This is a genomic window from Natrinema ejinorense (assembly GCF_002494345.1).
In the GTDB taxonomy this organism is placed as follows: domain Archaea; phylum Halobacteriota; class Halobacteria; order Halobacteriales; family Natrialbaceae; genus Natrinema; species Natrinema longum.
The window spans coordinates 344,357-401,166 of record NZ_NXNI01000002.1 but is presented as its reverse complement, the minus strand read 5'-3'; the positions used below and the strand labels follow the sequence as shown (position 1 = coordinate 401,166).

Here is a 56,810-nt window from a genome sequence, read left to right as displayed (position 1 = left end):
TGCGTTCGGTGGAGGGTATTCGGCGTTCCGGACGGAATGGGTCGACTCGAGTTCCGACCCAGCGACGGCGTCGACGCGGGGCCGATTACTGGTCGGACTCGCGGAGCTGCCGTCGGAGGTGATCCGGGACGACCGGAATCCGACTCGCCGGTTCGTCGACCGAGAGCGGCTCGAGGGCCGCGTTGATCGACGTCGCAATGCTCGCGGGCGCGTCTATCATCCCGCCTTCGCCGACGCCTTTCGCGCCCGTCGCGGTGAACGGTGACGGTGTCTCGGTGTGTTCCATCTCGATCTCCGGAACGTTCTCGATCGACGGCAGCAAGTAGTCGAACAGCGTGATCGCCTGGGGCTGGCCGTCGTCCTCGTAGCCGAACTCCTCGAGCAGGGCGGCACCGATTCCCTGGGCGATCCCGCCGTGGGCCTGCCCCTCCACGATCATCGGATTGAGCATCGTTCCGCAGTCGCGGACGGTGTGGAATTTGAGGATATCAACCTGACCGGTATTGACGTCGACCTCGACGATGGGTGCGTTCGCACCGAACGCGGCCGTCGGATACACCGGGAGCTTCTGTGTCAGCGCCTCGTCGAACTCCTCGAGGTCCGTCGCGGGATGATCGTAATTGTAGCTCACGCGCGTCCGTCGCTCGCCGGCGGCGGTCGTCTCCGCGTCGAGTTCGGCGATTTCGGCCAACGAGAGCGAGTCGTCGTCGCCGAGCCGTTCGACGGTCCCGTCGTGGTAGGTGACGTCGTCGGTCGAGACGCCCCAGTGATCGGCCGCGAGGTCCTCGATGTTGGCGAGGAGCCGCTCGGCGACGCCGACCGTCGCGCCCGACAGCATGACCGCCATCCGGGACGCCGCGCTCCCGTACTCGGTCGGCGCGTCGACGCTGTCGAGGTAGCCGACATCGATGTCGCTTGGCAGGATCTCGAGTTCGTCCGCGAGCAGTTGGGAGACCAGCGTCTGGTGGCCCTGTCCGGAGGAGTCGGTCGCGAGGAACGCCTGGATGGATCCGTCCGCACGGATTTCCGCGCGGAGGTGTTCGGGTAACTCCTCGACCTCGTCGCGCGAGCGGTCCGCGAGGGTATCCGTATCGGTTCGCTGCCGGTCGGTCCAGTCGGAGCCGCTGGCGCCGGGTTCGATGATGACGCTCGGCTGGACGCCGCGGTACTTCCCCTCCTCGCGTTTTGCGGCGACGACATCGGGATCGAGCAGGCCGCCGTCGCGCTCGTCCTCGATGATTTCTTCGATCCGGTCGAGCGTCGCGGGATAGTCACCCGAATCGTAGAGGTTCTTCGAGGGAAGCGTGTACGGCATCTGCTCGGGCCGAATCAGGTTCCGGCGGCGGAACTCGGTCGGATCCATATCGAGCGTTCGTGCAGCCTCGTCGACGATCATCTCGAGAGCGTAGATGTGGGGGTCGACGCCGAACCCACGGTAGGCGGTCTGGGACGTCTTGTTGGTCAAGACGAGGTCGTACTCGTAGCTGACGTCGTCGATCTCGTAGGAGTTCGTCAACACTGACAACGGCTTGAGCACCTGATTGATCGGATAGCGCGGGTACGCGCCGAAGTCGTCGACGAACCAGATGTCGAGTCCCCGCATGGTTCCGTCGTCGTCGACGGCCATCCGCATCTGATACTCTCGGTCCGAGGAGTGCATGTCCCCGCCCTGCAGGTTCTCGACCCGGTCTTCCTCGAACTTCACCGGGCGCTCGAGTTGCTGGCTCGCCATCGACGTCAGACAGCAATAGCGGTGGATACCGATCTTCGTCCCGTAGCTGCCGCCGACGTCGGCGGGGACGTTCACCCGCACGTCGTCGGCCTCGTAGCCCAGCGTCTCGTAGATCATGTTGTCGACGAGGGTGTGCAACTGGATGTTACAGTCGATGTCGAAGGAGTCGGACTCCGCGTCGTAGGTGGCGACGGCGCCGGCCGTCTCGAGGGGCACGCCCGAGATACGTCCCCACGTGTACTCCCCTTCGACGACGTGATCGGCGTCCTCGAACGCCGCATCGGGATCGCCGAACTCGAGGTGTTCGTTGTCGACGACGTTCGTGCCGACCGATTCGTGGAGCACGACCTCGTCCTCGCGGGCGGCCATCCCGTCCGCCACCGTGTCCATCGGCTCGTAGGTAACGTCCACCAAGTCGGCGATGTCCTCCGCGGCATATCTGTCCGAGGCGACGACGGCGACGACCGGTTCTCCGACGAACCGGACCTTCTCGTCGGCCAGCGCCCACTCGGGGAGATCGGCCGGCTCGCCCGCCTCGTCCGTTGCGATGGAGCCGACGCCGGTCGGCATCGGATTGTACTCGGCTTTGACGTCCTCGGCGGTGAGGACGAGTTCACAGGCCGGGTGGTCCTCGGCCGCCGCGGTGTCGATGGACGTGATCTCGGCGTGGGCGTGCATGCTACGGACCAGCGCCATGTGTAGGCAGTTCTCGGGCGTGATGTCGTGAATGTACTCGGCTTTGCCCGTCAGAATGCGGTGGTCCTCGACCCGAGGGAGTCCCTGCCCCGTGAACGACTCGCCGTCCGATTCCGATTCGGTGTCGACCTCGGTTGGATGTGACGTAGACATACTCACTCCTCCATTGCGTCGGCGGCCCGTTCGACCGCCTCGTAGATGTTCTGGTACCCGGTACAGCGGCAGATGTTGTCCGCGAGTCCCTCCTCGATTTCCTCGCGTGTCGGATCGGGATTCTCCTCGAGGAGTTCCTTGGTCGCCATGACGAAGCCGCTGGTGCAAAAGCCACACTGGAGCGCGTGGGATTCGTGGAACGCTTCCTGAATGGGGTGTAGCGAGTCCGTCTCCTCCTCGGCGAGTCCCTCGACGGTCTCGATCTCGGCGCCGTCGGCCTGGACGGCGTAGGTGAGACAGCTCTTCGTGGTCCGACCGTCTTGCTGGACGGTACACGCACCACAGACGCCGTGTTCACACCCAACACGGACGCCGTGCAGGTCACATTCGTACCGGAGGAAGTCCGAGAGTTTGAGCCGCGGTTCGACTTCCGCAGTCACCGGTTCACCGTTGACGATCACGGTGATTTCTTCGGTCGGCCGCTCGGCAGCACCGTCTGTGCTATCTGTACTCATGAGATATGGTATCCATACAGTCGACGAAGCTATAAACGTTATGTTGTGTTGTGCTCCGGACACCCGCTTCGAACGGTTACACTCAAGTAGGGTGGGAAGAGTACACATTGTATGGTCGAATCGACCGTAGACCTTCGAGTGGTCAATGCGCGAGTGGTCACTCCTGACGGCACCATCAACGGCGGAGTCGCAGCGAACGACGGCGTCATCGTCGGCGTCGGCACCGAATCGAACCTCCCCGAGGCGAACCGAGAGATCGACGCCGAGGGCAACTACCTGATCCCAGGGTTCATCGACCCCCACGTTCACTGGGGGCTCTCCCGATACGAATACGAATACCACGAGGGGCTCGAGCACGACTTCGAGACCGAAACGCGTGGCGCGATCCACGGCGGCGTGACGACGGTCGTCAACTTCCTCCTGCAGAAGGAACCGTACCTCCCCGACATGGACTTCTTCAAGCGTGCGGGCGAGGAGAACTCCTACATCGACTTCGCCTACCACGCGATCGTCCACCAGGACCACCACGTCGAGGAAATCCCGAAACTCGCCGAGGAAGGTATCCGCTCGTACAAAGTCTTCTTCAACTGGTACAAAAACGCCTCCCCCGAACTCGGGATCGATCACTCCGACGCGGGCGGGGTTTACAAGGTGCTCGACACCGTCTCGGACATCCCCGGCGGCGTCGTCATGTTCCACGCCGAAAACGAGGACCTCGCGATCCAGCGCCGCAAGGAACTGCAGGCGGAGGGTCGCAACGACCTCGAGGCATGGTCCGAGTCGGCACCGAACATCTGCGAAGCGATGCAGATCGAGCAGATCGGCCGTCTTACCGAGTACACCGACTCCCGGGCGTACATCGTCCACATGAGCACGGCCGAAGGCGTCGACATCTGTAAGCGATACCAGGAACAGGGCGTCAATCTCCACGCGGAGACGCTGCCGGCATTTCTCTCCCACACCTACGAGCAGGACGACCTCGGCGTCTGGGGGAAGATCTCGCCGCCGCTTCGCGGCGAGGAGAGCAAAACGCGCCTCTGGGAAGGGATTCGAAACGGCGTCGTCGACTACGTCGGCACCGACCACTGTCCCCACAAACTCGAGTTCAAGGAGAAGGACACGGGGAAACACGGCGACATCTGGGACGCGATCCCCGGCGACAACAACGGTATCGAGTACTTCCTGCCCGTGATGATGAGCGAGGGCGTCAACAAAAACCGCATCAGCATGGAGCGCCTCGTCGACGTCTGCTCGACCAACAACGCCAAGCGCTGGGGCCTGTACCCGCGCAAGGGTGCGATCGCGGAAGGCTCCGACGCCGACATGGTCATCGTCGACCTCGAGAAGAGTACCGTCGTCGACGACGACTTCTACCACACGATGGAGCCGGGCTACTCCACGTTCCACGGGGACGAACTGACCGGCCTCCCGACGCACACGATCGTCGGCGGCGAAGTCGTCGTCGAGGACGGGGAACTGCTCACCGAACCCGGCGGCCGGAACTACCTGCCTCGCGGTCCCGAAGGCGTTTCACTCGAGTGAGCCGCGACTACCGTTGGGAGCGTGCTCCTGTCGCGTTCGAGGACGCCCGGTAGCGGTCACGCAGCTCGCACGCGTCCGTCACCGCTCGCGCGGACGATCGGTATCGTCGGCCACGATGCCGATCGCGTCCGCCCGTGAACGCGGAGTGCGTCGACGAACCGATCGGCAATGACGAGTGCCGATCGAACCGGTCGAGTGGCGGTCTCTCCACGGGTTCACGGTTCCTGTCGCATTCATACCCGACGACAGTGGCTCGAATAATACATGTGTTACCTACTACCACGTCCGTTTCACGATACAGGACGAAGGTGCGACCGAGGGAGTTCCGAGTTCAGTCCGTACGAGCCGATTGGTCGAGTGTGGTGACGGACCACACGGACCGGTGAGGCCGGAAACAAGACGGCGTAGCTGGGATATAGTAGCAACTGAGCGTCGTTGCACGCCTGATCGCACGACAGCGTTGCGGCCAGTGTGTCAATCGTTTCAGTTGCTCCTATAGCAGTCGGACCGCCGAGAAATCAAGCATCGTTCTACGATGCAGAACAACTATGTGGGTTGGTCACAAAGTCGACCCCATGGCAGAAGAAGGCACGACCGGCATACAAGCGATCGACCGGACGTTCGGAATCGTCGAAGCGATGATCGAACTCGAGGGAGCGGGCGTCACGGAACTGGCCAATCACGTCGAGCTTCCGAAAAGCACCGTTCACCACCACCTGTTGACGTTAGAACGCGCGGGGTACGTCGTCCGAGAGAACGGCGAGTACCGGACGGGGTTGAAATTTCTCAGGGCCGGAGAGCGGACGAGAGGACAGCACGCGCTGTACCAGGTCGCTCACCCCGAAGTCGAGAAACTCGCCGAAAAGACCGACGAAATTTCGGGGCTGATGGTCGAAGAACACGGAAGAGGCGTATTCATCTACCGGGACAGTGGGTCGGAAGCTGCCCATATCGATACCGGCATCGGCGACCGCGTCCCCCTCCACTGTACGGCACTTGGAAAAGTCATTCTGGCACATCTCCCCGACGATCGTCGCGACAGTATCATCGACAGACACGGCCTGGACGAGATCACCGAGAATACGATTACGGACGAGGATGAGCTCCGGGAGCAACTCGCGGAAATACGCGAACGGAAGATCGCATTCGACGACGAGGAGCGGTTGAACGGGCTCCGATGCGTCGCCGCGCCTATTTTCAATGCTACCGGACAGGTCATCGGATCGATCAGCGTTGCCGGACCCACGCATCGTATGCAGGGTGCGTATTTCTACGAGGAACTCCCCGAGACGGTTCTGGGCATTGCCAACGTGATAGAGCTCAACATTCAGCATCAGTAACAGGCGTTTCACGATATAGAACAGGAGCCTGCTGGCCGTTCGTTCGCGATCGTTTTCCTTCCGGTATTTTCGACTGTCTTTCTCCACAGTTCACAATATATATTGTATACTGTGGCTAGGGAACCAGCTGTTTACATAGGTATGGTCGTAAAAAGATGGCAGGGGCGAGCGGACAGCCGAGCACCCGAAGACGGACACAGCAGTTCAGGACCCTACTACGACTGATGAGTATACCGAGTGCGTTCCTCAGTGTGCGACGACAACAGCAATCGTCGTCGCCGACTGGAACGATCCGACGTCAAGACGGTGATCACCGACCTCGAGAGAAGTCGCTCCAGTTTCAGCGTGATCGATAGAGATGGGCAACCGCAAGACCACCATATGGGACGGCGATACGTCGCCACCTATCGGTTCCGTTCTCGTGGTTCGTGGATCGATTTCCGACACAGTGTGACTCGTTCGCAATCATTCTCGAGCGTGATGCAGACGGGACCGCTACGAAGCGAAAATGGTCTCCATCGCAGACATCTCTTTACACACGTACAATCGTAATTTTAGAAGGGAGAACGGCAGTCTCCCCGCAGCGACTGTAACCGGCAGCGAAAAGACGAACACAGAGCCAGTAACGGTTGGAGTAATGTATGAATAGTTCAAATCTCTCGCGGACGTTTGACCGACTGCTCACCCACGAGTTGTGGAAACGATCGGCTCGCATTGTGAAGGTACGATACCACTTTTCTAGCAGGTTCCGATCGGTATAGTTCGCCCGATCCTTCAGCCCTAATCGGGAGAGAGAAGACCGATAGCCGATTGATCGATGAGAAACTCAGCGTCCGAGAAATCGTGTTTCTCGTGGAGTTGATGCAGAAACGCGGCCACTGGATCAGTGCCATGCCGACCGAGCGATGCGACATCAAGAATCGACTTTGTCTCGACATCTATTGTAGTATATACCCAATACCACTCGCCGTTTATCTTGACAGCGGTCTCGTCAACGGCGACCCGCGACGACGACGCCGTCCTCAGAACGCTTCGCGTTCCGCTGTCGAGGCGAATCGAAGTTCGCCGACCATTGGAGCGCAAAGCGCTCCAGGAGACCACACGAGAGCGCTGCTCTCGTGGACGTCGGCGGGTCGCGTCCGCTTCAGCCAGCCGATGCACCCAGTACAGACCGCTCCGTGAGAGCGTTGAACACCTGATTCCGCTACGATCGTTGTTGTTCCCTGATCGAACAACCGGTCCGCTCGCTCCCCCACGATCCTTCTAAATCCGTGCCATAGCCCTCCCTGAGCAGGTCTGCGAGCATCTTTGGACGAGAAACTCAACGACCTGCTCACTTCTCACATCGACTCAACTAGACAGTGCCTGTTTGAATTCTCAGTGACGCTGATACAGCAACAGCAATTCTTGCCGACGATATTGGATTACAGGAGTACTGGTGTAATTCAATATTGACACACAGAGACATCCCCCTCGGGATCAGGTGCCGGGCGAGAACGGTCTGTAGGGATCAGACTCCGTCACCCTCGACTGGCACTTTGTTGTTGCCGAGTTCGTCTCTCCAAAAATTATTGGATGCTTTTCCAATCCAAATAATATAACACATATGATATTATCGCCCCCTAATAAAGTAAATTAATTTACATATGGAAAGCTAACTCGAGAAATTCCTATCACCTTCAAAAAGATCTGAGATGTTGATTAGGAGAGTCTGTGACTCACCAAGAATTACTCAAAAAATATTTTGTAGCGCTTTGCGGATGGGCTCTCGCGAAAAATGTGTGATATCCAGTATAAACAGTTGGATTATCAATCTATTTGCGTCTACCTCACAGTTGTGCTAATTGGAGGGAAAATGGCCTCTTCTGACGATTTCTCGTACCCACAAACACAGCGCAACCGGCGAATGATCTGTCGGACCGCTGTATTCCGCTCAGTGACTGTATCCCAATAACTAAGGCACCGAAAGTATTTTATTAATTGATGGTAACTATTGAAACGATGGGGTGTCGATGCCCATCTCGACAGACAAGGAGAAAATCATATGAACCAGCAACATGACGTAGCAGATCAACGAGAACAGTCGGACCAGTCAGGCTCGTCAAGACGCTCATTCCTTGGCTCGCTTGGAGGACTTACTGCTTCATCTGGTGTTGCGATTCAGTTCGGGACTGATATCAGCACAGCCGCTGAAGACGGAACCCACTCGTTCGTTGGCGGTGGTGAGAACAACGTTGCTAGTGGTGATTACTCGACCGTCGGCGGCGGAGAAAACAACGCCGCATCGGTCATACATTCTGTAATTGGCGGTGGGGTTTCGAATAGATCCGAAGGGAACAGAAGCGTCGTCTGCGGCGGCAACACGAACGAGGCCAGTGGGCAGGAGTCGTTTGTGGGAGGTGGTGAGAACAACACTGCAAACGCGAACGCATCGCTTGTTGTCGGTGGCTCAGACAACAAAGCCACTGCTCTTGATTCGACGATCGGCGGTGGGTACAACAATCATGCCACCGGATTCGAAGCAACGATCGTCGGCGGCTCGAGTAACACGGCAAGCGGAGAGCGCTCTTACATCGGCGGTGGAAACGGCAACGAGGCGAGTGCTCGGTATTCAACCACCAGTGGCGGGGATAACAACGTAGCTAGTGGATACGGGGCCATCGTTCCCGGCGGCGAAGGCAACAGTGCCGAGGGGAGTTACAGCTATGCCGCTGGACGTAACGCACAGGCCCGCAACACTGGTGCATTTGTCTGGGCGGATAATAGCGGAGGAAGTGTAGCTTCGACTGGACCAAATCAATTCATCGTTCGTGCTGCGGGCGGCGTTTACTTCGGCGATGAGAACGATCCATCACTGAAGAGCGGCCTTATCAATACATCTACCGGAGCGTGTTTATCGGAGAACGGTGAGTGGGAATACACTGCAACCGACGACTCGCGGACGGACATCGATCCGATCGACGCCGACGAGATTCTCGAGCAAGTTCGTGAGCTCACGATTCAAAGCTGGCGGTACGAAGATGGATCAGACGAGAACCATCACGTCGGGCCGACGGCCGGAGCGTTCCACGAGACGTTTGAACTCGGCCAGAACGGGGAGACGATTAGCAGTGCAGACGCTGACGGTGTCGCTCTTGCGGCCATTCAGGCGCTTGCGAACCGAAACAGACAACTCGAGTCCCGGTTAGAGGAACTCGAAGCGAAAGTCGAGGCTGAATAGCCACCAGTCCACTTTTGCTTTCCTCACTATGGTTGAAAATCCGATTGCGGTAGTCTCAATCGCGGTACCCACTCAGCTGGAGTCATTCCTGCTGATACGGTGCCTGTAAGTGAGATGCGCTTTTCGAAGAACCAATGACACGAACCAGTCGGAAATCGAGAATCGATCGAACAACGCCCGGGACCCGATTACAGTTCTTGCTACGAAATTCGTGGCCGAGATGTAGTTCGGTTCACTATCCGCGTATTGGAGAAGGGTCAAAATGATAGGGAGTTGCACCCTTCGGCAGTATCTTGACGATCGATGGACGCTCCTGCTCAGTGTCTGGTTGTTATCCGCAACGGTGAACGCCTTCATCATCGCACCGGCTAGCGTTTTTCCGGTGATAACAGCGCAACTCGAAATTACCTCGTCAGCTGCTAGTTGGCTCGTTAGTATCGTCTTTGGCGTTGCAGCAGTTGTAAGCATTCCCGTGGGGGTCTGGTTGGACCGAACGGATAATCGTACGGCGATGATGGTTGCAACGGGCGTCTTTATCGCGGGCTCAGTACTAAGCTGGCGAGCGGCGTTAGCTGGATCGTACTTGCTTTTACTCGGCGCGCGGGCAGTAGGTGGATTCGCGTTCCCGATCGTCTGGAACGCGGGCATAACCCTTATCGGATCGCGCTTCAACTCAGACAACGAAGCCACCGCGATCGGTATCTTCACCGCCAGTGCGCCATTGGGGTTTGCGTTCGCGCAGTTCTTTGGACCGTACCTCAGTACGAGCCTCGGATGGGCAACGCCGTTCGGTATCTTCGCTGTTCCGGCGGTGTTCGCCAGCCTCGTTTTCTGGTACAGTACCCACGATGTCGTGACGACGGCGGGCGAATCAGATGTGCCGAACGTAAATTCGATTGTACGCATATTGATCGACAGAAACGTTAGGTCCGTCGGACTGATGGGGTTTCTCGCGTACTCTATCTACGTATTTTTCAATACATGGATGCCGAATTATCTCGCCGAGGACGTCGGCTTATCACTGACGACGAGTGGCATGCTTTTTGCGGCGTACCCTGCCGTCGGTGTCATTTCGCGGATCGGCAGCGGAGTCGTCTCAGATCGGTTCCTCAACCGTCGACGAAAGCCGGTGATGTATCTCGCCTTTGCCACGACGCTCCCACTAACTGCATTGATTGCGATGACGGATATCCTGGCTGTACTGGTCCTCAGTCTCCTCTTCGCTGGATTGGCCCTTCAGTCCGGAATCGGAATCCTTCATCCGTATGTTCGGGAACTTGCCGATCCAGCGGTTGCTGCAACTGCGATTGCAGTACTGACGACGGCTAGTTTCATCGGTTCGGTAATCACGCCCGTCATCACCGGAGAACTGATCGAACAAACAACGTATACTCTTGCGTTCGGCTATGTCAGCGTTGCTGCGGTCGCCGGGATTCTACTGACGCGGACTACGCCTGAACCCAACGGGGCTTGATTCATACCCTGCTACCCCGCGGCCGACCATATATTTACTAGTAAGTATGTGATAATATAAAAGAATATTATTTACAGTAAACTTTATATATTCTAACATTAGATAGTAAATCGGAATGGAAGTAACTACTGCCATGAATGCAGTTGACGGTACAGGCATCGCTGCTCGGCCACACATCCATGCAGACCGACTACTTTCGGTACGTCCAATGAGGTGTGTGGAGTAATATGAGTTCACTCACGAACAAAACTGTCCTCGTCACTGGTGGTGGTGGATTCATCGGGAGTACACTCGTCGAGCAGATTATCGAGACGGACCCGACGATGGTTCGCGTGTTCGATCACGACCAGCAGCGAATGTTCCGCCTGCAAAACCAACTCGAGCAGTCTGAAACGAGCCTGCAGTATCTGTTAGGGGATCTTCGAGACAGGAGTCGGGTCTCGAGAGCGATGGAGGGGATCGACGTAGTATTCCACGTCGGAGCGATCAAGCACGTCGAAATGAGCGAGTATAATCCGACGGAGGCAGTCCAAACAAATATTCGGGGAACGCGTAACTTAATTCAGGCCGCTATCGAGAAAGGCGTTGACTCGTTTACCGCCGTCAGCACCGACAAGGCAGCGGATCCGAGTTCCGTTATGGGTGCAACGAAGCTCATTATGGAACGAGTCGTGACCGCTGCAGGTGCTGAGCACGATCGGAACACGAACTTCAACTGTGTTCGCTTCGGGAACGTACTCGGTTCTACTGGATCCGTGGTGCCGATCTTCTTCGACCAGATCAGCAACGGCGGTCCGATCACAGTCACGAATCCGGACATGACTCGATTCATCATGCCGGTCGAACGAGCGGTTGAACTCGTCCTCTCCGCTCACGAATACGGAGCCCAAGGACGGATATTCGTACTGAAAATGCCGGCGTTCCGGGTTGGCGATCTCGCAAAAGCACTCAAATCCACATACGCGCCTAAATACGGCTTTTCTCGAGATAATATCGAGATCGAATATATCGGTCGACGGCCCGGCGAGCGCACCCACGAGAAACTCCTCTCTCATGAAGAACTCGCCCGGGTCGAAGAGCGGAAAGAGATGTTCGTGATCCATCCGGATATCAACGTCGATGACGGACTATCGACCATCAGTAACTCGGTGGAAAGAGAGTACACGTCCGCCAACGCGACCCTACTGGAGCGCGACGAGATTATCTCACTGATCAACCGGACGAACGCGATCGAAGAAAAGGTGGAAGTCGAAGTATGACTGCTGATATCCCTCTGTTTCGAATTTCATGGGGCCGAGAAGAGATCACGAATGCCATCGACTCGATCACTCGTGGTAGCTTCTGGGCGAACGGACCGTACATTGACGAATTCGAGAAGCGAATTGAGGAGTTTGTCGGCGTGTCAAACGCGGTCGTGTTTAACTCCGGAACGACGGCGCTCGTATCTGCACTTCGCTCACACGGGATCGGGGATGGTGACGAAGTCATCGTCCCCTCGTTTACGTTCATCTCGACGGTCAATGCGGTCCGGATCGTCGGTGCCGAACCGGTATTTGCCGATATCGAGCGCGAGTGCTATGGGCTGGATCCGAACAGTGTCTCCGACTGTATAACCCCGGATACGGCCGCCATCGTTCCAGTCCACTACGCGGGACGGCCCTGCCGAATCCGGACACTGGTAGACATCGCGGAGACGCACGATCTCGTACTGATCGAGGACGCTGCGGAGTCGTTCGGTGCAACCGTGAATGGTGAGAAAGTCGGCAGCTTCGGCGATTCCGCGATGTTCAGTTTCTGCCAAAACAAGGTGGCAGCGACGGGTGAAGGAGGTGCCGTCGTCACCGATGACGACGACCTCGCGGCGGAGCTACGGCTCCTCCGGTCCCATGGCCGTGCCTCGAGCGATTACTTCGAATCCCAGAGCAGCGGCGAATACCGGACGCTCGGGAATAATTTCAGGCTGCCCGACGTGGTCGCCGCAATCGGAGTTGCACAACTTCAGCGCATCGACGAACTCATCCGAGGACGTCGTCGAGTTGCCCGCCGTTACCGGGAATCGCTCGCGACACTGGACGCCGTCGAGCCGATGGGAGAGCCGGCCGACGGCCGGCACGTTTACCAACTGTTCACTGTTACCCTCGAGCCGTCGGTCCAGCGAGACGCCCTTATGGGAGCACTCGATGAACAAGGCGTTTCCTCCAAAATCTACTTCCACCCAGTTCACCGGAGTGCGTACTACCGATCGACGCACGAGAAGCCGGTCGATCACCTGGACGTCACCGAAGAGATCGCCTCTCGAGTGGTCTCGCTCCCGATTCACCCGGAACTCACCGATGAGGAGATCGATCACGTCGTCTCGTCCATGGAAACTGCGCTTACAGCGTAACATATACTTATTATGTCATCAATCACTATCGATCGTCGCATCCGGCGTATCACTGGTTTGGGGTCGACGCTCAATCAGCACCGATTTACGGACCGAGAGTCCGAACGGAACGGCGCTGAGCTACGGCTGTCACGTCGCGGTCATCGATATCGGTCAGTCGTCCACGCATCGATCAGCCGTTGTCACCGACGGTTCCGTCGAGAAGCCAACCAACTGCAACTCGCCGATAGCGCGGGGGTGAATAACTGATGTGTGGGATCATCGGTTGCGCCCTCCAATCAGAGACCGCACAGGACATCCTCTTACAGGGACTGTCGAATTTAGAGTATCGAGGCTACGACTCTGCGGGAATTGCAACGCTAAGAGAGAGGCTCACCATCGAGAAGAGGGCCGGTGATTTGACCCACCTCACGTCGGCGCTCGCCGAGACGACGATGAACGGAACGATCGGAATCGGACACACCCGATGGAGTACGCATGGACCGCCAACGAAACAAAACGCTCATCCTCACACCGACTGTCACAAAAACGTGGCCGTCGTCCACAATGGCATCATCGATAATCATCGGGCACTCAAAGAGGAACTCACAGCTGCCGGCCACGAGTTCATGAGCGAAACCGACACCGAGGTTATCCCGCATCTCATCGAATCGGCGCGTGCCGATGGGGCTACCTGTGAAGAATCGATCCGAGAGGCCGTCAATCAGCTTGACGGAAGCTATGCCATCGTCGTACTCTTTGCAGAGACGAACGAGATCTACTGTGTCCGCAGTGACTCGCCACTCGTACTCGGGGTCGATGAAACCGCGACCTATCTAGCCAGCGACGTTCCCGCGTTCCTCGAGTTCACAAATCAGGTCGTCTATCTCGAGGACGGAGAAATGGCACGAATCACTGTGGACGACTGGCAGGTACTGTCCCCGTCGGGCGAGCGCATCGACCCGACAGTCGAGACCGTCGATTGGTCTCCCACGGAAATCCAAAAGGACGGGTACGATCACTTCATGCTCAAGGAGATTCACGAACAACCGCACGCTCTGAAACAATGTCTTCAGGGTCGACTCGATGACTTCGAAGACGGCAGTAGACAGGAGGAACTCACATGAACATCGAAATCACCGAGTTTGAGAACGTTCACTTCGTCGGCTGTGGAACGAGTTATCACGCTGCCCTGTACGGAGAACGACTCTTCAGGGAGACAGCTATTTCCACGCGAGCGTTTCTCGCGAGTGAGTACAATAACTCGCCGCCAGCGATTTCCAACACGCTCATCGTCGGAATTACGCAGAGCGGCGAGACCGCAGACACCCTAAACGCACTCCGCGTAGCGAGAGATCAAGGCGCCCAAACGCTTGCACTGACCAATGTCGTCGGATCCTCGGCTGCGCGAGAATGCGACCATGTCTTCTACATCAGAGCCGGTCCGGAGATCGGTGTTGCTGCTTCGAAAACGTTCGTGTCGCAGTTGGCATCACTTAATCTTCTCCACCAACAGACTGCCGCCGAGCCCGATCCCGAACTCAAGGCCGCACTCCAAAAGCTACCGGATCTCGTCGACGAGGCTCTCACGCGATCGAGTGCAGAACAGATAGCAGATCGCCTTGTCGACGCCGACGCGTATTTCTACATTGGGCGCGATCTGAACTATCCCATCGCGTTGGAGGGAGCGCTGAAGTGCAAGGAGATCACGTACAAGCACGCCGAGGGGTTCGCCGCAGGCGAACTCAAGCACGGTCCGCTCGCATTAGTAAACGACGAGACGCCTGTGATCGCTATCGTTATTGGCGATGACGAGGTAGCGCAGAAGACGATCGCCAATGTAAGGGAGACCACAGCGCGCGGTGCCCCCGTCGTCGCCGTCACCGATGGCCGATCGGATATCGCCGACTATGCTGATCACATACTCTCGATTCCGGAAACGAGGCCGCGAACCGCAGCAATTGTCGCGAACGTCCAGCTACAATTGTTCGCTTACTATACGGCTACAAATCTCGGACGAGACGTGGATAAACCCCGGAACCTCGCAAAGAGCGTGACCGTCGAATGACTGGACCGACGAAACGAACACCGGATAAAGCAATAATGAAATTATGACACTACAAGCAGGATTGATCGGAACAGGGAGAGTCGGGCAGAACCACGCTGAGGCGTACGACGCGACCGACGGCGTTGAACTCCAGGCGATTGCCGAAATCGATGCCGACCGCCGCGCCGAATCTGGCGACCGACACGGGATTCCAGAGCACCGACGGTACCGGGAGTACGAGGCGATGGTCGACGAGGAACAGCTAGATATCGTGTCCGTCGCCACTCCAGCAGGGGCCCACTACGATCACGTCTGTACTCTCGTCCGATCCCAACCCGACATCTCAGTTGTGTGGTGTGAGAAGCCGATCGCCACGAGCGTTCGCCGCGCTGAGACGATGGTCTCGATGTGCGATGACGCCGATATCGAACTCGTCGTCAATCATCTTCGACGGTTCTCATACGCCCACGAGGAGCTCCGAGAGTTGCTTTCCGAGGGGGTTTTGGGAACGGTGGAATCAGTTCGTGTGACGACCGATGGAGAGTTTCTCAATATCGGGACACACTATGTCGACCTGCTCTTGTATCTACTTGATGCGACGATCGCCGACGTTCGAGCCGGCCACATCGAGACGGTCCGGTCGTCAAACGAAGTCCGGTACGCCGGCGGAGGAACGTTCGCGCTGGATACCGGTACGGCCGTGTATATCGACCCCGTCGAAGCGGCGCCTCACCGGCTGTCGATCCACGGAACGCGGGCAACGGTTTCCGTGCCGTTGAATATCGCTCCAGACGCCGGCACGTCCTGGGACTACTGGCGAATCGAGGACGGGAGTAGGACGCGAACGGAGGTACCGAACTCCCTGCAAGAGCGCTGGGAAACGGATATTTCAGGAGTACCAAGCGGGTACGAACCAGGGGACGTTCCGGCCCAGTCGTTGTTCGAAAACGCTGCGGGGCATATCGTCGATCTCGCAGCCGGGAACCGCGACAATGCCGCTCCAGGGTCCAGAGCGGCACACGGTTTAGCTGGTCTCACCGGGCTCGTTGCGTCGGCCACGACCGGATCTCGCATCTCGCTACCGATAGCGGGCCCACTCCGGGGGATCTCACTGGCCCATGAGACCTAGCGATCGACGACAGGAACGGGTCGGAACCACGATCGGTCGGTAAACGATCAGACCAGTATCGATTCAGCATGACTCACGATGTACCTTCACGAAATCCAGTCGACCGAATCGTCGTCCTTCGAGGGAGCATTCACGGTGACTCGGCCACAGAGTATGCAAAAATACTACAGTCGCGGACCGACGACGTCTGCGTAGAATACGCGCACACGCCGAGGGAAGAGGAACGATTGCTGTCGGATGCATCCGTCGCAACCGGGACAACGATTACGGAGGCAACCCTCGAGCACGCGCATGATCTTCGGCTGTTCGCATGTGCGACCGCAGGGATCGACCATCTACCACTGACGGAGTTACGATCGCAGGGAGTCGCCGTGACGACGGGCTCCGGAATCCATCAACCAAACGTCGCCGAACACGTCCTAGACGTGCTCCTCACGCTTGTCCGTCGCACGACAACGGCCTGGCGACAGCAACAACAGCACCAGTGGCAAGCGTATCGGCCATGGGGAACGCTTGCGGGAAGCACGGCCACCATCGTCGGTCTCGGGCCGATCGGCAAGTCGATAGTCAAGCGACTTACCGCTCTCGACGTTAGGACTATCGGTGTCCGTTACTCTCCTGAGAAAGGCGGACCAGCGGACGACGTGATCGGCTTCGATGAGCCGGCGTTTCACGACGCTCTCTCTCGCTCTGACGCGGTAATACTCGCGTGTCCGCTGCGTGAGGAGACGGACGGACTTATCGGTCGAGCGGAGATCCGAACCCTTCCGTCGAGTGCCATCGTCGTCAACGTCGCTCGCGGTGAGATCCTTGAAACCGACGCGCTGACGGCTGCACTGCGACGCCGGGCGCTACGCGGGGCCGCACTCGATGTTACCGATCCAGAACCGCTCTCAGCGGATCACCCCCTGTGGGACTTCGAGAACGTCATTATCACACCGCATATCGCGGGATTTGATCCCGAATACTGGGATCAACGCGCAGAGATTCTACAGGAGAACATCAGGCGGATCCGGGAAACCGGACGGTATTCGGACCTCGAAAACAGCGCTCTCGGGGCCAGTCGGTGATACCGGTCGGTACGGTCCACGGGTCTCGGGACCGACTGGCGCCGGGAGGTCCGTCTTCAATCGGTATCCGAGGTCCGCTAGCTCATCACACTACGAGGAGAGATTCGCACGGTCGACGTTCGGTTTTCCGATTCGAAGGCGTGGGGGACGACCGAGTTGCGTCGTGCGACACTATCGAAGCCCGTAGTGAGTTGTGGCGGAGACACGACGGTTTCGAGAAAGAAACCGAAAGACATATCAGGGGTCGGTTTCGGGCGACGAGCCGTACTATGCCGTCGATCCGTCGCTCGAGTAGACGACGATCCGATCGTCAGCGGCCACAGCAACGTATTGCTCGCCGGTGGTGGAGTCATCCCAGACGACAGGGGCGGCAGTGATTCGACCACCTGCACGATCCCTCCAGAGTCGCTTCCCCGTTTCGGCGTTGAGTGCGATCAAGTGACCGCGTGGCGATCCGTGGAAAACGACATTCCCACCGGTCGCGGTTGAGCCGCCGGTGAATGCCCTCACGGACGACCAATCGGGATCGGTATCCTGGAGTTCATGTTCCCACGCGATCTCCCCGCGTCCCACATCCACGGCAACCACGCTTGAACCTTGGTCCTCGTCGTCGATCTGGGCCACCCCGCCACCACGAGCGAACCCCGAGTCGGGGTCATACGTCTCAGCTGTCCAATCGGGATCGGACCAGACCTTCTGTCCTGCCGAATTCGCGCCGACGTACGTGAGGTTCGTTTTCGGACTGTAAGCATCCAGCGGCCATTCGGTTGCGCCCTCGATGGCCGGATACATCGTTTCTGCGTTCTCCTCACCTGCCGGTGGTAAACTGAGGAACGCTGGTCCGCCCTGCTTTGCAAACGGGGGACTTCGTTCGAGTATCCGTCCCGTCTCGATATCGAGAAGGTAGAGCCATCCCGCCTTCCAGGTAATGAGAACGGCCCGGAGGGGCTCACAGTCGTCTCCGTCGGACGGATACACGTCGATTATCTGAGGTGTTGTGTGAACATCGTAATCCCACAGGTCGTGTGGCGAGATCTGTGTGCTCCACTTTACGTCGCCGCTTTTCGCATCCACTGCGATGACTGAGCACGACTCGCGGTTCGGTCCGGGCCGAACGAGGCCGTTGAACGCCGGATCCGGGTTTCCGGTCGAGAAGAGCACCGTATCGGTTTCAGGATCGATAGCGGGACTCATCCACGGAGACGCGCTCGCGTAGCGCCACGTCTCCGCAACCCACTCGTCTTTCGGCGCCGTCCGTCGTTGCCACAGGATCTCTCCGGTCTCCGCATCGAGCGCCGACATTGTGGTGAAGGTCGCGTAGTCGCTGGATTGACCGACGAATACCGTCTCATCGTAGGCCATTGGAGCCTGCGTGACGAACGCGCGATCTTCGATCTGCTCTTCGATTAACAGATCTTTCGTCCAGAGTTCCTCGCCGGTGTAACGGTCAAATGCGACGATAGACGGCACCGGCGTCGCTACGTAGACCGCGTCTCCCCACACCGCAACGCCGCGGTTGATCGCGTACAGCCGACTCTTCACGTCCTCCGGGAAGGAGATTTCCGACGACCAGAACTGCTCCCCAGTCCGCGCATTGACCGCTTCGACCTTCCAGACGTCCTGTACCGAATAATACATGACCGGCGGATCGCCGGGGACGACGAGGGGGTTGACCTCGAGACCACTGCTTTCGGTATCGAGGGTATACGTTTCCGCAAGCGTATGGACGTTAGTCGTGTCGATTCTGTCGGCAGGTGAGTAGCCCAACTGTTCGAGGCCCTTGTTATAGGTGAGCCACGAGTCGGCGTTCGTCGTATCGTCGCGGAGCATCTGATCGGAGATGTCTCGACGAGGAATCGACGCCTGTGTCGACGCCGCTTCGTCGGTGCCCTCCCTGGCTCCCTCGTGGAGTTCGTTCTGTCTCTCGTGCCTTCCGTTCCGCTCGGGGTCGGTGCTGCCGTGTCGTGGAGTCATTGTCCGGTTGATGGTGTTTCGGTTTCGCTCGACGTATCCGATGCGCCGTTCTGATTCGCCGGCTGGACGGGAGATTGTCGCGGGGCGCGCATCTCCTCGGTAATCCAGTAGACGTCGCGTGGGAGTAGCCCTTGAGCGATGGCCTGAATTGCAAAGCCGGTCGATAACAGTACGCCGATGTCCGCACTGCTTTGCCCGTTAGAACCGTCGGTTGCGTCCGTGGCGATGGCGGTTGCGGCCTCGGTCATAAGGTAGAAACCGGCGGCCATCGACCGGGCGTGCCAGACTGCATCGTCGAGAATTGCATCGGTAAGCAAGACCGAATGCTCCCAGAGGTGGCTGTCGAGGTCACCAAGCCAGAGCAACGCTCCGCCCGCGGCCGATTTCGTCATCGGTGGGATATATTCTCCGAACTCGATCCGTTGGCGGTCGATCCGATCGGTTGCGACCCAGTGATACTGGCTCAATTCTTCGGCGTTCGCGACGACGGTCGCGACGAGATCCGTACCTAATGCACCGGTCAACCCCAGCTCGGCGAGTGGCTCTGCGAGCGGTTCCGATGCGGTAAATGCTTCGACCGTCGAGGTGAGGAAAGACGGCGTAAACGATGGAAGGTGAGCGGTCGTACTTTCGAAAAAATCGGTTGCAACCAAATGATTATAGATGCGTTCACCTGCGGTCGCTACCTGCTGGAAGTCGTCTCGCGGGGACGCTACGTCGCCCGGGAGGCCCTGCTCGCTAGCCGCCGGGAGCGCGCTCGCAGCAGCAGCAAACGATGCTTGACCGTCCGCGAGCAGTTTCGGGTCGAGAGCACCGACTTCGGTCGCGACCGACTGTCCAATCGACGCAAAGTTCGTCTCGGAAGGGTGGGAAGTAGCGACGTGTTCTCTGACCTCGCTGAGAGTTACTCCACCGGAAGCGAGAGCCCCAGTAATGCCGAGGGCCTTTAGGAACTCCCGCCGATCGTTGTCACTAATCCGCCTGTTTTGTCTGCTATTTTTCATTCTTCCAAGTAGTTTTATCATACAATACATAATGAAGTTATCCATTACTCAAAGTAATATAGTCGGAAATCATACGATTCAACGCCACCGGAACTCAAGCGACCGCACACGGCCGTTCGCGTCTGCACGTTCTACGGACCCGTTCACAACGATTCGAGACGAAAGGAGGATAATAGCCGTAGAACGGACTTGGTCGGAGGTTTATAGTTTCGATCGAACGAAGTCACGATCGTAGGTCGTAACTTCGTACCGGTGCCCGTAGGGATCAGCGAAGTAAATAGAGGACGCTAATCCGTGATCGACGACATCGTCTCGGCCGACGGGTTGCCCTCGGCTATTGACCACGGACCGTTCTTCGAGTCGGTCGAGGAACGTCATGAATCCGTCTCCGTCTACGCCGAACGCGATAAGCGGTGGCCCGACTGTCGCGTCCGGTTCGGGCGGTCGACCCTTGAAGAGCGCCAACATCGTACTCTCATCGTCGCTTGCGACCATCAACGGTCCGCCGCGGTCGGCCCACATCTCGTACTCGTCACGGATCTCGAGGCCTAGAAGGTCCTCGTACCACGCTGCGGCTTCGTATCGATCGGGGACGCTCAATTCAACGTGATCGATCCCGGTAACGCCGAACTGGTCGCTGCTCATCGGCTACTGTCACCCGAATTGATCCATAATCCGTTCGGAAGCCGGGATCGGAACGGTGTAACGATGAGCTCGTACTGACGACCCATTGTAAGGTCACAGACCATGTGCAGCTACAAAAACGTTCACCATATGTCACTACGGGACGGAGTATCGGCGAGCATTCGAGATTACAACGCGCAGTCGGGGAAATCCTTCCCCTGTATAGGCGTAAGTTTTTGAAGGCAGTCGGAGGTGGTCGCCGGCTGGTGTCCGAGCGGCGTACCGCGCATAAATATTTCCCTCCCTAGTGGGAAAATTACATACAGTGAAACCACATATTAGGAGTGAAGATGGGCGAATACAGCAGCGAACGACCGCCGGAACCAACCGTCGATCAACGTAGCGACTGTCCGCTGATCCACGCATGACTGTCGAATTCGACCTCGACGGGCAGACTGCCGTCGTCACCGGTGGAGCCGGCCTTATTGGACGCGCACTCAGTCGTGGCCTGGCCGACTACGGCGCGAACGTGGTTGTCGCGGACGTAGAACGATCAACCGGTGGAGACCTTGCAAGAAGAATCGGCGACCACGCGACGTACATCCAGACCGACATTACGGACGGCGAGGCGGTCGAAAACCTCATCGAAACCGTCATCAACGAGTTTGGATCGATCGATATCCTCGTCAATGCGGCGTATCCGCGTAACGAAAACTACGGCCAACCCTACGAGGAGATCACCCTCGCCGACTGGCGTGAAAACGTCGACCTTCACCTCAATAGTTATTTCTACACTGCCTACTGCGCGTCACTGGCGATGAAAGATCAGGACTCCGGCGGGAGTATTATCAATGTAGGGTCGATCTACGGCGTTCAAGCACCCGACTTCAACGTCTACGACAACACCCCAATCACGAGTCCGGTCGAATATGCCGCTATCAAAGGCGGTATCCTCAATCTCACGCGGTACATGGCCTCGTACCTTGGCGAGCACAACATCCGCGTCAATGCCGTTAGCCCGGGTGGGATCCGTAACGAGCAGGAGTCGACGTTTATCGAGCAATACGAAGCACGAACACCCCTCGGCCGGCTCGGCGATCCGGCCGATCTCATCGGCGCCGTCGTATACCTCGCCTCCGACGCCGCCTCGTACGTGACCGGTCACAACCTCGTCGTCGACGGCGGGTGGACTGCCAAGTAACTCCACCGGTCACTCGAGGGGCGTTGCCGGCACGCCGACGACTGTTTCCTCGGATGAGACGTTCTCGGCGACGACGGCACCTGCGCCAACCGTGGCGTTCGCACCGACCGTAACGTGATCGCGGATCGTCGCTCCCGCACCGACGAATGCACCCTGTTGCACTCGGACGCCGCCAGCGAGCGTCGCGTCTGGAGCGATCGTCGCCCCCTCAGAGAGACGGCAATCGTGCGACACAGTGACGTTACTATCGACGAGGACGTGGTCGTCGACGGTCACGTTCGGGCCGACGTACGTGAGGGCATTGATAGTAACGCCGACACCGATCGTGGCGGTTGCCGAAACCGTCGCCTCGGGGTCAACAGCGTTGAAGAAATCGAACCCGTGCTCGGTGACGCGCCTCGCGAGCGCTACCCGAACACCCTGACGAGCCCCAAACGTGACGAGTACCGCAGTGTGTGACGGGTCGAGTTCGCCGAGCTTGTCGCCTCCGCCGACGATTTCGATGCCGTCGAGTGCCGTTCCGTGGCGATTCGCATCGTCATCCAACAGCACGATCTCATCGGAAGTCCCACACCGACGGAGAATGTCGAGCACGACGGCTGCCTGCTCACCCGCACAGTAGAGGACCTTCATGACAGCGTCGTTCTCTTCCGTTTGAGGTCGTCGTCGATCGTGATTGATTCGAGTCTATCGACGATCCGCGTCGCGGCGCCGCCTTTGTCGTACGGATTGACACAGTTTTCGGCCCGGCGACGCACAGCGGGGTCCTCGAGTGCCCCAGCTACTGCCTCACGGATGGCTTCAGTCTCGTGGGGAACGCTGCGGACGTTGTCAGCGCGCTCGCGGCCATCCTGTCGCGGGCCGACATCGACCACTGGGAGCGAAAACGACGGTGCCTCGATAATGCCGCTACTGGAGTTACCGACGAGTACATCCGCCACATCGAGTAATCCAAGGTATTGGCGCCGCGGCACGTTTGAGAAGGTCCGATAGCGGTCCGCAGCCGAGTGGTTCTGAATGACCTCAATCGCCCGCTTACCACCGGCGTCTGCATTGGGAAGGATGACCGCAATCCGTCCGTCCAGCTCTGTAACTGCGTCTAACGTCTGCCTCATCTGCTCACCGGCTCGCTCCGGTTGCGTCGTCAGTGGATGTTGCACAACGAGTAGCAGCGGGCTGTCCGGATCGAATCCGAGTTCACGGGCAGTTGTCACCCCATCGTCATACGCACCGTCGTTCACATCGTCGAGTCCGGGCGCACCGACGGTGGTTACCCGCCACGGTTCTTCACCCAGCTGTAAGATCCGTTCTTTGCTCCTCTCCGTCGCCGGAAAGTGGATGTGAGCGAACTTCGTTAGTGAATGTCTGATGCTGTCATCGATCGTTGCCCCTTGCATCGCGTCACCACCGTGGATGTGCGCAACTGGAATATTCATGTGTGCGGCGGCAACGCCGGCAGCAAAGGCTTCGTTTCGATCACCGAGAACCAACACAAGATCAGGATCGATACCACGGAAAGATTCGGCGATGCCACTGATACCAAGTCCCAACGACTTCGCCATTCCGAGTCCCGTATCGCTCTCCAAGAGCATGTCCACGGTACTTGTTACGGCGAATCCATCCGTACGAATCTCGTCGATCGTATACCCGTGCTGATGGGAGAGATGCATCCCCGTTGCGAGGACCGTTAGCTTCAATCCCGTTCGATCCTCGATCTCAGACATCGAAGAGGCGAGGAGTCCATACTCCGCTCGAGTACCGGTAACCACGGTAATAGTTCGGTCACTCATCGGCCCGGACCCCCGTTTCGGGCTCGTCTCGATCCGACCATCCGCTGACGTCGTCCGCTGTAATCGGTTCGTGCGACTCGATATTCGTCGTTACGGGTCGACCTAGTATCGAGTCGAGGCTCGCAGGGGAGAGCCCAGTTGCCGGTCGGAGAACATCGACTGCGTCCCGTGAGATCTGTTCCCCGCGACGAATCGGTTCGACGGCGTGAAGACTTCTGCGCGCAACAGTTCTGTTTTCGGCTTCCGCCGGAACCGGTTCTTTTTCCGGTGTTCCACGTGCAACAGCCGCTTCTCTCGCCAGTTCGACCGCCCGCTCGAGTTCAGCAGGCTCGAGCGACGCCTTGTGATCCGGCCCAGGAAGCGTTCGATCCAGGGTCAGATGCTTTTCGATAACCGTTGCACCCGCGGCGACTGCCAATCCAGCCATCTCGACGGACATCGTGTGATCGGAGAATCCAACGGGATCCGAGAACCGATCGTCGAGTGTCCGGATGACCTCGAGGTTCGCGTCCGAAACTGCGGTCGGATACGCAGAGACACAGTGGAGATAACACACCGGAACAGACTGGTTCTCCCCGCGGATCGCTTCGTTGGCGGCTACGACCTCGTCCATCGTCGCCATGCCGGTACTCACAATCATTGGCCGTCCGAACTTCGCAATATCTCGGAGCAATAGGTGGTTTGTGAGTTCTCCCGATCCGATTTTGATGGCCGGAACCCCCAAATCGACCAGAAACTGGGCGCTGTGCTCGTCGAACGGCGTTGAGAGGAACGATATTCCCGATTCCTGGCAGTATTCGAACAATTCTTTGTGATCTCGATCGCTCAACTCGTATCGTTCGATCACTGCTCTCTGAGATGTCGCAGATTCGAGTTGCTCGTTCTGATACGTTGCTGCCGGTGTATCTTTCGCGACAAGGCGGTCCGTATCGTACGTCTGGAACTTGACTGCGTCAGCACCTGCATCCGTTGCAGCATCGACGAGTCTTTTCGCCCGCGATAACTCTCCATTGTGGTTTACCCCAGCCTCTGCGATGAAGAACACACCCTCCTCATCGAGTAATCTATCGGCCGCTTTCATACATGCTTCCACACAATTACTTCCTATGTTTTAATACATGTATTTTTCCCTGCCTCGTATTACGTCGTCTATGCGTCCGATTATAGCGTCGACTGTCGGCGTTCAGCGGCTTCAAAACCGACGGCTCTGTTGAAACCCTTGAGGAGTTACACGTTTGGACAGCAGAGCAACCGAATGCAGACTCTCCCGAAGTCACGGCTACTCCGATTTATCGAAGAAGCACTTCAACTAGCGCAACGTGCTGTGGGTCGATACTCCTCGAAGTTCTCGAAACAACGCTACACGCGTCATCAGCACGTTGTTCTGCTATGTCTCAAAGTTCGGAAGAACACAACCTATCGAACACTCCTCGATGAACTCATCCAAGCGAAAATACGGTGCGTTCGTCCGTTCACGACGCTGGTGGAAGCAGTATCGTGAACTCGCCCTTGCGTGTATTGTCCACAATCTCGACCGAACCCTCTAACGACTATTGCAGATGACACAGTTGTGGAGACTCTATTCACCAGAAGACCCTTCCCAGATGACGCTAAAGATCGATTAAAATGAAGCGGCGCGACATAATCGCCATCGGCGGACTCGGCGCACTCGGCGGCAGTGGTGCAATCGTCGGCACGGCTCTGTATGGGTCATCCAGCCTCAAACTCGAACGAAGCGGTAATAGTACCGTTGTCCGCAAGGATGGTGAACAGATCGATTTACTCGACCCTGCTGTTACCCCCGTCGAGGACGATGACGCAGTCCTCGGGATCTCGATCCCCAATCGAACGACAGCGCAAAAGGTAGCTGTAGAGGTCGTCTGGGCAATACGACGGGACGGGCTCTGGTCAGACGTTACCGTCGAACTCGTGACGTCCGGTGATGTTAGGGCAACGCTCGATCCCGGTGTGGCGACCGCCTACAGTTCGACGTGGGGATCTCCCTCGGAAGACGAGGGATCGACGTCATCGAAGCGCCGATACGCATATCCGCGTGGAACGACGGCGGGGCGGATCAGCTTCCTACTCACGGTTTTGGAAAACACTGATTCTGAAGATGAGATGGTCGAACTGGAGGCCTGCCTGTCGGCACGCTCGCTCAGTGGCACTCGGATCGAACTCACTGCACCGGCTGAACTGCTCTCCAACCTCGATTGACAAGCACGTGTAGTGACCAGTAGTTCCACCATGGTGGGTATCTAAAGAAGAGGATTTCAACAGAGTCAAACCCACAGAATTGATGTTGTCGAAGCGGCGTAACGAAGACTATGCGAACTCGGGTACGCACAGTGGTAGTTAGCCTACTCCAGTCAGTCAAAATCCGAAGAGTATCGGCCGATAACATCAGATAGCCACAATTTGGGGGATCCAAGGAAAGGAGCCACACCGATCTTTCAACGTCTTCTGATGGTTACGTCGCGATCTGTTCGATCCATTCGAGTTGTGTCTCGGTCAACATAGCGTGATTGTACACCGAGACGCGACCGTCGATTACGGTTCTGATTTCGTCGACGAGCGATACTAGTTCCGATTCGTTCTCGATGATTGAAGGGTCCAACGTCACGCCCGCATCAATGGGGAGGGAAACACGCCGCGTGATCGCGCTGAGTCGATCGCGGGCGACCGCAGGATCAGCGACGTAGCAGAGAACGGTCAACCGATCGGCGTGAGCGGCAAGTCCATCAAGCGTCCGACCTGCTGGCCAATTCGCTTCGGCCCGCCGAACGTACACATTGACCGTCGTATCCCCGGCAGACGTAGCGATAGACTCGATAAGTCGTTCGATTATAGCTGCTCGAAACTCGAACAGCTCGGTTAGTACCGATTCCTCGCGAACCAACGCTGAGAGCGGCACCGTCTGTGAAGCGGGATCGCGGAACGAACGCTCGATAATCTCGAGCGTTCGCTCTCGTGCCTGCTCGAGATCGACGTCAAAGTCACGAGCCTGCCGCTGACAGGCGTCACAGAAACACTGCGAGAATAACCGACGTTCAGCATCGGACGAAAGAACTTGCTGGGCCTCGTGACCGTATACGGTGTCGTGGCCGTGGAAGACGAGCGGGTAGCCGGCTGCTTCCAGTTCGATCGCATCGACGCCGCGGTCAACGAGTTCAGCGGCGACACCGGCGAAGTACTCGCGCACCTCCGGATGCGACGGGCAAAGAGCGTGTTCGTGCCCCGTTCCGAAGGCATCTTCGATCTGAAACGACGGATACGTGGCGCCCAGCCGCGAATTATGGAGGGTAACCATCCATCCATTCGTCCGAACGTTGTACTCGTCCGCCACGGCGGTGATCTCGCCGAGCGGATCCGATACGGCCTCGATCTCGTTTTGGATCGGGCTGAGTGGAGTACGATCGAAGTGCTCCGCCTGCGGCGCGAAGTAACACCCGGCCGGTCGTCGCTCGAAAAGCGAGTCCGGAAAGCGCGGCTGTAATATTCGCGCCGAATGGTGGTGTGTTGCTACCGAAACGCTGGTAATGCCGTGTGAGGTGAAGGTTTCGAAGGCAGTATCCACTCCCTCCTCGTAGAGGGTCCAAGGGTACGTCCAGACGCCAACCATATTTCAATATATACCTTGTCGTATTAAAATTATTATATCGTGGCCATCACGTCTCTGTGAATACGAGCTAGTCCGTAACATCGTCGTGGGTGAGAAGCGGTTGGTCGCGGCGTATCGATTGCCGGATATCCGTAACGACCTCCAGGAGGTTGCCGTCGGGATCGAGAAAGTAGTATCCCTCAGATTCTCCCCAATCGTACGGTCCCTGATTGGGAAATTGATCGGCGAACGTTTCGACGAAGCGATCGTACGTGGACGGTTCAGCCCTGAACGCGAGATGAGATTTATCGAGTGGATGAGCGAGTTGACGGTGCCCCCAGCGATCGGCGCGTCCGGTCTCGACCAACGTTACGACCGTATCACCAGCCTCGAACATCGCATGGTCTCCCTGAAACGACTCCGGAGGTCGCAACTCCGTTAATGCGAGTTCATCTCGGTAGAACTGATAACACGCCTCGAGATCGTTCACGTCGATGTTTATATGATCAACGGAGTCCATCTGATTTAGAGTATATCGCAATATTATATAAAACCGAGGAAGAATGGGACTCTGTCGTGCCATCGGTCACTGACCCTGCCGTAGTGTTATAACGGAAGCGCGACGTTCGGGTAACACTACGATGGAAGGCAAAGTCGGTCGACGACCGAAACCGAGACCAGGTAATGGTCAGTCGGTTCCCCATTCCGGTTCGGAACGTGGTGGACTAAGGACACCAATACCAACGGCTGGGCGGTCACCTCGATTCTCCGCGCCGTGATACTCCTGGCTGAGGAACGCGTAAGAATCACCCGGTCGGAGCGGAACTTCACTCGTCTCGAGGATCGCCGTCAGTTCGCCGTGAATGACGTATCCGATCTGCTCGTTCTGATGACGGTGTGGCGGGAGCGTTTTTCCTGGGTCAATACGCCAATACGTCATACCTGCTTCCTGCCCGCCGGCGAGGTCCGCCAGATAGACCCCGTCAGCGACTTCAACTACGTTACGCTCACCTTCGCTGACTCGTTTCACGGTCTTGTCCTCCGTTCGGTACTCTTATACTATAATTATTTAAACTTTTCTGCAAAAGAATTATTATAGAAGAACGTAATTGGATTAATGAATATGAGTGAGACAATTCGATTGTTTCATCTCCCGTTCTCGTTTATGCTCCCACAGCGAGTGGCGATCGAGAAGGGGTATTTCGCCGCTGAGGGACTCGACGCCACCCTCGTTACGCGTGATCGATCTTCAGTTGACTGGAAGTACATTCCGGCCGACGAACGGCTTACGCAGGAATACGACGTCGACATCTATCCCATCTGTAAGTGGGAGAGTATTAAACGGACGTGGGAAATGGATGACGGAAAGGTTGTCGCAAACGGGACGTTTTCCGATCTCCCGTACCGCGTGTTCGTCCGACCTGAGTCGGATATCGAGACGCCCGGCGATCTGGCAGGCGTCCCAGTGGGTGTGAATCGGCGAACGGGGCAGGAATATACGGTGATGCGCGCGCTGGATCCACACGTTGACGACCGCGACATTGTCCTCGAACACCACGGACTCCCGATCGATCGCCTTCGTGCGCTCCAGGAAGGTAACGTCGACGCGATTTCGTTATTGGAGCCACAGAGCGCGCTCGCGGATCGTCTCGGATTCCGATCGGTTCTCGAATTCGAAAATCACATCGGGATAGTCGGAGCCGATACCCTCGATGAACATCGGCTTTCGGCATTTCTGAACGCATACGGGCGGGCCGCCAAGGAGATCAATCGGAACCCATCCGCCTACCGTGAAGCGTATTTGGAAATGCTCTTCGACGATATGAAAGAGGAGCCGAACTTGTTCGACGGCGTCTCCGTCGAGGAACTTGCCGCTACTATCGACGTTCCCCGGTACAAGCAACCGGAGCCCGTTGATCCGGACGCCCTCGCGTCGCACCTCGAGTGGATGAAACACCACCAACTTATTGATTCGAACGCCACCGTTCAGGAGATCGTCGCCTCGAGCAGAACATGAATATCGACACACAGCAAGCGGTTATCGACGACGCACACACGTCGCCCGAAGGACGGCCCGTGATGCGAGCTCGATTCGAGCACAATGGAAGTCCACGATACCTGCTGTATACCATCAAACGCCTGGGCTTAGACCACAAACACGGGTTCCACCTCGAGTTGGAACTCGTCTCGGATGCACTCGAAGAAGGACTCGAGACCGTCGAGGCCCGTCTTCAGGACGGGGCTGCCGATCTCATCGATATCGACTATATTTCTACTGCGCGCGAACGAGTAGACGGCGCACAGATCGTCGGGTTTCATCCATACGGACGCACGGTCGGCGGACTCGTCGCCCACGAGGGAACGGATATCGAGGGACTCGGCGACCTTTCCGGACACCGTATCGGAGTCGTACGGCGACTCGATAAGAATTGGATTCTCGTACGAGCGGCCTGTCGGAAGTACCATGGGTTTGACCCCGACCGAACGGCAACCCCTATCGAAGCCGAGTCCAAGGTTGCTCTTACCGAACTGCTCCAGACCGGAGCAGTTGACGCAATCCTCCAATTCTGGCAGATTATCCCCGAAATCACTGAACGCGGACCATACACAGAGGTGTTTTCCGTCGCCGACGTCGTCCAGCGACTTGCCGATACGGATGAAAAAATTCCGGTCTCAACGTTTCTGACGAGCGAACAGTTCCTCGCGGACCGGCCGGACACCGTTCGCGGGTTCGTCGCCGCCTACAGAGAAGCCGTCGACCGATTGCGAACAGAGGATCGCCACTGGCGAATCCTCGGCAACCGATTAATACCCTACGACGACTACGCAATCGTCACCGCAGTCCGTGACAGATGGCGAGACATGGTCGTTAAAGACTGGGGCCCTGAGACAGTTCTCGGAATGGAACAATTGTTCGCGTACATCCTCGATCTAGCCGGCCCGAACGCATTGGGCGTCGACCGAATCCCCCCGGAAACGTTCCGGACGACACTCGAACCATGACATCCGTCACCTTCCAACTAAACTGGGAACCAAACGGATTTCAAGCACCGTACTTCCTCGCTCGTCGGCGAGGGTTTTACGAGGACGAAGGAGTGACAATCCAATTCGTTGAAGGGCACGGTTCCCCCTATGCAGCCAAACAGGCCGCTCGAGGGAATGCGGACATCGGACTCGCGGGTGCGAGCGCCGTGCTCGCGACGCGGAGTCAGGGGGAGGATCCGATCGCGATCGCCGCCGTAACCAACCGAACGCCGGCGGCGTTCTATACGCTCCGGGACGTATTCGACGAACCGCTATCCGATCCGGCACAACTGGCCGGCACGACCGTTGCCCCATCGGCAACGAAGACCAGGATTCTAGCCGCACAAGCGCTCGAACGAGCCGGTATCCGTTCGGAGGTCGACCTGAAACCGGTTGATCCGAACACTCATCATCGCGTCGAACATCAACTCCTCGAGGGGACCGTCGACGCAGCAGTTGGTGTCGTGACAAACGGCGTTGAACTCGAACACGAACACGGCCGCCAATCCGACGAACTCCCGATCGGTGAATTGCTGGGCGTATACGGGATGATGCTGGTGACTAACGAATCGTTCGCCGCGCAGAACCCGACGGCGGTTCGAGCATTCCTCCGCGCAACCGCGCGGGGCTGGGCCGCCGCGACGAACGACCCCGATGCCGCCATCGATGCACTGATCAGTCGGAACGCGACGCTCGAACAACGCCGATGGATAGAGACTCGAAAGTTACGTGCCGCCGTTGACGGGTTACAGTATCACGACGGTCTCACAGAAGCGGGCTGGGGCGCCCACCGCCCGCAGCGGTGGCAGCGTCTTTCGGAGTACCTACAGGAAACGACACTACTCGATGGATCGATCGACCCGGGCGAAGTTTGGACTAACGAATATATCGACCATGACGCGAACGTGATCGAAGACTACGCCTCGCTCGTCGGATGCGGGGAAGGAAACCCGTCACGACAGTAAAACCGAGACGTTCCGCGCCGATCGATCAGTGCCGCTCCCGGCAGTAACGTCGACAGACGTCCGGTTGAGATCGGTCATCGAACGGCTGCCACTACTATTACCGGCTATTCATGTTGTGACAAGGCCGAAATATGTCTCTCGCGGTCTCGAGAGATGGACAGAAGCGTTACCGGGGCGGATAAGTGCCATGCCACGGTCGAAGCCGTTCGAACGCAGCGCTGGCGGCAAGCACCGTTCCATCGTTGAATCGGGGGCCGACGATCTGCATGCCGACTGGCAGTGAATCGGCGGTGAATCCGGCCGGAATCGACGCCGCAGGATGTCCAGTAAAGTTAAACGGGTGGGTCAAGCACCAACCGATCAACGGATCGACCGGCTCGCTGTCGACTTCCGACGGTCCGACCGTACCCCCGTCGGACGCGTTCTCGACCGGAGGATGAGCGACTGTCGGTGTAACGAGTATATCGTACTCCTCGAAAACATCGACGATCGCGTCGACGAGGTCGGTCCTCACAGCGTGAAGACGAAGATATTCGCTCGCGCTGACGGATCGTCCCGTTTGAATCAACTCCACTACCTCGGGCGTAAGCTCGTCGCGATGATCGCCTACCAGCTCAATCCCTTGTTCGTCCGCCATGGTCTCGGCCATCGCGGCATAGGTCACGCCCACCAGCGTACGCCACGTTTCGGTTATCGTCCGGTGTGAATGTTTTAGATCGACGCCGACCGATTCTACCGTCGCACCGCCGTCCTCGAACGCTGTGACGGCATCAGCAACGATTCGTTTCACGCGATCATCAACAGGGAAGGTCCCCAGATCGGGCGTGTATGCGATCTCGAGGTCGGAGATCGAGCGAGTGGTCGCTGCCCGGTAGTCCGTCGTCGAATCCGGAAGACAGGTAGGATCGCGCGGGTGAGGGCCCGCCATGACGTCGAGCATCAGTGCAGCGTCCGCAACGGTCCGCGTGATCGGACCGTGATTCACGGAGTAGCCGAGAACGCCGCCGAACCCGTTGGGCCGATCCAGAGAGGGAATGCGCCTGTAAGTCGGCTTGATGGCGTACGCACCACAACAGGCGGCCGGAATGCGAAGCGAGCCGCCGGCATCGCCGCCGTGGGTAAGCGTCGCGAGCCCGTCAACGACAGCAGCCGCACTACCACCGGAAGATCCGCCCGCATTTCGATCCAGATCGTACGGGGTGCTCGTGGGTCCGAACAGGCGGTTGTCCGTAGTTCCCTTATGACCGAATTCGGGCGTGTTGGTCATTCCAAGGACAACTGCCCCGGCATCTTCGAGCCGTGCTACTACTGCTGCGTCGTTATCGGCGATGTTGTCTCGAAACGGACTGGAGCCACGCGTGTGACGAACTCCTTCCTTGCACCCGTAGAGATCCTTCAGTGCAATCGGAACCCCAGCTAGCGGACCGGGATCATCACCCTGGCTGAGAGTTGTTTCAATCTCAGTTGCAGCTCGACGCGCCTTATCCGCTACGATCGTGGTATACGCACCGAGCTCGTCGTTTCGTTCATCGATTCGCTCGAGGAAGTCATCGACGACTTCGACGGGCGAAATTTCTCGACGCCGAACGCCGGATGCGAGTTCCGTTGCCGACGTATAGTAGTGTTCTGACATCTGTTGATATCGGTCGCGTTCTTCGGCTGGCTTCCATCAGCAGGTCACGCCGGACCGATTCCGTAGCGTGGAGCCTGCGTTGTGATCCTGATCGGTTCTCCAACGTGGCTACGGTTCCAACACGGCTCTGAACCGGGTGTCGTTAGCCATCATCGCGTCGTAGGCGTCTGGGGCCCGTTCGAGCGGATAGGTCTCGATGAGCGGTTCGACTCCCTGCAACGAACTGAACTCGAGCGTATCTTCCGCGTCGCGGCTGTGTCCGGAGTACCACCCGTGGATCGACTGTCGTGCGTTGATCAACTGGCTAACTGGAGCCTCTAGGGGCTCGTGTGGCGCTGCCACGACGAGGAGGTCCCCGTTTTCGGCGAGTCCACCTATGATCGATTCGATAGCAGCCGTACTTGGTGCAGTCGCCAACACGAGGTCCGCCCCGCCGAGTTCTCGAAGGCGATCAACCGGGTCCGTTTCCTCGGTATCGATGAAGTGGTCCGCACCGAGGTCGAACGCCAACTCACGCTTTTCAGTTCCGCGTGACAGGCCAACGGTTTCAAAGCCCATCTCCGATCCAAATTGGATCCCCATGTGACCGACACCACCGATACCTTGGACCGCCACGGTGTCGCCAGGTGAGACATCCATGTTTCGAATCGAATTGTAAGCCGTCAACCCGGCACACACCAACGGTCCGGCAGAGACGGCATCTAACTCATCAGGGATACGAGCAACTGCCTCCCGTGGGGCGACCATGTACTCGGCGTATCCACCATTGGTAGTGAGACCAGTTATCTCACTAGAGCTGCAGTTCGTGAAGTCGCCACGTCTACAGGAATCGCAGACAAAACAGTGTCCGCCGTGCCAGCCAACACAGACCCGATCGTCGACTTCCCACTCCGTTACGTTACTACCGACCGCGTCGATGTGTCCTGCGACCTCGTGGCCTGGAATCCGTGGATAATCGATTCCAGGAAAGTCACCCTCTTTTACGGCTGCATCGCCGTGACAGACGCCACAGGCATCCACCTCGATCAGAACCTGGTCCCCCTCCGGTTCGGGCCGTTCTCGTTCGACGACTTCGAACGCACCGCCCGGCGACGGCACTTCGACTGCCTTCATCGCTGACCACTGGGAACTCCCAGTTGCTCCTCGATCTGGTCTCGATCGATCGGTCTGGTTTTCATCTTCTCTTCAGAGGTTCTAATACCAATTAAATATGAGCCAAACAATATTTTTGTAATAGTCCTTATATTTAGAGAGCGATCCGTCGAGTCCGAATCAGATTCAGATCGCGATCGAGCGTTATACAAAGCGTTTCTGAATCAAGCGTTAGGGCGACGTCGAACGAGTGAGGGGTGACCGATCGAATTGTCGTACAGTCATCGCTTACACACCACGGAAGTCGCCAATACCGACGATCCGCAAGTTCGAGACCATGATCGCGGTAGAAGGTGACGACCGGCGATCGGTTTAAAAGGGTGAACCCGATCGGTGCCTGAAGGGTATGGTTACACTGCTGACAAACGAATCGAACGGAGATTTCGGCATCGTGAGTTTCAATTTCACCCATTTCGATCATGGATCTTATTTTCCCGCTACATTCCGGACAAACGCCATCTTGAGCGAGGTTCAGGAGGTGACGAACGCGTCGATCGAACACGGTTAGGAGTTCATCGTTATCGCGGCCGAGCATTCCGCCTGGTGGGAACGAGTATCGGCCGTGGCCGCGATCACAGGACGAACACTCGATAGCTAACATCTCGTTCTCGTATCGCGCCATCAACTGTCCGCTACATTTCGTACACGGCTCGTCAACTTCGAACGGGTCGGGCTGTGGATGGGCATTGAACGATCCCTTCACGATCATCCCGACCACGGACTTCCCGGCAGTGCGGAGTTCATATCCACCGTCGGTTTTCCGAATGTACTGCCCCAAGAGCTTTCCCAGATGATAGTTGAACTTCGAACTGTTCGTAACGTCAGCCGCCTCGTAGAGTCTGGAAAACGGCACCGGCTGTTCCTCTGCTTTCCAAAGCGTCTCGAGGATCTTTATCCGTGTCTCGTTTCCCAACAACGAGAACGCTTCGGCGGGTCGGATACAGTGGTCCGACTCTTCGGCCATCTCGATGGCTTCGATTCGGTCCATAGGTCACTAAACGAGAACGGGGGTGATAAATGGCACTCAAGGAACGACTTCGAGGAGCGTTCACAACGGGAGTGACGGGACGCTACTCAGTGACTGCCGTCGCGTCGACTTCCACGAGGTAGCGTGGCTCAATATCGGTCGGTTCGCCGGGTGCAATACCGTGGAAGGAATCCGCAAGTCGATCAACGCCGACGAGCGTTGACGTTGGGCATTCGCCGTCCGAGAAGTAACTCCCGACGGTCCGCTGTGCACGCATGTACGCGTCCATATCCGTCGTAAAGATCCTGATTCGCACAACGTCCGAGAGGTCGCACCCCTCGGCGGCGAGTGAGCGGCTGATATTCTGCATTACCTGTTCGATCTGTGCATCCATGTCTCCAACCCCGACAAGTTCGCTCGATTCGTTCTCCGGAACGGTTCCGGCAACGTGGACCATTCGGTCGGCGTTCGTTCCAATGACTTGCGTGTAGGCGTTCCCAGCGGGGGTATAAACGTTCTCAGGGTTCGTTCGATCTATCATTATCGGGAATTATTGTCGGAGTGGCCGTTTAGTTCGAGCACGAGCTTGCCACGGACATGTCCGTTCTCGCTCTCTTCGTGTGCAGCCGCGGCCTCCGTAAGCGGATACGTACTATTTATCGTCGGCTCGATCGTTCCCGAATCGATTTTCTCGACGATTTCCGTCAGCGTTGTTGCATCCGGTTCGACGCTAAACCACCGTACATCCGCATCGTGCTGTTCCGCAGCCGTTTCGACGATTTCGTCCGACGGCGGGACCGGGAGGGTAACGAGTATCGCCCCGTCTCGAAGCACATCGATCGACCGCTCGAGCGTGTCGTCCCCGACCGCATCGAGGACGACATCCACCGGATCGACAACCGCTTCGAATCGCTGCTCACGGTAATTAACGAACTCGTCGACCCCAAGGCGACGGAGGTACTCCTCGTTCCGTCCGGATGCAGTGCCGATAACGTGTGCGCCGGCGTCCGCAGCAAGCTGGACTGCCATGTGACCGACACCACCTGCCGCAGCATGGATCAATACACGGTCGCCGTCTCCGAGTTCGCCCTTTTCAAAGAGCGCACGCCAGGCCGTCAAGGAGACCATTGGCACAGCTGCTGCTTCAGTATGCGAGAGCGACGCAGGCTTCTCAACGACCTCGTCGGCGGGAACGGCCGTGTACTCCGCATATGTCTCGCCCGGATCCGGCATCCGGACCATTCCAAATACCTCGTCGCCGGCATCGAATGCGCTTACGTTCGATCCGGTCGCCTCAACGACCCCGGAGAAGTCCCACCCGGGGATCCAGGGAAGGGTTGGATCCAGCGCTTCGTCCGTGTATCCTTCGCGAATCATCCAGTCAACTGGATTCACGCCGGCTGCGTGGACCCTAGCCAGCAGTTCGTCGTCGGTCGGTTCAGGACGCGGTACTTCCTCGTGCGTGAGCACGTCCGAGCCACCGAACGTGTGGACTCGAACGGCATTCGTTTGTTCTGTAGCCATCGGAATTAGGGACTGTCGTTCGATTATTGACTCACCGATACTATCGTCGTCGACTCTCCGTTCTGGGACGCCATCGGCAAATCGCCTCCTGAAGCGCCGTCGACACGCCGAAAGCCGAACTGTCATTTCTAGGCATTTGGGGTAGGAGTGGAAGCGACGTAGTCGGCAATACCTGCGAAGATGGTCAACTCTCGTCCTAACTTTCGAGCACGAGACGTCAGCTCTTCGTCGTTGATTCCATCGGTTCCGACCATCGAATGAGAGTTCGGGATCGCGACTTCAGTCGGTAACGTCCATGCGTGAAGCGTTCGAGCGACGGTTCGCAAGTGCATAAGCGCAGATCCAGGAAAGTCCCCGGCTGCAACTTCAACCAATCCGACCGTTGTTCCCGCAAACTCGTCGCGCCCGCAATAGTCGAGTGCATTCTTCAGCGACCCGGAAAACGATCCGTGATAGTTCGGTGTTCCGAGTAAAACGCTGTCGGCCGCGTCGACGGTCTTTTGAAGCGCTTTGGCGTCCGGTGTGGGCGACTCCGTCGCGTACAGACTTGGCAACTCATACGAGCGCAAATCGATTAACTCCGTTGTAGCCCCCTCCTCCTGCGCTGCCTCGAGGACTTCCGTAAGGACGATTCGCGTCTTGCTCTCGTCGCGCAGGCTTCCACAGAGCGCAACAACGTTCCTTTTGCTACTGCCGCCCATACTGGCCGCTTACCGGTGGTACGGTCAAAAGTGTTCTCGAAACGCAATTTTTGTAATATTAATTACTACTCTGTCGTTGGGAGACCCAATCGAGATTCGTCCAGCAACACCATCCGTCTCTTGTAAGTTTCCTAGTAAGAGGTGGACAATCAAATAATATAACCGGAATGGTTTGAACATCCGAAATGAGATTGCGGATCGTAACTCGCATACAGACAATTATATTGTCCGTTGACAATACTCTCCGGCAACCAAATATTTACCACAAGTAATTTCCGATAAATACAATAGATGCTATGATCGGCCAACTAGCAGAATCACACGAAGAGCCCGTTTATTCCGTCGTCCGTGCACTCATTGGGGTATTATTTATGCAACATGGACTCCAGAAGGTGTTCGGGTTGTTCGGCGGCGTAGATGGAAGCGGCGGAACCGTATCGCTGAATAGTCTGTACGGAATCGCTGGGATCGTAGAGTTACTCGGCGGCCTCCTGATCGTCATTGGCGTGGGAACTCGACTCGTTGCCGTTATTACAGCTGGAGAGATGGTCACAGCGCAGGTCCTCGAACACCTACCGAACGGACTAATCCCGATCGAAAACGGCGGCGAACTCGGCCTGCTTTATATCGCGTCGTTCCTCCTGCTTATCGTGTACGGAAGCGGACAGTATAGTATTGATCGCTTGATTCGAGGCCACGAACAATCTAACTATAGTAGCAACTGAAAGTCATTGCACACCTGATCGCACGACAGCGTTGCGATCAGTGTGTAAATCGTTTCAGTTGCTACTATAGCAACAATGACGCAGCCAAGGTGACGTCCCCCTCGCCGTGAACGACGAGGCTTCCCGCACCGGCGGTGTTCAGATAAGGTTGAAGGAATGAGGCGTAGCGTTTTCAAAGTGTTCTATGCTCGAAAACGCACGCCTCAGTTCTAGTATCGGCCAGTTCGACTTGGATTTTGTGGAGCGAGAGGCAACACCGCGGCTGTTGATGAAGCTCAGTATTCAGCTCCACCTTGCTGGACTCTCGCTTTCAAATACTGTTCGAGTTCTCGAGAGATTCAATGTGGAACGGGCTCGATCGACTGTTCATAGCTGGGTTTACAAGGCAGACCTACAGCCCAATTTCTGCCGAAATCCGGATCACGTCGCGGTTGACGAGACGGTGATCCGGCTCGGTGATGAACAGTATTGGCTGTACGCTGCGGTCGATCCAGAGTCGGACAGATTACTCCATACAAAGCTCGAACCGACTAGAAACAAAGTAATAGCTAGTGCGTTCTTCACGGAATGACGCGAGAAACACGACGTCGATGACGCCGTGTTTCTCGTCGCTGGCGATAAACTGCTGAACTATGCCTACCAACGACATGGCCTCGATTGCAGAGACGAACGGCATGGCAATCGGAACAGTGTCGAACACGTCACTAATTGTATAAAACGCCGAACCACACCCTTCTCAAACTGCTTTAGCAACGCTTGTGCAGGAACTGCTGATCAGTGACACAGACCGTTCGCCGTGACATGGAATCAGCTTCTCTGAACACGATAGCAGTCGGTCAAGCGTCCGCCAGTGTCTTGAACGCTTCACACATTACTGCAACCGGCAGAGATCGCACCAAGCGCTCGATGGAAAGACACCGATAGAGGAGATGCAGAACTAGACAGTGCCGACCGACGGGGCGGTCACAACAGCGATCAGTACCGGACGACGCGAGACGGCTACGTCGAAATCTCGGGCGCAGCCGCTTCCTCGCGCTCGAGCGGTTCGAGGAACGCTTCGGCGTCGAGGGCCGCCATGCTCCCGGTTCCGGCGGCGGTGATCGCCTGCCGATAGTTGGGATCGGCTACGTCTCCGGCCGCGAAGACACCCTCGACGTGCGTTTCGGTCGTCGCCCGGCCAGCGGCGTCCGATCGAGTCCGGAGATACCCGTTTTCGTCGCGTTCGACGGCGGTGCCCTCGAGGAAACCCGTGTTCGGCGTGTGACCGATCGCGTAGAACACGCCACCGATGTCGACCGATTCCCGGTCGACGTCGACGCCGGATTCGGCTTTCTCGCTGGGATAGCCATCGGGGTGGGAGACGAGGGTGGCACCGGTGACCCCAGCCTCCTGCGAGCCGTGCAACGCCTCGAGTTCCGTGTTCCAGCGGAATTCGATGGCGTCGTGGTCGCGGGCCCGGTCGGCCATGATCTCGGACGCACGTAGCTCTTCGCGGCGGTGAACGATCGTCACGCTGTCGGCAAACTTCGCGAGGAAGAGCGCCTCTTCCATCGCGCTGTCGCCGCCGCCGACCACGAGGACGTCGTCCCCGCGGTGGAACGCGCCGTCGCAGGTCGCACACGTCGAGAGGCCATAGCCCATCAACTCGGCCTCGCCGTCGGCACCCACCCAGCGAGCGCTCGCGCCGCTCGCGACGATCAGCGCACGCGTTCGCAAGGTATCGCCGTTCGAGAGGCCGAGTTCGTAGGGACGCTCCTCGAGCGTCGCGTGCTCGACCGTGCCGTGCGTGAATGCGGCCCCGAAGCGCTCGGCCTGCTCCTTCCCGTTCTCGATCAGCTCCATCCCGCCGATACCCTCGGGGAAGCCCAGGTAGTTCTCGACGTCGGTCGTTAGCGTCAGCTGGCCGCCCGGTTCGGGCCCCTCGAGCACCAGCGGCTCGAGGTCGGCCCGTGCGGCGTAAACGGCCGCCGAGAGGCCGGCGACGCCGGAGCCGACGATCACGACGTCGTGAACGGTCGCGTCAGGTGGCCCATTCATTCAGTGTATCCCTCGATCAGGTCGCGGAGTCGGTCCGCCGGCAGCACGCCGGTGTGCTGTTCGACCTGCTCGCCGTCCGCGAAGAGGACGAGCGTCGGGACGCCACGAACGCCGAAGGCTCCCGCGAGCTGTTGGTGTTCGTCGACGTCGACTTTCGCGATCACGGCGGCCGTCTCGCCCGCCAATTCGTCGAGAACTGGCTCGAGCATCTGACAGGGGCCACACCAGTCGGCGTAGAAGTCCACGAGGACGACGTCGTGTTCTGCCGTGACGTCCTCGAGGTGGGTCTCGCCCTCGACGTAGAGCGGTTCGTCGATCGACTGTCCGGGAGTTCCGCTGTGTGCATCAGTTGCCATCACGTCTCCGTAGGAGCTAACACCGTTTAAATGTTTGTATATATTGCACAATACCACCATACGAATCGCAACCGAGCTACCGGCAGATAGTGGCCGATACCCAGGAGCAAATAGACGGCAACCCCGGTGTTTGCGACTCGAGTCGAGCCCTCATCGACGTGATCGGGGCATCAGTTTCACGAACGGATGTGTGCAGTTTCTCAACTACTGCTTGCGAGACACAGTCGGCGCTATGGAGCCGCGGACGGCACAGTGAACCGCGCGAAGTACCCCGCCCGCGTTCCGACGTGGTCGTCGAACTCGAGTCCCTGCCGCCGGGCCCGTCGTCGGAGCGTCTCGAGCGGGACGAAATGCGGGTCGGGAAGCGCTTCCCCGATGACGAGCCGGCCGCCCGGTTTCAGTACCCGCTCGAGTTCGGCGAGGGCCCGCTCTGGCTCCGGAATTTCGCCGAGAACGAGGACCAGAGACGCGGCGTCGAAACTGTCGTCCGGGTACGGCAGCCGCTGGCCGTCGCCGCGTATCGGTTCGACGTTCCGGTGGCCCTGCTGTCGCGTCCGCAGCCGGAGGTGCCCGACCATCGACTGCTGGATATCGACAGCGTGTACCGTCCCCGTTGGCTCGACGGCCTGTGCGATCGTCCCAGTGTAGTAGCCGGTTCCCGGGCCGAGTTCGAGGATTAGCTCACCCGGCCGCGGGTCGAGCAGGTCGTGCAGCCGCGAGCGCGTGATGACCGGCCGGGAGAGGTCGATCCAGCGCCGCTGGGAGTACGGACACGGCGACGGGTTCGACCGCCACCGGAGCGCGTATCCGAGTCCAGCGAGCGCGGCGAGTCCGAGCAGTGAGGCGACCACTCGGACGGTGCGACGAGAGACCATCGGGAACGCCTTTCACGTGGCAGGGCTACAGTCTTTTCCCGACCCGGTCGAACGGGCACTCGGCGCGAACTTGCCGGTGCCGCCCCAACAATCACCGTCCTTCGGAGTGTGCGGACGGTATGTCGTATACGCTCCAGACGCGTATCCACGGCGAATTCGACGACATCGTTTCGACGACGATCGATGCCCTCGAGGACGAGGGGTTCGGCGTTCTCTGCGACATCGACGTTCAGGAGACGCTGCAACAGAAACTCGACGAGGACTTCCGACAGTACCGGATCCTGGGCGCGTGCAATCCGGGGCTGGCCCATCAGGGGCTCGAGGACGACCTCGACCTCGGGACCTTGCTCCCCTGCAACGTCGTCGTCTACGACGATGACGACGATATCGTCGTCAGTGCGGTCGACGCTCAGCGGCTGATCGACATCGCTGACGACGACGCGCTCGACCCGATCGGCGAGGACGCCTCCGAGCGCTTCGAGCGCGTTCTCGAGTCCCTGTAGCACCCGCGTTCCGACCAGCGCACAGCAGAACGATCTCCGCTCGTGTCCGGTCCGCTTCCCGGTCGCCACTACCGGACCACGAGGACGGGAACCGGTGATCGGCGAACGACGGTTTCCGCGACGCTCCCGAGCAGGACGCGCGAGATTCCCTCTCGTCCGTGGCTTCCGATGACGATCAGGTCGACCGATTCTTCCTCCGCCTGTGCGACGATGCGGTCATCCGGTTCGCCCGTGACGACGTTCGTTTCGAGAGTGCGACCGTGCTCGGTTGCGAGTTCCGTCGCTGTCTCGAGGATGTCAGCCGCGTACTCCTCCGCGTTCTCGGAGACGGGTATTTGCAGTTCCGGACCCACGAGTTGCGCCCAGCGACCGTCCGGCACCTCGATGACGTACAGCGCGATGACGGTCGCGTCCGGGAATTCGTCGAAGGTCAGTTCGAGGGCGTCCCTCGCCTGCGGCGTCCCATCGTACGGAACGAGAATTCGGTCGGCCATGACGAGTGGATTCGACCACCCGGTATAAAATCGTCACGCTGATTTGACGGACGAAAAACAGATTCCGAGACCACAGAGAGTACTGTCGGACACTCGCTGCGCCCGCTGTAGCGGTACCCACATCGGACGGGGCGGGAGGAGAAGCCATGAGAGCGACCAGAGTCGCCCGGCGACTGTTCTGGCGGCGATCCCGTGTCCCACGCTCGTCGACGAGTCAGGCCGCGCAGTTGTTCGGGCCGAGTTCGAGGTCCGTCGCCTCGGACTCGTCTTCGGGCGGCTCCGTCCCCGTGTTGATTTCGATCACGCGCTCGTAGTTCGGCGGTTTGTCGGGGGCGTTCTCGACTAACCGGTCGACGAACTCGTCTTCGTCCAGTCCGAGCAGATCGAGGTCCTCGCGGAGGTTGCCCAGTCGAGCACCGATCAGATCACCCGGAGAGCCGACCTCGTATCGGTTATCCGCCGTGACCGACACGTGTCCCGGGAGGATTTGCGTCTCGTCCGGCAATTCGAGGATCGTCCCGTGGATCGCGTCGTAAAGCAGTTCGGCGCCACTCGCCGCGTCCTCATCGCCGAATTGAAGCTCCGTTCGGCCGACGGACTCGACGAACAACGTGTCGCCGGTCAGCAGCGCCTCGCCATCGACGAGGTAGGTGACCATCTCGGTCGTATGCCCCGGGGTATGGAGCGTTTCGATCTCGATCTCGCCGAGTTCGATCGTCTCGCCGTCGGCGAGCGGTTCGTAGTCGTACCCGACGCCCCGCTCGCTGGCCTTGGCACCGAGATGGTAGGGGACGTCCAGCTCCGCCGCCAGTTTCGGTCCACCCGAAATGTGGTCGGCGTGGACGTGCGTGTCGAGGACGCGCTCGATCGTGAGGCCGGCCTCCTCGGCGACGATTTTGAACTGATCCGTTTGTCTGGTCGGATCGACGACGACCGCCGATGCGGCACGTTTCGATCCGACGACGTAGCCGAGACATCCCTTCGCCCGTCGCTGCAGTTGACGGACGACGAGGTCGTCGGATTCGGTCTCGAGGGGAACGACCTCGTAGAGCTTGCTCCAGTCTTCCATGCCGCCTTTCACGACGGACACGTCGTCGTAGCCGTGTTGCTCGAGTTCGAAGCTAAACGGCGTCGACGTAAGCCCCTTTCCGCAGATCGCGACGATCGGCTCTCCGTCCTCAACCGCTGCGATGCGCTCGAGGTCCACGTCCGCGAACTCGTCCCCCGGACCGAACGGGACGTTCTCGGCGCCGTGGATCCGCCAGCCCTCGTAACTGTCCTCGGGGCGCGTATCGATGAGCGTGAACGGCTCGTTCGCGTCGATCATCTCGGCGAGCCGGTCGGGATGGATCTGGTTCACCATTGGAATCACCCTACAATACTAGCTGAGACGAGAGCGCCGATAGTTCTCCCCCCTGCACAAGCACACCCAGCTACCGGCATCGGTTGCGATCGGCCTCGGAAAGGCGGTTTCGACCGGGACGAGTCGTGTGTTGCAAGACGCTGCGACGGCGGACTGGACGGCGGGAATCGGACCGTCGTGGACGTTCTGTACTGATTTAGATACCCTTCGAAATCCCCGGAGCGAGTAGCCGTCGCGACCGCCCGCAATATATCTTCAAACAGTAAATATAGGTTATATACTCTGACGCCCTCTCTGAGGCTGGTGAACCGAATCATGCAAAAAAACGTCGGCGGATTTGACCGCGGCGCCCGGATCGTCGTCGGCCCCGTCCTCGTCCTCATCGGGATCGCGGCCCTCGGCGGGTTGCTCTCCCTAACAGCGGGGGCGCTCGGACTCGCTCTCGCAGCGATCGCTCTCGTCGGTGGCGCGGTGTTGACTACCACCGCAGCCACCCAGAAATGTCCCATGAACGCCCGCCTCGGTATCGACACGTATCGAGACGGAGCCGAGTCCAATGCCGAGCCCGTGAAGGACGAAAACCGCAGGGCCGGGCGACTGAGCTGAGATCGAACACACGATTTTTGCGACGGGATCCGGTCGGTGCCGCGGGCATCGCGAACGGGAGACCGATCAACGTCGTTCTCACCTGAAAAGTACGGTTCGATGGAACGGGGTACTTTCTATCCCGCTATCGTCCGGGAGGGTATGCAGGGTTTGCGCTGGCTTCAAATGAGCGCGGAAGAAATGAACGAGTTCCTCGGCCGAGGCGGAACGGGCGTGATTTCGTTCGCTACGGAACCGGACGAACCGCCCGTCTCGATACCCGTGTCGTATGGATACAGTGCGGAGGTCGGGCGCTTTTACTACCGGCTCTCCTTCCCACGGGATAGCAGAAAAGACGAACTCGTAGACAGGCACGTCTCCTTCGTTACGCACGGCGAGACCGGCGACGGATGGCGAAGCGTCGTCGCCACCGGACAGCTCTCGGACGTCTCCGATGCGCAGTACGAATCCGCCGAAATACAGGGGATGTGGTCGATCGAAATCCCACTCGTCGAGATTTTCGAGCGGCCGCCGAGGGAAACGACGTTCCGATATTTCAGCCTCGAGCCTGCGACCATGACGGGACGGAAAGAGACGAGGACCGACTCGTAGCGACCGGACGCGGCGCGAGGGCTGCCAGACGGGGTTGGTACCCTGCCGGGACGAGAGTCCAAAGGCCCCCCACACCTGGTCGATCCCGCACACGAACGCCGGCGTGTGCGGACGACCACGGACTCCCGGCTCGCCGATCCGGAGTGTGCGTTTCGGACGGGGCCGGTCACCCGGTGTGCGTGTACCCGCCGTCGACGACGAGTGACTCACCGTTTACGTACCTCGAGAGATCGCTCGCGAGGAACACCGCGGCGCCCGCGATATCCTCGGGGTCGCCGATCCGGCGCGACGGGATCGCTTGCGTGAACGCCTCGAGTTCGTCGGGGCCCATGTGTGCGTCTTCCATCATCTCGGTCTCGATGCCGCCTGGGTGGATCGCGTTCACCCGGATTCCGTCGGGGCCGAGGCGATGGGCCGCCGCGTACGTCAACAGTCGGATCGCACCCTTGGACACGCAGTAGGTGACGTAGCTACCGTTTCCGAGGAAGCCAGCGATACTCGAGACGGTGATGACACTCCCGCCCCCGGTTTCGATCATCCGCCGGGCCGCGAGCTGGGTGCCGAAGAACGCGCCTTTGACGTTCACACCCATGAGGTGCTCGTATTCGTCCGGCGTCACCTCGAGGAACTCTTCGGATCGGAAGATGCCCGCGTTATTGACGAGGACGTCGAGACTACCGATCCGCTCGGCTTCGTCGAGTGTCACTTCGAGATCGGTGACGCTCGAAACGTCGCACTCGACGTACGTCGCTGTGGCCTCCGTTTCGTCGGTGATCAGTTCGTGGGTCGGCGTCCCGCCTTCGCGTGGCGTTTCGCGGACGTCGGCGACGACGACGTCGGCACCGTGTTCGGCGAACGTCCGCGCGATCGATCGACCGATTCCGCTCGATGCACCCGTCACGACGGCCGTTTGCTCCGCGAGTAGGTCCGTCATGCCATCGAGTACCACGTCGAACTACTTCCATCTATCATGGGTCGCCGTTCGTCGATCGGGACGGCTCTCGGTTCCGAATCGCCCCAGCCATCGTATTTCGGGCACGGATCCTCGCCGTCCGCGTGAGCGAATCCCGTCAGACCGAGGACTGAATCGAATCGACGGCACCGATGTTGCGACGAGAATCGGCCTATTCCCAGAACGAAGCGTTCCCCAGGCAGTAGAGAAACGCCACCCACCCGGTGAAGAGACCGGCGATTATCACCAGAAAGTCCGCCAACTTCGTCCCGAAAACGAAGTCGTATCCGATACCGATCGTCAGGAGGACCAACGCGATACCGATCAAAAGATGGCACCGACGCTCTGTCTGCGGTTCCATAGTCCGCTCTATCACGCTTCGTCACAAATAGTCCGTTCAATAACATGATGTATGTCCGTGGTCTCAGAAGGTCCGTGAAATCGAAGCGCGAATATGATCGTTCCGCGTCGGTTCTCGCGCCCGCGCTCTCGAGAGGCCGCGACTGCCAGACGGTGGGGCGATCCGCGAGTGCGTCGCAGCTTCGAGGCTCGCGATGAGGAACGGGCGGATCGTAACGGATCCGGCCACGGGTATCGGCGTAGGGTCTCTCCCTGACATCCCGCGACACCCCTGGAGTTATTGACCGAGGCGTAGAGACGCCACGTATGACGTTCGTCGTCCCATTCGACGGATCGGAGCTCGCGGAAGCCGCTCTCGTCAGGGCCGTCGAGTACGGTGGCGCACTCGACGAATCGATCGCGGCCGTCGTCGTCGTTCCGGAGCGAAACGGATACGCACGAGAGAAAGGGTGGATCGACGAGAACGAACCGTACGACGTCGATGCAGTCGTCGCAGGCCTTCGAGAACAGGTCCGGACGCTCGCACCGTCAGCGGCGTTCGAATGCGAACGAATCCGCGAGTTTCCTCCCGAGGCCGAACTGGCCGACCACATCGAGCGACTGATATTGAACCACGATCCGAGCGTCGTGTTCCTCGGGAGCGACAACGTCGGCCGCGTCGTCACGCCACTGACGAGCGTCGGCGTTCACGTCGCCGCCGAAGAATCGTACGACGTGTTCATCGTTCGCCGTCCGGAACCGCCCAAACTCGAGGCCCTCGAACCCCACTCCGAGTTCTATCGGGAAACAGGTTCGACGGAGCGATCGCCACAATGATCCGTTCCAGTAGCTGCTCGTCGACGGCGTAACCGAGCGATTCGTGAGTCGGCGCTATCGAATCGAAACTGGTCGGACCTCCCTGCGGGTCACGAGAGGTCACGCCGTTCGAAGTATTCGCCGCTGACGACGACGAGGACGACGACGGCGATCAGGAGAACGGAGAGATCCGGCCACGAGATTTCGCCGTCGACGAGGATCGCACCGGGATCGAAGCGGCGGGAGAACGTGACGTCGCCGAGCCACTCGTAGTCGGAGTCGAACGTGAACGTATCGAGCAAGAACAGGCCAAAGACGGATCCGGCGCCGACAGTCTGTGCGCGGCGGACGGAATCGAACGCGACCGAGGCCAGCAGTCCGACACCGGCGCAGGCGAGCAAGTAGACGATCGAGTAGGCGTGAACGGCGAACAGGTGGGTGACATCGATCGACTCGTCGACGAATTCGACGCCGAGAACGACCGCGAGGAACGTGATCGCGTTCACGAGGACGACGCCTGGAACGAGCGACAGAAACTTGCCGACTACCAGCCGGGTCCGCGTCACCGGCAACGACAACGTCAGTCCCGCCGTGCCGCGTTCGACCTCCCCTGCGACCGTCGAGGCCGCGGCGTACGCATAGTAGATCGCGAGCAACAACACCCACCCGAACTGGTAGAGCTGGGAGACGAGATAGCCCTCGATCGTGGTCAGCGTCGTCACGTTCCCGACGAACGCACGCGCCGCTTCGGGCGGCAGCGACTCGAGATAGGCGTCGAGATCGGCACCCGTCTCCTGAATCGACGGAAAGAGCGCGACGGTGAGGACGATCAATGCGACCATCGCACCGGCGAGTAGCAGGGAACCGCGAAGTCGGCGACCGGCTTCGAACGAGGTGAGCTCGAGCATCGGGTATCGAACCGTCGCTGGGTCCCGACGGAAGCGGCCACCTTATAGCCAATTCGTGGTTGGACGAGGTAACATCCAGTTGTTACGACACCAATCGAGTAATCGACTGTTCGGTCGTGGAACGGGCGAGGTGCTTTATCACCGTTCGTCCGTCTCGGAGTGGACATGAAGGGGCGAGCGAGGCCACCGACGCGACGGCGGGCGGCTATCGCGGTGTGTTCCCTCTTGCTCGTCGGAGTGGTGGTGACCGGAGCCGTCGCAGCGACGCCGACGGCCGTTCCCCAGGCGGTCACACCCCAACCGGACGAATCGCCACAAGACGACACGAACACGACTGTGTCGGCCGCAGAACCGACTGCCAACGAGAGCGAACGAACGACCGAGCGGATGGCCGAAAACGAGGCCCCAACCCAACCGCCCGCCGAGAACGAGACGCCCGGTCCGCCGCCGGCCGGGCCGCTAGCGACGGCCCCGCCGCTGGTCCAGGCACCGGAAGGGAACGTCACCGTCGCCGTCACGGAGGACCAGTCAGTCCGTGCGGGCGATGCGACGGCGATCACGCTCGAGGTAACGAACGACGGCGACCGTGAGGCGACCGACATCGTCGTGACGGTGCGAGCAGCGGACGGGACCCTGACGTTCGGGCCGTCCGCCGCGCCACAGCCGACCCGGTCGGTCGCCATCGCCGATCTCTCGCCCGGCGACACCGAGACCGTCGACGTCGAGGTCGCGGCTGCACGGGTCGATCCGGGGACGTATCCGCTGTTCGCCAGCGTCCAGTATCGCGTCGACGCCCCCGCGGACGAGGACGATCTCGACGACGCCGACGAGACGAACGACGACGCCGACGAGACGAACGACGACGAGGACGAAATCGTTCAGACCGGCGGGCCAACGGCGCTCGGAATCGTGGTCGACGAGTCCCGGTCGTTCGACGTGACTCCCGTCGACGGCGAAGTGCCCATCGACGGGGAGGGCGTCTACGAGGTCCGAATCGCGAACGACGGCAACGAGTCGGTGACCGGCGTCGTCGCCACGCTCGAGGCCGGGCCGCCGCTGTCGAGCGACTCGCCGACGGCGTACGTCGGAACGCTCGAGTCGGGTGACTCGGAAACCGCCCGGTTCGCTTTCGAATCGTCCACGGACGCGATCGAGACGACCACCAGCGCCACGATCACGCTCGCGTACGATACCGACACCGGCGACCGCACGAGCGCCGAGCCGGTTTCGGTCCCCGTCACGATCGTCGCGGCCGACGAGGACGCCGACGTCGACTCCGTCGCGCCGTTCGCGGCCGTCGCACTCGTGTTCGTGCTCGCGGCGGTCTGGTGGGTCCGCAGGCGCTGATATGCGGGGCTTACCACGTTCGAATCACCGTCGGGTATCCTCCTCGGTCACTTCTGAATCGGCGGTTCCGTCGTCCGTCTCTCCGTAAAAGTGCATGAACACGTCCTCGATGGAGGCCTCGCGGACCTCCATCTCGAGGACGGTGTACTCGCTCAGGCGGTCGATCAAGGCGTCGAACTCGCGGGCGAGGGCGAGCCTGTACGTACCGTCCTGCCGGTCGACGCGCGCGACGCCCGGGAACTCGAGTGCGGCTGCAGGCGGGTCCTCGGCCAGTCGAACGGTGGCGATCGTCCCGCCTGCAGCGAGGATGTTCTCGACGGTATCGAGCTCGATCAACCGCCCGTTCCTGATGATTCCGACGCGATCGCAGACGCGTCGAACCTCGCTCAGAACGTGTGAGGAAAAGAAACTCGTCCGGCCCGCCGCCTGTCGCTCCTCGAGCAGTTCGTAGAATTCGTTCTGGACGAGCGGATCCAGTCCCGACGTCGGCTCGTCCATGATCGCCAGTTCGGGCTCGTGCATGAACGCCGCGACGACGGCGAGTTTCTGCCTGTTGCCGCTGGAGTACGCGTTCACGTTCCGATCGAGGGGAACGGGAAATCGCTCGAGGAGTTCATCGCGGCGTTCGTCACCGCGGAGCCGACCGAAGTGGTCGAGGACAGCTGCACCCGTCACGCGATCGTAGAAGGTAACGTCGCTCGGGAGATAGCCGACATGACGTTTCGCATCGCGCAGTTCGTTTCGGTCCGTCACGTCGCGTCCCAGCAGCGATGCCACACCCTCGGTGGGTTTCAACAGGCCGAGGAGGAGCCGAATCGCCGTCGACTTACCCGCGCCGTTCGGACCGAGAAAGCCGAAGATTTCCCCTCGCTCGACGGTAAACGTGAGCGCTTCCACGCCTCGAACGTCACCGTAATACTTCGTCAGGGACTCGATGTCGATCGGGGGCGAATCGGCGTTACTCACGGGCCAAACGACGGTCCCTCGGGACTTATACGTAGCAGGCGGCTCATCATCGAGACCGGTCGCCACACGACTGCGTCGCCCTCGACGTACAACACGAGACGCCCTCAAACCCCACAGATCTATTGATTCGTGGGCTGTACGTTCCCTATGCGATCGATACGAACCCTGGTTCTCGGCGCTGGTGGCCTGCTGGCACTGTGGATCGGCTGGGGGGCGTACGTCAGCCGAACGACCGAACGCGTTTCGTCGGAGACGCTGGATCGCTTCGACGGCGTCGAGGTTCGTCGCTATCCGCGAACGGTCCTCGCCGAAACGACGGCCCCGGACGACGGAACGGCGTTCAGACGACTCTTTCGCTACATCTCGGGGGCGAACGCACGTGGCGAAGACGTAGCGATGACCGCACCGGTAACGACCCGCGGCGAGTCGATTTCGATGACCGCACCCGTCCGAACGGAGTCCGAGAGCGACGACGTGCGGATGGCCTTCTACCTCCCGTCGACGTACACGCCCGACACCGCCCCGACCCCGACTGACACCGACGTTCGACTCGTCGTCGAACCGCCGCGAACGACCGCAGTGCGCAGCTTCTCGTGGTACGCGACGGACGAGCGCGTCGACCGGGAGCGGAACCGACTACTCGAGCAACTCTCGCGGCGCGGAATCGAGACGCGGGGCGAGCCGACGCTGCTCCAGTACAACGATCCGTGGACGCCGCCGTTCATGCGAACGAACGAGGTCGAAGTCGCTCTCGAGGAGGTCCCGGCGCGGGTTCGCCCTGCGACACCGTAATCGGTGCCCGTACCGTCAACGAACGATCGTTACCGGTACCGGGGCTCGCCGCGAGACGGTTTCGGCCACGCTGCCGAGCAAAATCCGGGCGACGCCGGAACGACCGTGACTCCCGATAACGATGTGGTCGACGTCGTTCTCCTCGGCGTACTCGAGGATCGTTCGGGCGGTTGGGCCGGTTTCGACCGCGGTTTCGAGGACGGTCGTCTCGAGAAGACCCGCGTCGTCGGCTCGGTCGCGTGCCCGGTCGCCGAGTTCTTCGCCGCGCTCGACGGCCCGGTCGTGGGTTTGCGCGTCGTAGTAGCCGCCGCCTCCGTAATCGCTGTACACCCCTTCCATCGGGTCGACGACGTGCAACGTCGTGATCGTCGCTCCGTCGTGATTCGAAACCGCGTGGTCGAATGCGGCCCACGATTGGGGTGAGCCGTCGATCGGGACAAGTATGTGCGTTCCCATACCGGGGAAACGTCCCGACCGTACAAGAAACCCGCCCGAAACCGGTGAGACGCTCAGTACTCGACCGGAAACGCGATTTCGGTCGTCGCTTTGTACTGCACGATCTCGTCGTCTTCGACGTCAGCCGTCCACCGCTCGACGTTGATGCCGGAGATGTCGTCGACCGTCTGGCTCGCTTCGAGAAACGCTTCGCGAGCGGCATCTTCCCAGGACTCTTCCGACGTTCCCATAACGCGGATTACTTTCACTGCCGTCATGGCAATCGTCGTACCATCATCTCCGTTATAAACCCCGTTCGCTCAGATCGTGACGTTCGCATCCAACGGGAAGTCCGCACGTGGATCGACTGCTGGCTCCCGGCGTGGAATCGGTACCTCGAGCCCGTTTCTCGAGGAGAGTCTCGGGATGCGACGGGGAGCCATCCCGTCACTCACGCGGTCAGCACCGGTCGATCCGCCGATCGGACGATGCGCTCGGCGACGCTGCCGATCTTCCCGGCTCGCGCGTGGCTCTGGCCCTGATAGCCGATCACGACGAGATCGGCATCGAGTTCGTCAGCGGCATCGAGGGCCTCCTCCCAGGGGCGACCGTGGCAGACATCCCACGTACACTCGATGCCGGCGTTGTCCGCGCGGTCGCCTAACTCCTCGAGCATCGCCTGCCCCTGTTCTTCGAGTTGGTTGAGAACGATTGCGGTACTACTCAACGCGGGCTCCCCGTACCGGTGGGTCTCGACGCAGTACAAGGCGTGAACGCGAGCGTCGTACCGATCTGCGAGCGCCATGGCGTGTTCGACGGCGCGGTTCGCGGGATCGCTTCCGTCAGTCGGAACGAGAATGGTGTCGTACATCCAACACACAGACTCACATCGGATCTGGGCATATACCTTTCATCGCGAATCGTGATACGTTTCGATCAGGCCGTGATCACCGGCCGCCCCGCGTTTCGAACGACCCGCTCGGCGACACTGCCGAGCTCTTCGCCGGGGCCCGAGCCGAGTCCCCGATTGCCGAGAACGACGAGGTCAGCCTCGATAGCCGCGGCATAGGAGTCGATTTCCTCGTCCGGACGGCCGCTCCGTATTTCGGTCGTGACGTCGACGTCCGATCGCGCCGCCACGTCCTCGAGAATCCCCGCCCCGCGTTCCTCGAGGTCGTCGAGGGCACCACCGGCGTCGGACAGCACCGATTTGCCGTACCGCGTCGTATCGACGACGTAAATCGTGTGCAGGTCGGCGTCGAACGACGAGGCGAGATCGGTCGCGTGTTCGACCGCGCGGTTTGCGGCGTCGCTTCCATCCGTCGCGACGAGGATCGTGTCGTACATGGACGTACTTCTCTCACACCCGGACCGACCATATACCTTACAGATGTCAGCCACGGTTTACTTGTGTCGAACCGACTCGGTTCTCCGCCAGACGATCGAATTCGAGTCCGCCGTTTGCCGCGCGTTCTATCGGCTACACGATGCCGATGACGAAAAACTCGAGCAACCGCTCGAGTCGCTGAACGTTCATGCGATGGCGTACACTCCAGAACCGCGGGATTCGTTGCTATCGTAGCAATTGAAACGATTTACACACTGATCGTAACGCCGTCGTGCGATCAGGCGTGCGATGACTTTCAGGTGCTACGATAGTTCTCGACCCGTCCCTCGGCGGAGCCGGTGTGGGACCAGTTCGTTTCGGGTTCGCTCGAACGTCGAACACCGGCTATCGGCAGACGGTCAACTGATGCGACCGACGAGAGGGGGTTTATACTGCTGAACGGTGTGCGTTCCTCGAGCGCTCTGAATTTCGACGAGTTCACTGGCGAGGTTCAGCATCGACTCGAGCTACCCGGAACGGGCGAAACCGTTCGCGCGATCAGGGCCACGCTCATGACGCTCGGACAACGGATTCCGGGCGACGCGGCCGAAGATCTCGCGGCCTCCCTCCCGATGGAGATCCGCTGGTACATGACCGGCGCGGTCGACGAACACGGCCAACGATTCGACTGGTGGGAGTTCATCTCGCGAGTGAGCGAAATCGAAGGGACGGAGCCGTCCGAGGCTGCGTACCACGCCCGCGTCATCGTCGATTTCGTTCGGACGCAGATTCCACAGTCGGATTCCCGGCAACTCCGCGATCAACTCCCCGAAGACCGACGGGATCAGAACTGGGGAAAGCTATTCGCGGTCGTCGATGCTGGCGGTTGGGGTGACGCCGAAGAGGCACAAACGGGTGGCGGACCGCAACCTGAGAACGGATGATCGCGGAACCGATCCGCAAGACGGTACGTACAGCGCGCCACTGAGAACGCCCCGACAAGTAGCGTCGTCTCAGCCCGCTGCCGAAGAACGAAGAGCGTGGGAGTCGAAGTTCGCGGTATGTACGACCGCGTTCTCGTCCCGACCGATGGCCGCGAGAGCACCGAGCGGGCGATCGACGAAGCGATCGAGCTCGCCGCCGAGAACGATGCGACGCTCCATACGCTATACGTGGTCAATTCGGCCGCGATCGCCCCCGGTATCGAGTTCAGTGATCTCGAGGAGATCGGTCGACAGGCGGTCGAATACGTCCGCGATCGCGCGAGGGATGCCGGCGTCGACGCCGTCGACTGCGAGGTTCTGCATGGCCTCCGCCATCGCGTGATTCTCGAGTACGCCGACGACCACGGGATCGATCTCATCGTCCTCGGTCGGCATCGAGAACTGGACCACCTCGTTCGTGGAAGCGTGTCCAAGCGCGTCTCCGAGAACGCGTCGGTCCCCGTCATGATCGTCGAGTGACCGATCGCTGCGATCCGAGAGCGGTCCAGGTCGCGGTCGAAGCGAGTCGGCCGCGACAGCAGGGACGTGCCTCGGTCGACCGTCCGCGGTCGTGTCGTTCCGAACGGACTGATATCGAGACCACCATTATACCAAGATGCGAACCCTGAAGCAGAAGTGTGGACTGTCGCCCCGTGTTGTCCGCTTGACCCCCGCCTGTTCGTCGGTCGGTTCCGACAGCGAGTGTCGGAGCACTCTCCTCACGGGAAGGTGAGGGGATGCGCTCGAATCTCTCTCACTTGTACCGAGTCGAATCGGCCTCGGTTTCACGGGAGATTCGATAGGGGGCACGAGCGAGGCTGCTATCGAAGCGCTTGACACCGATCCTGACGCCGTTACCATCACCCTTACAGTTAACCCGCGAGCGGGTGAAGAGACCGGCCATGTCACCGACATCCGATACGATCGATTCGATCCTTCTGCCGACGGACGGCAGCGACGGCGCGCTCGCGGGGGCGAGACACGGCGTCGATCTCGCCGCGACAGCCGACGCGACCGTTCACGTCCTGTCGGTCATCGAGACGCCGGATATCGAGGGCCTCACGTCCGTTCTCGAGTCGGATGGGGAGGAACAGCGGGCGGCACTCGAGGCCGACGCCGAGTCGGCCGTCGAATCCGTCGCGACGATGGTACGGGACCGGAATCCGGACCTCGAGGTCACGACGGCGACCGAACGGGGGACGCCCTTCCGGGTCATCGACCGCTACGTCGACGCGAACGGGATCGACGCGGTCGCGATGGGGACGAAGGGCCGAACGGGCGTTAGACGCGTCGTCCTCGGGAGCGTCACCGAAAACGTCCTCCGGACCGTCGGCGTCCCGGTGCTCGTCGTGCCGCCTGCGGCGAGTGACTCGCGGCTGACCGAGGCCACCGTCGAGAACGTCCTCCTGCCGACGGACGGGAGCGACGGTGCGGCGGCCGCCGTCGACTGGGGGATCACGATCGCGACGGCCTTCGACGCGATGGTGCACGCGATCTACTCGGTCGATACGAGTCGGTTCCCGTCGCGGATGGACCCCGGCGAGCTGGTGGCCGAACTCGAGCGACCCGGCAAGGAGGCGCTCCAGGCGGTCCGCGAACGCGGGCGGGAGCATGGCCTCAGCCTCACGGGAACCGTCGCAACGGGGCCACCGGCGAGAGTCATCCTGGACTACGCCGACGACAACGAGATCGATCTCATCGCGATGGGGACCCACGGGCGCTCGGGGTTCGAACGCCACTTCCTCGGAAGCGTGACGGAAACCGTCGTCCGGAACGCCGAGTTGCCGGTGTTGTGCGTTCCGATGAGCGACGAGTGAGAGACGACCCGGCACCAATCCCGAATCGGCACCGTCCTCGATCGCCCCGTTTCGACGGTGCTCCCTCCGATCTGTGCCGAGGGGCGCGATAGAACTACGGTCACGGTATTATATCGCTCGACGGCGTGCAGACTCGTATGGGGGATCGACTCCTCGTTCCGTACGACGGTTCAGAACCGGCGAAAGACGCACTCGAGTACGCGTTCGAGACGTTTCCGGATGCGGACGTCGTCGCACTGTACGTCGTCCCGGTGCCGGAAGGCTACTGGGCGGCGTTCCAGAACCCCGAAGACCGGGTTCCCGCCGTCGACGCTGCCCGCGATACCGGACGCGATATCCTCGACGAAGCGGCCGACCTCGCCGCGGATCGGAGCCGCGATCTCGAGACCGAAATCGCGACCGGGAAACCCGACCACGAGATCGTCGATCTGGCGGCGTCGGAAGGATACGATACGATCGTCATCGGAAGCCACGGCAGAGAAGGAGTGTCACGGATCATGCTTGGCAGCGTGGCGGAAAACGTCGTCCGCCGATCGCCTATCCCCGTGGTCGTCGTCCGGCAGCGGTAACCCGACTCGAGGCGATGGTCGTCCCGAGCGTGCTCGGTCGGCCGTGTGCCGACGATCGGTGTCGCGTCCCGCGTTCGCCGCCCAGCACCGTCGGGAAGAACCCGAGAGTCGCGATTCGAGAACGCGTTCGGTTCCGTCTTTAGGTCGTCCGCCCTCGAAGAACAGGTATGGGGCCGGAGGAGATCGACGCCGATTCGGTGACCGGCCGCGTTCGCGAGACGAAGAGTGGATTCGACGTCTGGGGGTTCCTGCTGTTCTCCCACGGCTGGACGTGGTGCTGGTGGAGCGTTCCGATCGTCGCCGGCTGGCACGCCTTCGAGTTTCCGGGGATCGGCTTTCTCATCGTCGGCGGCCTCGGCGTCACGATCGGCGGCGTCGTGATGGCCTGGCGCGTCGGCGGTCGGACCGGACTCGCCGACCTGTGGGGACGGCTCGTCGGGGTACGGCTGATTCCGGGTCGCTGGGCCGTCGTGATGCTGGCGCTCTGGCCGGCGCTCGCGCTCGTCGGTGCCGCCGCCGCGATCGTCGTCGACGGGGCCACGCAGCCGCTGAGTGCGGCACCGTTG

General features: G+C 59.6%; 55 protein-coding genes and 4 pseudogenes (1 of these 59 cut by a window edge). 28 read left to right on the top strand and 31 right to left on the bottom strand.

The features are described from left to right. Positions 1-85: 85 nt before the first annotated feature. A complete protein-coding gene (locus CP557_RS21425) occupies positions 86-2,581 on the bottom strand; it encodes a xanthine dehydrogenase family protein molybdopterin-binding subunit (protein WP_097382042.1) in 2,496 nt (831 codons plus the stop codon). Positions 2,582-2,583: 2 nt separating this feature from the next. Then, complete coding sequence (locus CP557_RS21420) at positions 2,584-3,096, bottom strand: (2Fe-2S)-binding protein (RefSeq protein WP_097382041.1); 513 nt, start codon at positions 3,094-3,096, stop codon at positions 2,584-2,586. Positions 3,097-3,207: 111 nt separating this feature from the next. Between CP557_RS21420 and CP557_RS21415 the strand changes: the two genes are divergently transcribed. Together CP557_RS21415 and CP557_RS21410 are read left to right on the top strand one after the other, a co-directional pair. Beyond that, a complete protein-coding gene (locus CP557_RS21415; RefSeq protein WP_097382040.1) occupies positions 3,208-4,638 on the top strand; it encodes a dihydroorotase in 1,431 nt (476 codons plus the stop codon). 575 nt (positions 4,639-5,213) lie between these two features. After that, complete coding sequence (locus tag CP557_RS21410; RefSeq protein ID WP_097382039.1) at positions 5,214-5,978, top strand: IclR family transcriptional regulator; 765 nt, start codon at positions 5,214-5,216, stop codon at positions 5,976-5,978. 532 nt (positions 5,979-6,510) lie between these two features. On the opposite strand, the pseudogene CP557_RS23550 reads toward CP557_RS21410, so the two are convergent. Next, positions 6,511-7,284, bottom strand: a pseudogene (locus CP557_RS23550) (DDE-type integrase/transposase/recombinase). Between the two features lie 738 nt (positions 7,285-8,022). Between CP557_RS23550 and CP557_RS21400 the strand changes: the two are divergent. From CP557_RS21400 to CP557_RS21370, 7 genes and pseudogenes are all read left to right on the top strand, one after another. Beyond that, complete coding sequence (locus CP557_RS21400) at positions 8,023-9,198, top strand: tail fiber domain-containing protein (protein ID WP_143825114.1); 1,176 nt, start codon at positions 8,023-8,025, stop codon at positions 9,196-9,198. Between the two features lie 343 nt (positions 9,199-9,541). Then, the gene (locus tag CP557_RS21395) at positions 9,542-10,672 is read left to right on the top strand and encodes an MFS transporter (RefSeq protein WP_169924433.1); all 1,131 of its coding nucleotides are present in this window, start codon (positions 9,542-9,544) and stop codon (positions 10,670-10,672) included. Positions 10,673-10,899: 227 nt separating this feature from the next. Next, the gene (locus tag CP557_RS21390; RefSeq protein ID WP_097382036.1) at positions 10,900-11,931 is read left to right on the top strand and encodes an SDR family NAD(P)-dependent oxidoreductase; all 1,032 of its coding nucleotides are present in this window, start codon (positions 10,900-10,902) and stop codon (positions 11,929-11,931) included. Further along, a complete protein-coding gene (locus CP557_RS21385; protein WP_097382035.1) occupies positions 11,928-13,058 on the top strand; it encodes a DegT/DnrJ/EryC1/StrS family aminotransferase in 1,131 nt (376 codons plus the stop codon). Before CP557_RS21390 ends, CP557_RS21385 begins: the two co-directional genes overlap by 4 nt. Before the next feature lie 248 nt (positions 13,059-13,306). Next, a pseudogene (gene glmS / locus CP557_RS23545) lies at positions 13,307-15,105 on the top strand (glutamine--fructose-6-phosphate transaminase (isomerizing)). A 43-nt stretch (positions 15,106-15,148) separates the two neighbouring features. After that, entirely contained in the window at positions 15,149-16,213 is a 1,065-nt protein-coding gene (locus CP557_RS21375) for a Gfo/Idh/MocA family protein (protein WP_097382034.1), read from the top strand. 68 nt (positions 16,214-16,281) lie between these two features. Continuing rightward, on the top strand, positions 16,282-17,283 hold the full coding sequence (locus tag CP557_RS21370) for a D-2-hydroxyacid dehydrogenase (protein ID WP_097382033.1): 1,002 nt from the start codon (positions 16,282-16,284) through the stop codon (positions 17,281-17,283). Between the two features lie 267 nt (positions 17,284-17,550). Here CP557_RS21370 and CP557_RS21365 read toward each other — a convergent pair whose 3' ends face one another. The 3 genes from CP557_RS21365 to CP557_RS21355 form a co-directional block, all read right to left on the bottom strand. Further along, a complete protein-coding gene (locus CP557_RS21365; protein WP_097382032.1) occupies positions 17,551-19,257 on the bottom strand; it encodes an outer membrane protein assembly factor BamB family protein in 1,707 nt (568 codons plus the stop codon). Further along, positions 19,254-20,306, bottom strand: a complete 1,053-nt coding sequence (locus tag CP557_RS21360) for a twin-arginine translocation signal domain-containing protein (RefSeq protein WP_097382031.1) — start codon at positions 20,304-20,306, stop codon at positions 19,254-19,256. The genes CP557_RS21365 and CP557_RS21360 overlap by 4 nt, the downstream gene beginning before the upstream one ends. A gap of 156 nt (positions 20,307-20,462) precedes the next feature. Beyond that, positions 20,463-20,906 carry a VOC family protein gene (locus tag CP557_RS21355; RefSeq protein WP_097382030.1) on the bottom strand — a complete coding sequence of 148 codons (444 nt, stop codon included), beginning with the start codon at positions 20,904-20,906 and terminating at the stop codon, positions 20,463-20,465. A 403-nt stretch (positions 20,907-21,309) separates the two neighbouring features. Between CP557_RS21355 and CP557_RS21350 the strand changes: the two genes are divergently transcribed. Beyond that, on the top strand, positions 21,310-22,086 hold the full coding sequence (locus CP557_RS21350) for an oxidoreductase (RefSeq protein WP_097382029.1): 777 nt from the start codon (positions 21,310-21,312) through the stop codon (positions 22,084-22,086). 9 nt (positions 22,087-22,095) lie between these two features. Here CP557_RS21350 and CP557_RS21345 read toward each other — a convergent pair whose 3' ends face one another. Genes CP557_RS21345 through CP557_RS21335 form a run of 3 tightly spaced genes read right to left on the bottom strand, consistent with a single transcriptional unit; the run spans position 22,096 to position 24,957 of the window. Then, on the bottom strand, positions 22,096-22,719 hold the full coding sequence (locus CP557_RS21345) for an acetyltransferase (protein ID WP_097382028.1): 624 nt from the start codon (positions 22,717-22,719) through the stop codon (positions 22,096-22,098). Continuing rightward, complete coding sequence (gene neuC / locus CP557_RS21340) at positions 22,716-23,876, bottom strand: UDP-N-acetylglucosamine 2-epimerase (protein ID WP_097382027.1); 1,161 nt, start codon at positions 23,874-23,876, stop codon at positions 22,716-22,718. The genes CP557_RS21345 and neuC overlap by 4 nt, the downstream gene beginning before the upstream one ends. Next, positions 23,869-24,957 carry an N-acetylneuraminate synthase family protein gene (locus CP557_RS21335; protein WP_097382026.1) on the bottom strand — a complete coding sequence of 363 codons (1,089 nt, stop codon included), beginning with the start codon at positions 24,955-24,957 and terminating at the stop codon, positions 23,869-23,871. The genes neuC and CP557_RS21335 overlap by 8 nt, the downstream gene beginning before the upstream one ends. 174 nt (positions 24,958-25,131) lie before the next feature. On the opposite strand from CP557_RS21335, the pseudogene CP557_RS21330 reads away from it, so the two are divergent. Then, positions 25,132-25,323 (top strand): annotated as a pseudogene (locus tag CP557_RS21330) (IS5/IS1182 family transposase); the annotation flags it as partial. A gap of 179 nt (positions 25,324-25,502) precedes the next feature. After that, positions 25,503-26,093, top strand: coding sequence for a hypothetical protein (locus CP557_RS21325; protein ID WP_097382025.1), 591 nt, complete (start codon positions 25,503-25,505; stop codon positions 26,091-26,093). Positions 26,094-26,346: 253 nt separating this feature from the next. Here the strand turns inward: CP557_RS21325 and CP557_RS21320 are convergent, their stop codons facing one another. From CP557_RS21320 to CP557_RS21310, 3 genes are all read right to left on the bottom strand, one after another. Further along, complete coding sequence (locus CP557_RS21320; protein ID WP_097382024.1) at positions 26,347-27,498, bottom strand: alpha-amylase family protein; 1,152 nt, start codon at positions 27,496-27,498, stop codon at positions 26,347-26,349. A gap of 67 nt (positions 27,499-27,565) precedes the next feature. Further along, a complete protein-coding gene (locus CP557_RS21315; protein ID WP_097382023.1) occupies positions 27,566-27,997 on the bottom strand; it encodes a VOC family protein in 432 nt (143 codons plus the stop codon). Positions 27,998-28,165: 168 nt separating this feature from the next. Then, the gene (locus tag CP557_RS21310; protein ID WP_245853142.1) at positions 28,166-28,507 is read right to left on the bottom strand and encodes a cupin domain-containing protein; all 342 of its coding nucleotides are present in this window, start codon (positions 28,505-28,507) and stop codon (positions 28,166-28,168) included. Positions 28,508-28,594: 87 nt separating this feature from the next. On the opposite strand from CP557_RS21310, the gene CP557_RS21305 reads away from it, so the two are divergent. From CP557_RS21305 to CP557_RS21295, 3 genes are read left to right on the top strand one after another with little or no spacing between them, the layout of a single operon-like run. After that, entirely contained in the window at positions 28,595-29,494 is a 900-nt protein-coding gene (locus CP557_RS21305) for an ABC transporter substrate-binding protein (protein WP_097382022.1), read from the top strand. Further along, on the top strand, positions 29,491-30,480 hold the full coding sequence (locus CP557_RS21300; protein WP_097382021.1) for an ABC transporter substrate-binding protein: 990 nt from the start codon (positions 29,491-29,493) through the stop codon (positions 30,478-30,480). The genes CP557_RS21305 and CP557_RS21300 overlap by 4 nt, the downstream gene beginning before the upstream one ends. Beyond that, on the top strand, positions 30,477-31,466 hold the full coding sequence (locus CP557_RS21295; protein ID WP_097382020.1) for an ABC transporter substrate-binding protein: 990 nt from the start codon (positions 30,477-30,479) through the stop codon (positions 31,464-31,466). Before CP557_RS21300 ends, CP557_RS21295 begins: the two co-directional genes overlap by 4 nt. A 166-nt stretch (positions 31,467-31,632) precedes the next feature. Here the strand turns inward: CP557_RS21295 and CP557_RS21290 are convergent, their stop codons facing one another. From CP557_RS21290 to CP557_RS21265, 6 genes are all read right to left on the bottom strand, one after another. Then, a complete protein-coding gene (locus CP557_RS21290) occupies positions 31,633-33,099 on the bottom strand; it encodes an amidase (RefSeq protein ID WP_097382019.1) in 1,467 nt (488 codons plus the stop codon). Between the two features lie 108 nt (positions 33,100-33,207). After that, positions 33,208-34,212, bottom strand: a complete 1,005-nt coding sequence (locus CP557_RS23540) for an alcohol dehydrogenase (protein ID WP_097382018.1) — start codon at positions 34,210-34,212, stop codon at positions 33,208-33,210. Positions 34,213-34,345: 133 nt separating this feature from the next. Beyond that, positions 34,346-35,239 (bottom strand): winged helix-turn-helix domain-containing protein, encoded by an 894-nt coding sequence (locus CP557_RS21280; RefSeq protein WP_245853138.1) that lies wholly within the window; start codon positions 35,237-35,239, stop codon positions 34,346-34,348. An 82-nt stretch (positions 35,240-35,321) separates the two neighbouring features. Beyond that, positions 35,322-35,759: a RidA family protein gene (locus CP557_RS21275; RefSeq protein ID WP_097382017.1), complete on the bottom strand. Its 438-nt coding sequence runs from the start codon at positions 35,757-35,759 to the stop codon at positions 35,322-35,324. Then, a complete protein-coding gene (locus CP557_RS21270) occupies positions 35,759-36,742 on the bottom strand; it encodes an NADP-dependent oxidoreductase (RefSeq protein WP_097382016.1) in 984 nt (327 codons plus the stop codon). Before CP557_RS21270 ends, CP557_RS21275 begins: the two co-directional genes overlap by 1 nt. A gap of 128 nt (positions 36,743-36,870) precedes the next feature. Then, positions 36,871-37,443 carry an NADPH-dependent FMN reductase gene (locus tag CP557_RS21265; RefSeq protein ID WP_097382015.1) on the bottom strand — a complete coding sequence of 191 codons (573 nt, stop codon included), beginning with the start codon at positions 37,441-37,443 and terminating at the stop codon, positions 36,871-36,873. Between the two features lie 296 nt (positions 37,444-37,739). On the opposite strand from CP557_RS21265, the gene CP557_RS21260 reads away from it, so the two are divergent. Together CP557_RS21260 and CP557_RS21250 are read left to right on the top strand one after the other, a co-directional pair. Then, positions 37,740-38,168: a DoxX family protein gene (locus CP557_RS21260; RefSeq protein ID WP_097382014.1), complete on the top strand. Its 429-nt coding sequence runs from the start codon at positions 37,740-37,742 to the stop codon at positions 38,166-38,168. A gap of 184 nt (positions 38,169-38,352) precedes the next feature. Continuing rightward, a pseudogene (locus CP557_RS21250) lies at positions 38,353-38,949 on the top strand (IS6 family transposase). Between the two features lie 218 nt (positions 38,950-39,167). On the opposite strand, the gene CP557_RS21245 reads toward CP557_RS21250, so the two are convergent. The 3 genes from CP557_RS21245 to CP557_RS21235 all read right to left on the bottom strand — a co-directional run bounded on the left by CP557_RS21245 (position 39,168) and on the right by CP557_RS21235 (position 41,436). Then, the gene (locus CP557_RS21245; protein ID WP_097382012.1) at positions 39,168-40,205 is read right to left on the bottom strand and encodes an NAD(P)/FAD-dependent oxidoreductase; all 1,038 of its coding nucleotides are present in this window, start codon (positions 40,203-40,205) and stop codon (positions 39,168-39,170) included. Beyond that, on the bottom strand, positions 40,202-40,561 hold the full coding sequence (gene trxA, locus CP557_RS21240) for a thioredoxin (RefSeq protein WP_097382011.1): 360 nt from the start codon (positions 40,559-40,561) through the stop codon (positions 40,202-40,204). The genes CP557_RS21245 and trxA overlap by 4 nt, the downstream gene beginning before the upstream one ends. Positions 40,562-40,791: 230 nt before the next feature. Then, positions 40,792-41,436, bottom strand: coding sequence for a class I SAM-dependent methyltransferase (locus CP557_RS21235; protein WP_097382010.1), 645 nt, complete (start codon positions 41,434-41,436; stop codon positions 40,792-40,794). Positions 41,437-41,555: 119 nt separating this feature from the next. Between CP557_RS21235 and CP557_RS21230 the strand changes: the two genes are divergently transcribed. Further along, positions 41,556-41,939, top strand: a complete 384-nt coding sequence (locus CP557_RS21230) for a DUF302 domain-containing protein (RefSeq protein ID WP_097382009.1) — start codon at positions 41,556-41,558, stop codon at positions 41,937-41,939. Between the two features lie 68 nt (positions 41,940-42,007). On the opposite strand, the gene CP557_RS21225 is transcribed toward CP557_RS21230, so the two are convergent. Both CP557_RS21225 and CP557_RS21220 read right to left on the bottom strand, forming a co-directional pair. After that, positions 42,008-42,433 carry a universal stress protein gene (locus tag CP557_RS21225; RefSeq protein ID WP_097382008.1) on the bottom strand — a complete coding sequence of 142 codons (426 nt, stop codon included), beginning with the start codon at positions 42,431-42,433 and terminating at the stop codon, positions 42,008-42,010. Between the two features lie 214 nt (positions 42,434-42,647). After that, complete coding sequence (locus tag CP557_RS21220; protein ID WP_097382007.1) at positions 42,648-43,796, bottom strand: MBL fold metallo-hydrolase; 1,149 nt, start codon at positions 43,794-43,796, stop codon at positions 42,648-42,650. Between the two features lie 315 nt (positions 43,797-44,111). Between CP557_RS21220 and CP557_RS21215 the strand changes: the two genes are divergently transcribed. Beyond that, positions 44,112-44,402 (top strand): YgaP family membrane protein, encoded by a 291-nt coding sequence (locus CP557_RS21215; protein WP_097382006.1) that lies wholly within the window; start codon positions 44,112-44,114, stop codon positions 44,400-44,402. A gap of 141 nt (positions 44,403-44,543) precedes the next feature. Beyond that, positions 44,544-44,993 (top strand): pyridoxamine 5'-phosphate oxidase family protein, encoded by a 450-nt coding sequence (locus CP557_RS21210; protein WP_097382070.1) that lies wholly within the window; start codon positions 44,544-44,546, stop codon positions 44,991-44,993. 166 nt (positions 44,994-45,159) lie between these two features. On the opposite strand, the gene CP557_RS21205 is transcribed toward CP557_RS21210, so the two are convergent. Beyond that, positions 45,160-45,927, bottom strand: coding sequence for an SDR family oxidoreductase (locus tag CP557_RS21205; RefSeq protein WP_097382005.1), 768 nt, complete (start codon positions 45,925-45,927; stop codon positions 45,160-45,162). A gap of 190 nt (positions 45,928-46,117) precedes the next feature. Beyond that, positions 46,118-46,306, bottom strand: coding sequence for a hypothetical protein (locus CP557_RS21200; RefSeq protein WP_097382004.1), 189 nt, complete (start codon positions 46,304-46,306; stop codon positions 46,118-46,120). 305 nt (positions 46,307-46,611) lie between these two features. Between CP557_RS21200 and CP557_RS21195 the strand changes: the two genes are divergently transcribed. Then, positions 46,612-47,121 carry an adenine nucleotide alpha hydrolase family protein gene (locus tag CP557_RS21195; RefSeq protein WP_097382003.1) on the top strand — a complete coding sequence of 170 codons (510 nt, stop codon included), beginning with the start codon at positions 46,612-46,614 and terminating at the stop codon, positions 47,119-47,121. An 89-nt stretch (positions 47,122-47,210) separates the two neighbouring features. On the opposite strand, the gene CP557_RS21190 is transcribed toward CP557_RS21195, so the two are convergent. Beyond that, positions 47,211-48,008 (bottom strand): ABC transporter permease, encoded by a 798-nt coding sequence (locus CP557_RS21190; protein ID WP_097382002.1) that lies wholly within the window; start codon positions 48,006-48,008, stop codon positions 47,211-47,213. Positions 48,009-48,173: 165 nt separating this feature from the next. Here CP557_RS21190 and CP557_RS21185 point away from each other — a divergent pair, with 165 nt between their 5' ends. Further along, on the top strand, positions 48,174-49,355 hold the full coding sequence (locus CP557_RS21185) for a COG1361 S-layer family protein (RefSeq protein ID WP_097382001.1): 1,182 nt from the start codon (positions 48,174-48,176) through the stop codon (positions 49,353-49,355). A 24-nt stretch (positions 49,356-49,379) separates the two neighbouring features. On the opposite strand, the gene CP557_RS21180 is transcribed toward CP557_RS21185, so the two are convergent. Then, positions 49,380-50,321 carry an ABC transporter ATP-binding protein gene (locus tag CP557_RS21180; protein ID WP_097382000.1) on the bottom strand — a complete coding sequence of 314 codons (942 nt, stop codon included), beginning with the start codon at positions 50,319-50,321 and terminating at the stop codon, positions 49,380-49,382. Between the two features lie 147 nt (positions 50,322-50,468). Here CP557_RS21180 and CP557_RS21175 point away from each other — a divergent pair, with 147 nt between their 5' ends. Next, on the top strand, positions 50,469-51,113 hold the full coding sequence (locus CP557_RS21175) for an SOUL family heme-binding protein (RefSeq protein WP_097381999.1): 645 nt from the start codon (positions 50,469-50,471) through the stop codon (positions 51,111-51,113). A 15-nt stretch (positions 51,114-51,128) separates the two neighbouring features. On the opposite strand, the gene CP557_RS21170 is transcribed toward CP557_RS21175, so the two are convergent. The 4 genes from CP557_RS21170 to CP557_RS21155 all read right to left on the bottom strand — a co-directional run bounded on the left by CP557_RS21170 (position 51,129) and on the right by CP557_RS21155 (position 52,895). Beyond that, complete coding sequence (locus CP557_RS21170; RefSeq protein WP_097381998.1) at positions 51,129-51,569, bottom strand: universal stress protein; 441 nt, start codon at positions 51,567-51,569, stop codon at positions 51,129-51,131. A 53-nt stretch (positions 51,570-51,622) separates the two neighbouring features. Then, positions 51,623-51,826, bottom strand: a complete 204-nt coding sequence (locus tag CP557_RS21165; RefSeq protein ID WP_097381997.1) for a dodecin family protein — start codon at positions 51,824-51,826, stop codon at positions 51,623-51,625. 173 nt (positions 51,827-51,999) lie between these two features. Then, positions 52,000-52,419: a universal stress protein gene (locus CP557_RS21160; protein ID WP_097381996.1), complete on the bottom strand. Its 420-nt coding sequence runs from the start codon at positions 52,417-52,419 to the stop codon at positions 52,000-52,002. Between the two features lie 65 nt (positions 52,420-52,484). Then, positions 52,485-52,895 (bottom strand): universal stress protein, encoded by a 411-nt coding sequence (locus tag CP557_RS21155; protein ID WP_097381995.1) that lies wholly within the window; start codon positions 52,893-52,895, stop codon positions 52,485-52,487. Positions 52,896-53,357: 462 nt separating this feature from the next. On the opposite strand from CP557_RS21155, the gene CP557_RS21145 reads away from it, so the two are divergent. The 5 genes from CP557_RS21145 to CP557_RS21125 all read left to right on the top strand — a co-directional run. Continuing rightward, positions 53,358-53,819, top strand: coding sequence for a DUF2267 domain-containing protein (locus CP557_RS21145; RefSeq protein ID WP_097382069.1), 462 nt, complete (start codon positions 53,358-53,360; stop codon positions 53,817-53,819). Positions 53,820-53,936: 117 nt separating this feature from the next. Beyond that, positions 53,937-54,338 (top strand): universal stress protein, encoded by a 402-nt coding sequence (locus CP557_RS21140; RefSeq protein ID WP_097381993.1) that lies wholly within the window; start codon positions 53,937-53,939, stop codon positions 54,336-54,338. Positions 54,339-54,760: 422 nt separating this feature from the next. Beyond that, the gene (locus CP557_RS21135; RefSeq protein ID WP_097381992.1) at positions 54,761-55,675 is read left to right on the top strand and encodes a universal stress protein; all 915 of its coding nucleotides are present in this window, start codon (positions 54,761-54,763) and stop codon (positions 55,673-55,675) included. 137 nt (positions 55,676-55,812) lie between these two features. Further along, the gene (locus CP557_RS21130) at positions 55,813-56,244 is read left to right on the top strand and encodes a universal stress protein (RefSeq protein ID WP_097381991.1); all 432 of its coding nucleotides are present in this window, start codon (positions 55,813-55,815) and stop codon (positions 56,242-56,244) included. Positions 56,245-56,411: 167 nt separating this feature from the next. Then, on the top strand, positions 56,412-56,810 hold the start of the coding sequence (locus tag CP557_RS21125) for a CPBP family intramembrane glutamic endopeptidase (RefSeq protein ID WP_097381990.1). The gene runs 483 nt beyond the window's last position; 399 of the gene's 882 nt are visible here — the first part of the coding sequence; it begins with the start codon at positions 56,412-56,414; its stop codon lies off the right edge, out of view.

Coding starts and splice junctions, on each gene's coding strand:
- CP557_RS21210 (WP_097382070.1), top strand. CDS start 44,544: ATGCAGGGTTTGCGCTGGCTTCAAATGAGCGCGGAAGAAATGAACGAG.
- CP557_RS21140 (WP_097381993.1), top strand. CDS start 53,937: ATGTACGACCGCGTTCTCGTCCCGACCGATGGCCGCGAGAGCACCGAG.
- CP557_RS21425 (WP_097382042.1), bottom strand. CDS start 2,581: ATGTCTACGTCACATCCAACCGAGGTCGACACCGAATCGGAATCGGAC.
- CP557_RS21195 (WP_097382003.1), top strand. CDS start 46,612: ATGACGTTCGTCGTCCCATTCGACGGATCGGAGCTCGCGGAAGCCGCT.
- CP557_RS21325 (WP_097382025.1), top strand. CDS start 25,503: ATGAAGCGGCGCGACATAATCGCCATCGGCGGACTCGGCGCACTCGGC.
- CP557_RS21215 (WP_097382006.1), top strand. CDS start 44,112: ATGCAAAAAAACGTCGGCGGATTTGACCGCGGCGCCCGGATCGTCGTC.
- CP557_RS21205 (WP_097382005.1), bottom strand. CDS start 45,927: ATGACGGACCTACTCGCGGAGCAAACGGCCGTCGTGACGGGTGCATCG.
- trxA (WP_097382011.1), bottom strand. CDS start 40,561: ATGGCAACTGATGCACACAGCGGAACTCCCGGACAGTCGATCGACGAA.
- CP557_RS21300 (WP_097382021.1), top strand. CDS start 29,491: ATGAATATCGACACACAGCAAGCGGTTATCGACGACGCACACACGTCG.
- CP557_RS21390 (WP_097382036.1), top strand. CDS start 10,900: ATGAGTTCACTCACGAACAAAACTGTCCTCGTCACTGGTGGTGGTGGA.
- CP557_RS21135 (WP_097381992.1), top strand. CDS start 54,761: ATGTCACCGACATCCGATACGATCGATTCGATCCTTCTGCCGACGGAC.
- CP557_RS21320 (WP_097382024.1), bottom strand. CDS start 27,498: ATGGTTGGCGTCTGGACGTACCCTTGGACCCTCTACGAGGAGGGAGTG.
- CP557_RS23540 (WP_097382018.1), bottom strand. CDS start 34,212: ATGAAGGCAGTCGAAGTGCCGTCGCCGGGCGGTGCGTTCGAAGTCGTC.
- CP557_RS21345 (WP_097382028.1), bottom strand. CDS start 22,719: ATGAAGGTCCTCTACTGTGCGGGTGAGCAGGCAGCCGTCGTGCTCGAC.
- CP557_RS21160 (WP_097381996.1), bottom strand. CDS start 52,419: ATGTACGACACCATTCTCGTTCCGACTGACGGAAGCGATCCCGCGAAC.
- CP557_RS21155 (WP_097381995.1), bottom strand. CDS start 52,895: ATGTACGACACGATCCTCGTCGCGACGGATGGAAGCGACGCCGCAAAC.
- CP557_RS21165 (WP_097381997.1), bottom strand. CDS start 51,826: ATGACGGCAGTGAAAGTAATCCGCGTTATGGGAACGTCGGAAGAGTCC.
- CP557_RS21335 (WP_097382026.1), bottom strand. CDS start 24,957: ATGAAAGCGGCCGATAGATTACTCGATGAGGAGGGTGTGTTCTTCATC.
- CP557_RS21280 (WP_245853138.1), bottom strand. CDS start 35,239: ATGGACCGAATCGAAGCCATCGAGATGGCCGAAGAGTCGGACCACTGT.
- CP557_RS21370 (WP_097382033.1), top strand. CDS start 16,282: ATGACTCACGATGTACCTTCACGAAATCCAGTCGACCGAATCGTCGTC.
- CP557_RS21420 (WP_097382041.1), bottom strand. CDS start 3,096: ATGAGTACAGATAGCACAGACGGTGCTGCCGAGCGGCCGACCGAAGAA.
- CP557_RS21385 (WP_097382035.1), top strand. CDS start 11,928: ATGACTGCTGATATCCCTCTGTTTCGAATTTCATGGGGCCGAGAAGAG.
- CP557_RS21235 (WP_097382010.1), bottom strand. CDS start 41,436: ATGGTCTCTCGTCGCACCGTCCGAGTGGTCGCCTCACTGCTCGGACTC.
- neuC (WP_097382027.1), bottom strand. CDS start 23,876: ATGAGTGACCGAACTATTACCGTGGTTACCGGTACTCGAGCGGAGTAT.
- CP557_RS21305 (WP_097382022.1), top strand. CDS start 28,595: ATGAATATGAGTGAGACAATTCGATTGTTTCATCTCCCGTTCTCGTTT.
- CP557_RS21410 (WP_097382039.1), top strand. CDS start 5,214: ATGGCAGAAGAAGGCACGACCGGCATACAAGCGATCGACCGGACGTTC.
- CP557_RS21275 (WP_097382017.1), bottom strand. CDS start 35,759: ATGATAGATCGAACGAACCCTGAGAACGTTTATACCCCCGCTGGGAAC.
- CP557_RS21230 (WP_097382009.1), top strand. CDS start 41,556: ATGTCGTATACGCTCCAGACGCGTATCCACGGCGAATTCGACGACATC.
- CP557_RS21360 (WP_097382031.1), bottom strand. CDS start 20,306: ATGGATAACTTCATTATGTATTGTATGATAAAACTACTTGGAAGAATG.
- CP557_RS21295 (WP_097382020.1), top strand. CDS start 30,477: ATGACATCCGTCACCTTCCAACTAAACTGGGAACCAAACGGATTTCAA.
- CP557_RS21185 (WP_097382001.1), top strand. CDS start 48,174: ATGAAGGGGCGAGCGAGGCCACCGACGCGACGGCGGGCGGCTATCGCG.
- CP557_RS21355 (WP_097382030.1), bottom strand. CDS start 20,906: ATGAGCAGCGACCAGTTCGGCGTTACCGGGATCGATCACGTTGAATTG.
- CP557_RS21400 (WP_143825114.1), top strand. CDS start 8,023: ATGAACCAGCAACATGACGTAGCAGATCAACGAGAACAGTCGGACCAG.
- CP557_RS21170 (WP_097381998.1), bottom strand. CDS start 51,569: ATGGGAACGCACATACTTGTCCCGATCGACGGCTCACCCCAATCGTGG.
- CP557_RS21225 (WP_097382008.1), bottom strand. CDS start 42,433: ATGGCCGACCGAATTCTCGTTCCGTACGATGGGACGCCGCAGGCGAGG.
- CP557_RS21190 (WP_097382002.1), bottom strand. CDS start 48,008: ATGCTCGAGCTCACCTCGTTCGAAGCCGGTCGCCGACTTCGCGGTTCC.
- CP557_RS21290 (WP_097382019.1), bottom strand. CDS start 33,099: ATGTCAGAACACTACTATACGTCGGCAACGGAACTCGCATCCGGCGTT.
- CP557_RS21270 (WP_097382016.1), bottom strand. CDS start 36,742: ATGGCTACAGAACAAACGAATGCCGTTCGAGTCCACACGTTCGGTGGC.
- CP557_RS21315 (WP_097382023.1), bottom strand. CDS start 27,997: ATGGACTCCGTTGATCATATAAACATCGACGTGAACGATCTCGAGGCG.
- CP557_RS21365 (WP_097382032.1), bottom strand. CDS start 19,257: ATGACTCCACGACACGGCAGCACCGACCCCGAGCGGAACGGAAGGCAC.
- CP557_RS21260 (WP_097382014.1), top strand. CDS start 37,740: ATGATCGGCCAACTAGCAGAATCACACGAAGAGCCCGTTTATTCCGTC.
- CP557_RS21415 (WP_097382040.1), top strand. CDS start 3,208: ATGGTCGAATCGACCGTAGACCTTCGAGTGGTCAATGCGCGAGTGGTC.
- CP557_RS21245 (WP_097382012.1), bottom strand. CDS start 40,205: ATGAATGGGCCACCTGACGCGACCGTTCACGACGTCGTGATCGTCGGC.
- CP557_RS21375 (WP_097382034.1), top strand. CDS start 15,149: ATGACACTACAAGCAGGATTGATCGGAACAGGGAGAGTCGGGCAGAAC.
- CP557_RS21175 (WP_097381999.1), top strand. CDS start 50,469: ATGCGATCGATACGAACCCTGGTTCTCGGCGCTGGTGGCCTGCTGGCA.
- CP557_RS21200 (WP_097382004.1), bottom strand. CDS start 46,306: ATGGAACCGCAGACAGAGCGTCGGTGCCATCTTTTGATCGGTATCGCG.
- CP557_RS21265 (WP_097382015.1), bottom strand. CDS start 37,443: ATGGGCGGCAGTAGCAAAAGGAACGTTGTTGCGCTCTGTGGAAGCCTG.
- CP557_RS21350 (WP_097382029.1), top strand. CDS start 21,310: ATGACTGTCGAATTCGACCTCGACGGGCAGACTGCCGTCGTCACCGGT.
- CP557_RS21220 (WP_097382007.1), bottom strand. CDS start 43,796: ATGGTGAACCAGATCCATCCCGACCGGCTCGCCGAGATGATCGACGCG.
- CP557_RS21130 (WP_097381991.1), top strand. CDS start 55,813: ATGGGGGATCGACTCCTCGTTCCGTACGACGGTTCAGAACCGGCGAAA.